Source organism: Amycolatopsis jejuensis, assembly GCF_000717335.1.
In the GTDB taxonomy this organism is placed as follows: domain Bacteria; phylum Actinomycetota; class Actinomycetes; order Mycobacteriales; family Pseudonocardiaceae; genus Amycolatopsis; species Amycolatopsis jejuensis.
Genome location: NZ_JNYZ01000051.1, coordinates 1 through 48,696, shown reverse-complemented (window position 1 = coordinate 48,696; position 48,696 = coordinate 1). Strand labels below are relative to the sequence as shown.

The 48,696-nt window shown below is 70.4% G+C and carries 48 protein-coding genes and 1 pseudogene; 30 read left to right on the top strand and 19 right to left on the bottom strand.

From position 1 onward, the window contains the following. The first annotated feature begins 450 nt into the window (after positions 1–450). Both OO71_RS53045 and OO71_RS48085 read left to right on the top strand, forming a co-directional pair. Positions 451–582 carry a hypothetical protein gene (locus OO71_RS53045; RefSeq protein WP_281178539.1) on the top strand — a complete coding sequence of 44 codons (132 nt, stop codon included), beginning with the start codon at positions 451–453 and terminating at the stop codon, positions 580–582. Between the two features lie 385 nt (positions 583–967). Further along, positions 968–1,564, top strand: a complete 597-nt coding sequence (locus OO71_RS48085) for an Rv1733c family protein (RefSeq protein ID WP_051793129.1) — start codon at positions 968–970, stop codon at positions 1,562–1,564. Here the strand turns inward: OO71_RS48085 and OO71_RS48080 are convergent. After that, the gene (locus OO71_RS48080) at positions 1,561–2,736 is read right to left on the bottom strand and encodes a PucR family transcriptional regulator (RefSeq protein ID WP_051793127.1); all 1,176 of its coding nucleotides are present in this window, start codon (positions 2,734–2,736) and stop codon (positions 1,561–1,563) included. The genes OO71_RS48085 and OO71_RS48080 overlap by 4 nt on opposite strands. Before the next feature lie 83 nt (positions 2,737–2,819). Next, the gene (locus tag OO71_RS43335) at positions 2,820–3,665 is read right to left on the bottom strand and encodes a M55 family metallopeptidase (protein WP_033295909.1); all 846 of its coding nucleotides are present in this window, start codon (positions 3,663–3,665) and stop codon (positions 2,820–2,822) included. 210 nt (positions 3,666–3,875) lie between these two features. Between OO71_RS43335 and OO71_RS48075 the strand changes: the two genes are divergently transcribed. The 9 genes from OO71_RS48075 (at position 3,876) to OO71_RS43290 (ending at position 15,639) form a co-directional block, all read left to right on the top strand. Further along, a complete protein-coding gene (locus OO71_RS48075; protein ID WP_051793125.1) occupies positions 3,876–4,511 on the top strand; it encodes a TetR/AcrR family transcriptional regulator in 636 nt (211 codons plus the stop codon). Further along, positions 4,504–5,649 carry a dipeptidase gene (locus OO71_RS48070; RefSeq protein ID WP_162186184.1) on the top strand — a complete coding sequence of 382 codons (1,146 nt, stop codon included), beginning with the start codon at positions 4,504–4,506 and terminating at the stop codon, positions 5,647–5,649. The genes OO71_RS48075 and OO71_RS48070 overlap by 8 nt, the downstream gene beginning before the upstream one ends. 22 nt (positions 5,650–5,671) lie before the next feature. Next, the gene (locus OO71_RS43320) at positions 5,672–7,033 is read left to right on the top strand and encodes a serine hydrolase (protein ID WP_051793120.1); all 1,362 of its coding nucleotides are present in this window, start codon (positions 5,672–5,674) and stop codon (positions 7,031–7,033) included. After that, positions 7,033–8,553: a CocE/NonD family hydrolase gene (locus OO71_RS43315; RefSeq protein ID WP_033295908.1), complete on the top strand. Its 1,521-nt coding sequence runs from the start codon at positions 7,033–7,035 to the stop codon at positions 8,551–8,553. Before OO71_RS43320 ends, OO71_RS43315 begins: the two co-directional genes overlap by 1 nt. Beyond that, the gene (locus tag OO71_RS43310; RefSeq protein WP_033295907.1) at positions 8,550–10,160 is read left to right on the top strand and encodes a CocE/NonD family hydrolase; all 1,611 of its coding nucleotides are present in this window, start codon (positions 8,550–8,552) and stop codon (positions 10,158–10,160) included. The genes OO71_RS43315 and OO71_RS43310 overlap by 4 nt, the downstream gene beginning before the upstream one ends. A 23-nt stretch (positions 10,161–10,183) precedes the next feature. Next, positions 10,184–11,629, top strand: coding sequence for an MFS transporter (locus OO71_RS43305; RefSeq protein WP_084145718.1), 1,446 nt, complete (start codon positions 10,184–10,186; stop codon positions 11,627–11,629). After that, on the top strand, positions 11,626–12,849 hold the full coding sequence (locus OO71_RS43300; RefSeq protein ID WP_033295906.1) for an NAD(P)/FAD-dependent oxidoreductase: 1,224 nt from the start codon (positions 11,626–11,628) through the stop codon (positions 12,847–12,849). The genes OO71_RS43305 and OO71_RS43300 overlap by 4 nt, the downstream gene beginning before the upstream one ends. After that, complete coding sequence (locus OO71_RS43295; protein ID WP_033295905.1) at positions 12,846–13,823, top strand: alanine racemase; 978 nt, start codon at positions 12,846–12,848, stop codon at positions 13,821–13,823. Before OO71_RS43300 ends, OO71_RS43295 begins: the two co-directional genes overlap by 4 nt. Before the next feature lie 97 nt (positions 13,824–13,920). After that, entirely contained in the window at positions 13,921–15,639 is a 1,719-nt protein-coding gene (locus tag OO71_RS43290; protein ID WP_033295904.1) for an AMP-dependent synthetase/ligase, read from the top strand. Position 15,640: 1 nt separating this feature from the next. On the opposite strand, the gene OO71_RS43285 is transcribed toward OO71_RS43290, so the two are convergent. After that, complete coding sequence (locus tag OO71_RS43285) at positions 15,641–16,639, bottom strand: AraC family transcriptional regulator (RefSeq protein ID WP_051793116.1); 999 nt, start codon at positions 16,637–16,639, stop codon at positions 15,641–15,643. Positions 16,640–16,909: 270 nt separating this feature from the next. Here OO71_RS43285 and OO71_RS43280 point away from each other — a divergent pair, with 270 nt between their 5' ends. After that, the gene (locus tag OO71_RS43280) at positions 16,910–18,415 is read left to right on the top strand and encodes a carbon-nitrogen hydrolase family protein (protein ID WP_051793112.1); all 1,506 of its coding nucleotides are present in this window, start codon (positions 16,910–16,912) and stop codon (positions 18,413–18,415) included. Here OO71_RS43280 and OO71_RS43275 read toward each other — a convergent pair. The 6 genes from OO71_RS43275 to OO71_RS43250 are packed head-to-tail and all read right to left on the bottom strand — an operon-like array spanning position 18,396 to position 21,230. Then, the gene (locus tag OO71_RS43275) at positions 18,396–18,656 is read right to left on the bottom strand and encodes an Ada metal-binding domain-containing protein (protein ID WP_033295903.1); all 261 of its coding nucleotides are present in this window, start codon (positions 18,654–18,656) and stop codon (positions 18,396–18,398) included. The two genes, OO71_RS43280 and OO71_RS43275, sit on opposite strands and share 20 nt — an antisense overlap. Position 18,657: 1 nt before the next feature. Further along, on the bottom strand, positions 18,658–19,368 hold the full coding sequence (locus tag OO71_RS43270; RefSeq protein ID WP_033295902.1) for a 2OG-Fe(II) oxygenase: 711 nt from the start codon (positions 19,366–19,368) through the stop codon (positions 18,658–18,660). Then, on the bottom strand, positions 19,365–19,637 hold the full coding sequence (locus OO71_RS48065) for an MGMT family protein (protein ID WP_051793110.1): 273 nt from the start codon (positions 19,635–19,637) through the stop codon (positions 19,365–19,367). The genes OO71_RS43270 and OO71_RS48065 overlap by 4 nt, the downstream gene beginning before the upstream one ends. After that, positions 19,634–20,230, bottom strand: coding sequence for a methylated-DNA--[protein]-cysteine S-methyltransferase (locus tag OO71_RS43260; protein WP_051793109.1), 597 nt, complete (start codon positions 20,228–20,230; stop codon positions 19,634–19,636). Before OO71_RS43260 ends, OO71_RS48065 begins: the two co-directional genes overlap by 4 nt. Continuing rightward, positions 20,227–20,712, bottom strand: a complete 486-nt coding sequence (locus OO71_RS43255; RefSeq protein WP_033295901.1) for an RNA polymerase sigma factor — start codon at positions 20,710–20,712, stop codon at positions 20,227–20,229. The genes OO71_RS43260 and OO71_RS43255 overlap by 4 nt, the downstream gene beginning before the upstream one ends. Further along, on the bottom strand, positions 20,709–21,230 hold the full coding sequence (locus OO71_RS43250; RefSeq protein ID WP_033295900.1) for a methylated-DNA--[protein]-cysteine S-methyltransferase: 522 nt from the start codon (positions 21,228–21,230) through the stop codon (positions 20,709–20,711). Before OO71_RS43250 ends, OO71_RS43255 begins: the two co-directional genes overlap by 4 nt. A gap of 109 nt (positions 21,231–21,339) precedes the next feature. Between OO71_RS43250 and OO71_RS43245 the strand changes: the two genes are divergently transcribed. After that, entirely contained in the window at positions 21,340–22,344 is a 1,005-nt protein-coding gene (locus tag OO71_RS43245) for an NAD(P)-dependent oxidoreductase (RefSeq protein ID WP_051793108.1), read from the top strand. On the opposite strand, the gene OO71_RS43240 is transcribed toward OO71_RS43245, so the two are convergent. After that, entirely contained in the window at positions 22,288–23,115 is an 828-nt protein-coding gene (locus OO71_RS43240; RefSeq protein ID WP_033295899.1) for an IclR family transcriptional regulator, read from the bottom strand. The genes OO71_RS43245 and OO71_RS43240 overlap by 57 nt on opposite strands. 169 nt (positions 23,116–23,284) lie before the next feature. Here OO71_RS43240 and OO71_RS46835 point away from each other — a divergent pair. Continuing rightward, positions 23,285–24,307, top strand: a pseudogene (locus tag OO71_RS46835) (NAD(P)-dependent alcohol dehydrogenase). A gap of 18 nt (positions 24,308–24,325) precedes the next feature. Continuing rightward, entirely contained in the window at positions 24,326–24,853 is a 528-nt protein-coding gene (locus OO71_RS43230) for a YbhB/YbcL family Raf kinase inhibitor-like protein (protein WP_033295898.1), read from the top strand. Between the two features lie 39 nt (positions 24,854–24,892). On the opposite strand, the gene OO71_RS43225 is transcribed toward OO71_RS43230, so the two are convergent. The 8 genes from OO71_RS43225 to OO71_RS43190 form a co-directional block, all read right to left on the bottom strand. Then, positions 24,893–25,618, bottom strand: a complete 726-nt coding sequence (locus tag OO71_RS43225) for a FadR/GntR family transcriptional regulator (protein ID WP_051793107.1) — start codon at positions 25,616–25,618, stop codon at positions 24,893–24,895. A gap of 149 nt (positions 25,619–25,767) precedes the next feature. Then, a complete protein-coding gene (locus OO71_RS43220; RefSeq protein ID WP_051793105.1) occupies positions 25,768–27,498 on the bottom strand; it encodes an FAD-dependent oxidoreductase in 1,731 nt (576 codons plus the stop codon). Continuing rightward, a complete protein-coding gene (locus OO71_RS43215) occupies positions 27,495–27,812 on the bottom strand; it encodes a Dabb family protein (RefSeq protein WP_033295897.1) in 318 nt (105 codons plus the stop codon). Before OO71_RS43215 ends, OO71_RS43220 begins: the two co-directional genes overlap by 4 nt. Next, on the bottom strand, positions 27,809–28,180 hold the full coding sequence (locus tag OO71_RS43210; RefSeq protein WP_051793104.1) for a putative quinol monooxygenase: 372 nt from the start codon (positions 28,178–28,180) through the stop codon (positions 27,809–27,811). Before OO71_RS43210 ends, OO71_RS43215 begins: the two co-directional genes overlap by 4 nt. Then, positions 28,177–29,229 carry an ABC transporter permease gene (locus tag OO71_RS43205; protein ID WP_211260834.1) on the bottom strand — a complete coding sequence of 351 codons (1,053 nt, stop codon included), beginning with the start codon at positions 29,227–29,229 and terminating at the stop codon, positions 28,177–28,179. Before OO71_RS43205 ends, OO71_RS43210 begins: the two co-directional genes overlap by 4 nt. Positions 29,230–29,242: 13 nt before the next feature. Beyond that, positions 29,243–30,736: a sugar ABC transporter ATP-binding protein gene (locus OO71_RS43200; protein ID WP_033295915.1), complete on the bottom strand. Its 1,494-nt coding sequence runs from the start codon at positions 30,734–30,736 to the stop codon at positions 29,243–29,245. Beyond that, on the bottom strand, positions 30,733–31,860 hold the full coding sequence (locus OO71_RS43195) for a sugar ABC transporter substrate-binding protein (RefSeq protein WP_033295896.1): 1,128 nt from the start codon (positions 31,858–31,860) through the stop codon (positions 30,733–30,735). The genes OO71_RS43200 and OO71_RS43195 overlap by 4 nt, the downstream gene beginning before the upstream one ends. A gap of 59 nt (positions 31,861–31,919) precedes the next feature. Further along, the gene (locus OO71_RS43190; protein ID WP_033295895.1) at positions 31,920–32,762 is read right to left on the bottom strand and encodes a mycofactocin-coupled SDR family oxidoreductase; all 843 of its coding nucleotides are present in this window, start codon (positions 32,760–32,762) and stop codon (positions 31,920–31,922) included. 256 nt (positions 32,763–33,018) lie between these two features. Here OO71_RS43190 and OO71_RS43185 point away from each other — a divergent pair, with 256 nt between their 5' ends. The 14 genes from OO71_RS43185 to OO71_RS43120 all read left to right on the top strand — a co-directional run bounded on the left by OO71_RS43185 (position 33,019) and on the right by OO71_RS43120 (position 46,009). After that, complete coding sequence (locus OO71_RS43185; protein WP_033295894.1) at positions 33,019–33,972, top strand: SDR family NAD(P)-dependent oxidoreductase; 954 nt, start codon at positions 33,019–33,021, stop codon at positions 33,970–33,972. Next, positions 33,972–34,448: a hypothetical protein gene (locus OO71_RS43180; RefSeq protein WP_051793101.1), complete on the top strand. Its 477-nt coding sequence runs from the start codon at positions 33,972–33,974 to the stop codon at positions 34,446–34,448. The genes OO71_RS43185 and OO71_RS43180 overlap by 1 nt, the downstream gene beginning before the upstream one ends. After that, entirely contained in the window at positions 34,445–35,215 is a 771-nt protein-coding gene (locus tag OO71_RS43175) for a 2-keto-4-pentenoate hydratase (RefSeq protein WP_033295893.1), read from the top strand. The genes OO71_RS43180 and OO71_RS43175 overlap by 4 nt, the downstream gene beginning before the upstream one ends. Then, entirely contained in the window at positions 35,212–36,093 is an 882-nt protein-coding gene (locus OO71_RS43170) for an acetaldehyde dehydrogenase (acetylating) (protein WP_033295892.1), read from the top strand. The genes OO71_RS43175 and OO71_RS43170 overlap by 4 nt, the downstream gene beginning before the upstream one ends. Further along, on the top strand, positions 36,090–37,109 hold the full coding sequence (gene dmpG / locus OO71_RS43165) for a 4-hydroxy-2-oxovalerate aldolase (protein WP_033295891.1): 1,020 nt from the start codon (positions 36,090–36,092) through the stop codon (positions 37,107–37,109). The genes OO71_RS43170 and dmpG overlap by 4 nt, the downstream gene beginning before the upstream one ends. Further along, on the top strand, positions 37,106–37,999 hold the full coding sequence (locus tag OO71_RS43160) for an LLM class flavin-dependent oxidoreductase (protein WP_033295890.1): 894 nt from the start codon (positions 37,106–37,108) through the stop codon (positions 37,997–37,999). Before dmpG ends, OO71_RS43160 begins: the two co-directional genes overlap by 4 nt. Continuing rightward, positions 37,996–38,469, top strand: a complete 474-nt coding sequence (locus OO71_RS43155; RefSeq protein ID WP_051793099.1) for a VOC family protein — start codon at positions 37,996–37,998, stop codon at positions 38,467–38,469. The genes OO71_RS43160 and OO71_RS43155 overlap by 4 nt, the downstream gene beginning before the upstream one ends. Further along, positions 38,466–39,245, top strand: coding sequence for a hypothetical protein (locus OO71_RS43150; RefSeq protein WP_033295889.1), 780 nt, complete (start codon positions 38,466–38,468; stop codon positions 39,243–39,245). Before OO71_RS43155 ends, OO71_RS43150 begins: the two co-directional genes overlap by 4 nt. Before the next feature lie 28 nt (positions 39,246–39,273). After that, positions 39,274–40,158: a DODA-type extradiol aromatic ring-opening family dioxygenase gene (locus OO71_RS43145; protein WP_033295888.1), complete on the top strand. Its 885-nt coding sequence runs from the start codon at positions 39,274–39,276 to the stop codon at positions 40,156–40,158. Positions 40,159–40,259: 101 nt separating this feature from the next. Further along, positions 40,260–41,123, top strand: a complete 864-nt coding sequence (locus tag OO71_RS43140) for an alpha/beta fold hydrolase (protein ID WP_051793097.1) — start codon at positions 40,260–40,262, stop codon at positions 41,121–41,123. Beyond that, a complete protein-coding gene (locus OO71_RS43135) occupies positions 41,120–42,640 on the top strand; it encodes a gamma-glutamyltransferase family protein (protein WP_033295887.1) in 1,521 nt (506 codons plus the stop codon). The genes OO71_RS43140 and OO71_RS43135 overlap by 4 nt, the downstream gene beginning before the upstream one ends. Before the next feature lie 15 nt (positions 42,641–42,655). Next, positions 42,656–43,741, top strand: coding sequence for an NAD(P)H-dependent amine dehydrogenase family protein (locus tag OO71_RS43130; RefSeq protein WP_162186183.1), 1,086 nt, complete (start codon positions 42,656–42,658; stop codon positions 43,739–43,741). Positions 43,742–43,772: 31 nt separating this feature from the next. Then, the gene (locus tag OO71_RS43125) at positions 43,773–45,443 is read left to right on the top strand and encodes a GMC family oxidoreductase (protein ID WP_033295885.1); all 1,671 of its coding nucleotides are present in this window, start codon (positions 43,773–43,775) and stop codon (positions 45,441–45,443) included. A gap of 104 nt (positions 45,444–45,547) precedes the next feature. After that, positions 45,548–46,009, top strand: a complete 462-nt coding sequence (locus tag OO71_RS43120) for a hypothetical protein (RefSeq protein WP_033295884.1) — start codon at positions 45,548–45,550, stop codon at positions 46,007–46,009. Here the strand turns inward: OO71_RS43120 and OO71_RS43115 are convergent. Further along, positions 45,990–46,937, bottom strand: coding sequence for an MFS transporter (locus OO71_RS43115; RefSeq protein WP_245633968.1), 948 nt, complete (start codon positions 46,935–46,937; stop codon positions 45,990–45,992). The genes OO71_RS43120 and OO71_RS43115 overlap by 20 nt on opposite strands. Between OO71_RS43115 and OO71_RS43110 the strand changes: the two genes are divergently transcribed. Next, positions 46,852–47,946, top strand: a complete 1,095-nt coding sequence (locus tag OO71_RS43110; protein ID WP_245633967.1) for an ROK family protein — start codon at positions 46,852–46,854, stop codon at positions 47,944–47,946. The two genes, OO71_RS43115 and OO71_RS43110, sit on opposite strands and share 86 nt — an antisense overlap. Positions 47,947–48,696: the final 750 nt, after the last annotated feature.

Sequence of the window (48,696 nt, the reverse complement as noted above, 5' to 3'; positions counted from 1 at the left end):
GGGGGGGGGGGGCGGGTTGCCGGTGGTGGGGATGGTCGGGGGGTGTGGTTTCCGGACGGGGATGCCTGAAGCGGCGTCGTTGGCGGGCGGGGATTCGCGGGGGTTGCGCGGTTGCGGGGCGGGGATCGCGGGGTTGTCCGGTTGTCAGGTGGGAATCCGCGGGGTTGCCCGGTTGCCGGGTGGGATTCGCGGGGGTTGCGCCGTTGCCGGACGGGGTCGCTGGGGTTGCGCGGTTGCGGGACCGAGATCAGCGGGGTTGTCGGGTTGCCGGACGGAGATCGCGGAGGTCGCGGGGTTGGCTGGGCGGGGATTGCGCGGTTGCGGGGCGGGTATCGCGGGGGTTGCGTGGTTGGCGGGCGGGGTCAGCGAGGGTTGCGCGGTTGTCGGATGGGACATCCGCGGGGTTGCCTGTTTGCCGGGTGGGGATTCGCGGCGTTGTGCGGTTGCCGGATGGGATCGCTGGGGTTGCGCGGTTTCGGAGCGGGCGGCGCGTGGATCGGCTGGCTGCGGGGCGAGGGCCTGCGTGCCGAGGCGGCCGGGGAAGGTGGAGTCCGGCTCGTGGCCAGGCGGCGGCCGGGCTGATCACGGACGTGCCGGGAACGCGGCGGGGTTGGCTCCGTCGCCGGGCCGTCCGGTTCGGGCTGGCCGGGGTCGGCGTGCAGGGGGCTCGGGTCAGGTGCCGGGGTCGGGGTGGTGCCGCAGGGGCGGCACGGCGGGGTGGTTCGGGAAGGTGCGGATGAACGCCCGGGGACCGGATCCGCCGCGTGGGGAGGGCCGGATGTGACCAAGGTCTGTCCGATTCCGGCGGGGGCCGATCATCCCATGAGCGTATGATCGGGCCCGCGACCATCTGTGGGGGATCCGGTCCGTCGCCGGTGACGGGGCTACCGCTGTGACAGCAGTCAGTGACACACGGTGACCGCGCCGATGCACCGGATCGGGGTCCGGCCGAAAGGAGCTGCGCCTGATGACCGTTTCGGCCTCGCCGCGTCGGGCGGCCGGGCGGATGCGCTTGACCTGGGCGTTTCGCCGCAATCCGCTGGCCCGCCGGACCGATCGCCTGCACGGGATCGCCGGTCTCGTCTGCGTGCTGCTGGTGGTGCTCGCGGTGCCTGCGGCGGTGCTCGTCGCCTTCCGGATGCCCGGTTCTTCCGCTCCGGCCACGCCGCCGGACGTCGTCAAGACGACCGCGGTCGTCACCGGTTCGGCCCAATCCGTGCCGGTCATGATGACTCCGGGGATGGCCATGCCGGTCACCACCGTCCTCGTCGAGGCTCGCTGGACCGCGGCCGACGGCACCCGGCATTCGGGTCCGATCCAGGTCCCGGCGGGTACGAATGCCGGGGCGGCGCAGTCGATTTCGATCACCGGCACCGGGGAGTACCTGTCCGAGGTACCGGGGCAGGCCCGCGCGGCCGCGCTGCCGGTTGCGGCGTTCGTCGGGATGCTGGGATCCGTCATGCTGGTCTGCGGCCTGGCGTACCTGGGGATCGTCGCACTGCTCGAACGTCGGCGAGCGGCGGCGTGGGACCGCGCCTGGACAGCGTTGAACCGGCGCACCTAGGCAAGCCGCTGCAGGCGGGCGGACTTGATGCCCACGTGCAGTGCCAGGCGTTGTTCCCCGTCGGCGAGGTCGATGCCGGTGATCTGCTCGATCCGGCGCAGCCGGGGGTAGATGCTGGCCCGGTGCACGGAAAGGGCGTCGGCGACGGCGCGGACGTCGCCTGCGCGGTCGAGGAACAGTTCGGCCGTCGCGAAGAGCCCGGCTTCCCGCAGCCGGTGCGCCATCGTGTCGAGCGGGCTGGGGAGCCGGTCGGACGGGAGATCGGCGAGCAGGCCGTACACGCCGAGCTTGCCGAACTCCGCCACCGGCCGGAAAGACGGGACCGCGTGGGCGACCTGCGCCGCCTGCAGTGCACCCCGATACGACCGGAGCATGTCGGCGAGAGCGGGGGCGGCCGGTCCGACGCCGACGACGCTGTCTTCCTTCCCGAGCAGCCGGGTTGCCGTGCGGTGCACCGAAAACGGGAGCTCCGGGCAGTGCCGCAGGGCCGTTTCGGTGGTGACGAGCACGCCGTGGCCGGGGCGCACCATCCGGAGGCATTCGCGGGCGGGCAACGAGTGTGCAGCCCGGTCCAGGGTGACCGACAGCGCCAGCCGTTCGTCCTCGTCGAGGTCTGCGCTGCCGGTGCGGACGACCAGGCAGACGGCGGACCCGCGCGCGGCGAACAGGCCACTCTCGGTCAAGGAGGCGGCAGCTGACTGGCGGGTTGCGGGCTCGTCGGACACCAGGTCGCGGATCAGTTCGCCGGTGCGCGTGCTCTCCAGTTCGGCGGAAATCCGTTCGCGGAACAGGATTTCCCCGGCCTGCCCGGCAAACGACGCGGCGACGGCCAGTTCGGCGTCCTCGATGGCCGGGCCGTGCTCGATGAGCCACAAGCATCCGAAGTGCATTCCCTGACAGCGCACCGGAATCGCGATCCGCGGCCGCGCGTGCAGGGCGGCGTTGGCCGGTAGCCGGACGGGATCGGTGGCCTTCGACAGGTGGTACCCGCGCAGCCAGGCGACGCCGTCCGGCGGGACGCCGCGGGTGAGGACCACGGCTTTGCGCAGGTCGTCGACGTCGGTGGGATGTGCGCTGTAGGCCAGCAGCCGGAACGCGACGTCGTCCACGGCGACCGGCCGCCGCAGCCGCTGGGCGAGTGCGTCGACGAGGTGCTGCAGTTCGTTGGTCATGGTCACCGCGCACTGGTGGAGGCGCCTCCGGCGAGGCCCCGGACCTAATAGACTACACCGTAGCGTATTGGCGGCCAAGAGGGTCAGCGGCGGAGGGCGACGGCCGCGGATTGCTGTGCGGCCAGTGCCGCGAGGTAGTACCACGCCATGATTGCGCGGAGCAGTTCGTCGACATTCGGGGCGCGGTACCGGAGGGTGTGCGCGTCGAGGCGGTCGGTGCCGGGCGCCGTTGCGGCGAAGTCGGCGCCGAGGGCGGACGCGAAGCCGACCTCGAGGTCCAGCGTCTCGGGGACCGGCCGGGCGGAAAGGCGAGATGCTTCGGCGGTCGCCGCACCCGTTGCGGCCTCGATTGCGGCACAAGCGGCCGCGGGGTGCAGGGAGTCCGTCGCCGACCAGCCGAGCGCCTGCTTGGTCTCGACGGTCCGGACTCCGGGGAACGCTTCGCGGGCGACCGCGCAGATCCGGTCGTCGCCGGTGAGCGCGCCGATCGGGACTCCGCGATCGGCCGCGTACAGCGCGTTGACCTCGGCCTCGGAAACCGGTTCGCCGTTGACCCGGACCTGGGTGAAGTTGGCCGAGAACGTATGCGACAGCACGCCGGGGGCGCCGGCCGCGGCGTGGTAGCCGACGAAGATCGCGACGGCGGCGTCCCGGCTGAGCCCTTGCGCCATGCAGGCCGGACGGGGTCCGCCGGTGACGATTCGCGCGCGCGGGTCGAGCTGGTCGGCCAGGAGGTTGTCCATGGTGCCGTGGCTGTCGCTGACTACGACCTCGGTTGCGCCGCCCGCGAAGGCACCGCGGATGGCCGCGTTCGCCTCGGCGGTCATCAACGACTGCGCCCGCGGATACCCGGAGCCGCCGCGCAGGATCTGGTCGAGCGTCGCGATTCCGGCGACCCCTTCGAGGTCGACCGAGAGATAAACGAGCACGGTGCCTTCCTTTCCGGGCAAGCGTTTCTGCCGACGTTAACGGCGCACGGATGCCTCCGCGGTCGACCGCAGTCGTGTTGCGGACGCCGGACACGTGACAGCTGTCGGCAGCGCGACGGGCCGGGGATGGCCGATGCTTTCTCCGGCACGGCGAAAATAGACTACGCTGTAGCGTATTCAGCCGTGCTTCCGGAGTCATGAGGAGTCATCGTGAGCCCAGCTCAGCCCGCGAACCCACGCCGCCGGGGACCGGCGCGCAGTTTCACCCGCGACCAGGTGGTCGGCGCGGCACTGGACGAGCTGCGGGACAGCGGCATCGACGCGGTGTCGTTCCGCAGCGTCTCGCGCCGGCTGGGCGTGAACCCGATGGCGCTCTACACGTATGTCGCCGACAAGGACGAGTTGCTCGCGGCGATGTTCGACCAGGTCTTCCGCGCGATCGGCGACACCCTCGCCGACGGAGCGCCGCGGCAGGTGCTCACCACGTACTTCACCGGTGCGTACCGGCTGATGGTCGAGTACGCGGACCTGTTCCGGCTCGTCCGGCCGACCGCGGCCGGGATGGACCGCGACCTCGCCGAGCGCGTCTACCGCATGCTCGCGGACCTCGGGGTGGCGCCGGAGCGGATCGCGGACGTCCACCTCGCTTTGCTCGAACTGACCATCGGCAGCGCCATCGCCGCGTCCGCGCGCCGGCCGGTGCTGGGGCTGCCGTCCGACGATCCGGAGCGCCCGCTGTTGTCCGCGGTGGTGCGCCGGGTCGGGGAACTGGATGTGGAAGAGCACTTCGGGCGCACCTTCGGACTGCTCCTGGATGCACTGGTGAATGGAGGCCGCGATGGCTGATTACGGCAGTTTCCTGTTTGGACTCCTCCAAGAGGACGAACAACGGGCGGCGCGGCTGCATCGCGAGTCCATCGTGATCGATATGACGTACCAGGGTCCGTGTTCCCCGGACGTGTGGACCGAGCAGCTGCGCGCCGAGCTCCCGGAATCGGCGGACTACGGCACCGCCGCGACCTTCCTGCTGGAGAAGGCAATGCGCGGCGAGTTCGAGGAGTACCACGAACTTTTCGACGCTTCCGGCGCGACGACCGGGCTCACCGGGTGCGTGCTCGAGACCGCGCAGGGTGTCCTCGATGCCGGGGTGGAAACGGCGAGGATGATCGCCGCGTTCGAGTGGCTGCGACCGGCCCGGCGCGCGGCGGACATCCGTGCGGCGCATGCCGCCGGGGAGCACGCGCTGGTCGGCATGTGTCAGCTGAACCTGTTGCGCCCCAGTGACATCGATCTTCTCGACGCGGCTGCCGCACTGGGGGTGGCGCACACGGTCGATTGTGCATACAACACTGCGACCGTCATCGGTGCCGGGTGTACCGAGAAGAACGATCCCGGCTTGAGTGCGTTTGGACAGTCCTTTGTGGACCGGTGTAACAAGCTCGGGGTCATTGTGGACACCGCACATTCCGGTCCGCGGACCACAATGGACGCTTGTGCCCGGTCGGCGTTGCCGGTGGTTGCCACGCACACCTCGGCCGCGGCGCTGTACGAATGTGATCGGGCGAAGAGTGACGAGGAATTGCAGGCCATTGCGGCCACCGGGGGCGTAATCGGGGTGGTCGCAGTTCCGTTTTTCCTGACCGACGTCGCGGCCGGGCCGAAACCGACGATCGAGCTCACCCTCGACCACATCGACTACCTCGTCCGGCTGGTCGGGGCCGAGCACGTCGGCCTCGGCACGGACTGGCCGCTCGCGCTTCCGGCCGACGTCCTGGAGCGGACGTTCCTGCCGATGGCGTTGTCCACCATGGGTTTCCGGCCGGAGCACCAGCTCGACGTCGCGGCAACGCTCGACGGGTTCCGCGACTACCGCGATCTCGTGAACATCACCCGCGGGCTCGTCGCCCGCGGCTACGCCGACCGGCAGATCGAACAGATCCTCGGCGGCAATTTCCTGCGCGTTTTCGAAGAGGTTGTCGGCTGAGCGACACAAAGGAGTGCCCGCAATGATCACTGCACAAGAACTGCAGGACCGGCTCGACCGGCTTGCGAAAGAGCACCACGTCACCGGCGCGGCGGCGGCCGTCGCGGTGGGCGAAGACGTCGTGACCGTCCACACGGGATGCGCCAACACCGCCACCGCGATGCCGGTGCGGTACGACACCTTGTTCGCCGCCGGGTCCGTCACCAAGGTCTTCACCGCTTCGCTCGTGATGACGCTGGTGGACGACGGGCTGGTCGAACTCGACGCTCCCGTGCAGCGGTACCTGCCCGAGTTCCGGCTGGCGGACGAGGCGGCCTCGGCCCGGATCACGGTGCGGATGCTGCTCAACCACACCGCGGGCATCCCCGGGCACTGCATGTTCAACCTGCCGCGGAGCCCGGAAGTCGTGGCACAGCATCTGGACCTGCTGCGCGACCATCCGTTCACGTCCCCGCCCGGCAAGTTCTGGTCGTACTCGAACGGCGGGATGGTGGTGGCGGGCCGCCTTGCCGAGGTCACCACCGGCCGGACGTGGGACGACGCGCTCGCCGAGCGGATCCTGCGCCCGCTCGGCGCACGCGGTACCACTTTCCCGGAAGAGATGATCCTCGGCTCGACGGCGGTGGGACACCTGGTCAGCGCGTCGGGGGAGGTCACGCGCGTTCCGCGGCTGCTGGTCGACTCCGGCAATGGCCCGGCGGGCGCGACGCTGTTCTGCGACATCGACGCCATGATCGCGTTCGGGCAAATGCACCTGCGGGACGGCCGGGCCGCCGACGGTACCCCGGTGCTCAGCCCGGAGTCGGCCGCGTTGATGCAGACGCCGTCCCTCGATCCGCACTGGGGGCTGCCCTTCGACAACTGGGGTCTGGGCTGGTACCTCCGCGGCACCGGCGCCGCGCGCACACTGGGTCACACGGGCGGAAACACCGGTGCGCACTCGATTCTGACGATCGCCCCGGAACACGGCTGCGCGGTTGCGGTGTTGACCAACAGCAGCAGCGGCGCGGTGCTCAACTCCCTGTTGACCGAGGAGCTTTTCCAAGACCTGTACGGCATTTCGGCTGCTCCGGTGATGGAAACGCCGGGCGACCCGGTGCCGGTGGACCTCGATCGCTACGCCGGAACATACGAGGCGGAAGGCGGCACGGTCACCGTCACAGTGCGCGGCGACCGGCTGGAAGTGGCGCAGCACATGGAAGACAGCCTCGCCGAACACCTCAACCTCATCATGCCCGGCGTGGTCCCGATGCCGCCGATGACGGTGACGCCGTGCGCGTCCGAAGGCCGGTTCCTCAGCGACGCCGGGGCGCCGGTCAGCTTCGTCGAGGATGCTTCCTACGTCTACGTCGGCCGGATCTTCCGGCGCGTGCCCGCGGCGTGATGCGCACCCTCGACGAGTACGACGTCGACGTCCGGTTCGACGAAGGCGTCACCGCCGCCGACGGGACCCGGTTGTCGGTGAACCTGTTCCGGCCCAACGGGAATCCGTCGACGGCCACCGTGATCATCTGGACCCCGCTTGGCAACGGCCGTTCGACCACCCTCGGCCCGAGTCCGGTTCCGTCGCTGGGGTCGCCGCGGCACTGCCGTCGACTTGCTGCGGCAGCTGATGCAACCGTGGTGTCGGTGGATCTTCGCGGCCGCGGCGATTCCGACGGAGACTTCGTGCCGTTCGTCCACGAGCAGGCCGATGCGGATGCCGTCGTGACCGCGCTCGCCGGGCATCCGTGGTGCACCGGGCCGATCGTGGTGATGGGACAGGGTTACGGGGCTGCTTGCGCGGTTGCCGCCGCCTGGAACGCGACCGGGTTGGTGTCGGCGGCGTTCCTGATCAGCCCGCCCGGCAGGCCTGGTGACGTGTTCCCGGGCCGCGACGGCGTCCGGCGAGCGGACCTGCTGGTCTGGCGGCACCTCATGGCCGGGCGGCATCCGCTGCCGACCCGCTTCACCGACTGGCGCGACCTGCTGACCCGGCCGTGGAAAGAGCAGGAATCCTTGCTCGGCCACGAAAACCTCGGGTGGACGGACTTCTCCGCCACCGGCCTGCCCGAGGTCACGGAGCTGCCGGTCCCCGCGACCATCCTGACCGGCTGGTGGGACCCGGCGTGCCGCCCGTCGTGGGAACTGGCGCGTCGCAGCCGTGCGGTCGAGCTGATCGTCGGCCCGTGGACGGCGTACGCGGCCCGGCATCCGGCGCAGCACGTCGGCGGGGTGGATTGGGGGCCGCGCAGTGTGGTCGACCCGCTCGAACTGCAGGTCGACCTGATCCGGCGCGCTCCCGGACAGAGCCGGATCTTCCTCACCGGGGACAACGCATGGCATCCCCATCCATCCGAAACAGCGACCTGGTCCCTCCATCCGTCGGCAGCGAGGGATGCGCGGACCACCGCGGGCGACGGACACCTCGCCGACACCCCGGGCACCGGCACAGCTGAGTTCACCAGCGACCTCACCGACCCGGTACCAGCGCAGCCCGGCATCGGCCCGGAGGCGCAGCTCGACCTCGCGTTTCTCGACGGCAGGCACGACGTGCTCGGCTACACCTCCGAGCCCGTCGCCGAGCCACGCCTGGTGATCGGCGAGCTGACCCTGGAACTGGACGCGGACAGCGATTCCCCCGCCGAAGCGCTGTGGGTGGCGTCGGTCGAGGACGTCTTTCCCGGTGGCGCGACGAGTCTGCACCTAGCGCTCGGCGTCGCCGCGATCCGGCCGGGCGCACGGAAAGCCGTGCTCCGGCTCGGTCCGATCGGGCACCGCTTCCGGCCCGGCCACCGGGTCCGGCTGCGGCTCGCCGGGACGGCCGCGCCGCTGTTCCGCCCGGTCGACCAAGCGCCCGCGCGGGAGCAGCGCCGCGTGCACCACGCGGGTACCGTGCTGCGGCTTCCGGAGGTCAGGCGATGAGCCGCCGGATCCTGTGGGCGAAGCGCATCCCCACCGGCGACGGCGACCTGGTCGCCGACGTCGTCTTCCCGCCCGGCCACGACGAAACGACCGGACCGCTGCCGACACTGGTCGCGCGGACCCCGTACGGACGTCAGAGTTTCCTCCACGACGTCTGGCTGCGGCTGGTCGATCGCGGGTATGTGCTGGTCACCTGCGATCTGCGCGGCCGCGGCGATTCCGACGGCCGGTTCACGCCCTGGCAGCGGGACACCGGCGACGGCGTCACGGTGATCGAATGGGCCGCCGCGCAACCGTGGTCGGACGGCCAGGTCGGCACGATCGGCGGCAGCTACGACGGGTTGACCCAGTGGTGGGCCGCGGCGGGCCGCCCGGAACCGTTGCGGTGCATGGTGCCGATGGCCGTCGGCGTCCGGGCGCGGCCGGGAGGACGGCCGTTCATGGACACCGGAATCCCTTGGCAGTACTGGATGTGGTGGTTTGCCTACACTGCCGGGCGCACGCTCCAGGACGTCACCGCTCCGGCGTGGGGACGGCACTGGGCGCACCGTCCGCTGCGCAGTTTCCACGAAGCCACCGGCTTTCCGAGCTCGGCTTGGCCGGACTACGTCGAGGGCCGCATCGACTGCCTCGGCTCGGGCTGGGCACTCAGCGACGAGGAACTCGCCGCCGTCGACGTGCCCGTGCTCGTCACCCTCGGCTGGTGGGACGACCTGACCACGCTGGAGACCTGGCAGGTCCTGCAGGCCGGACCGCACGCGGCGGACAAGCATCTGCTCGTCGGGGCGTGGGACCATGTCGGCAACATCGTGCCCCGGATGCGGCTCGGCGGCGAGGACGTGTCCGCCGGGACGCTCGACCCGCTCGGGGTCGCCGGGGATTTCCTCGACCGGCATCTCAAAGGCGGCACGGCCGAGCTGCCCCGCGCCCGGGTGTGGCACAGCGGGACGAACCACTGGGAAGACCTGGCCGGATACCCCGTCGCCAGCGGAGAGGCGGTGCTGCACCTCGGCGACACCGGCGTCCTGCGCGAGGAGGAGCCGGTGGACGGTTTCGACGAGTGGTGGCACAACGCGGCCGACCCGGTGGCGACGCTGACCCCGCTCGACAACTTCGCCTGGAGCGACCCGCCGCACGACCAGCGGTACCTCGAAGCCCGGCCGGATGTCTGCACGTACACCTCGGCGCCGCTGGCCGAGCCGCTGACGGTGAGTGGCCGGGTGCGGTTCGACCTGTCCGTGTCCGCCGATGCCGCCGACGCCGACGTCTTCGCCTGGGTCACCGACGTCCATCCCGACGGCCGTTCGATGCTCCCCGCCGGGTTCGAGATCGAGGGGCGGCGGCTGAGTGTCCGAAATGGACCGGACCCGGAGCCGCTCAGCGACGGGGAAATCGTGCGTGTCGGCGTCGACGCGCAATGGCTGCACCACACTTTCGCTGCCGGGCACCGCATTCGCATTCTCGTCAGTTCGGCGTTCTCGCCGACTTGCGCGCCGGTGACCGGTTCCGAAAAGCATTGGGCCGACGAGGAATACGGCCGCCCGTTCGCCATCCGGGTCCACTATGGACCCACGAACCCCAGCACCGTGCGCCTTCCGCGCCGGTGACCCCATTCATCCGGAGGTAGTCGATGTCGACGCCAGTGGATTCCGAACGAACTCGAACACCACGCATTGCCTCGATTGTGCTGCTGTGCGTTGTTGCGCTCACCTATTCGACGCTCGAAGGCATGGTCGCGCCGGCCTTGCCGATCCTGCAGCAGGCCGTCGGAGCGTCCCCGGCCGCTATTGCCTGGGTCTTCACCGGGCTACTGCTGTCCGGCACCGTTGCGGCGCCGCTGATCGGCCGCCTCGCCGACGTGTACGGGCCGAAACGGGTGCTGCTCGCAGTGCTCGGTCTGGTCGCGCTCGGGACCCTGCTCGCCGGGCTGGCGAATTCGATGGTGGTCCTTGCGCTCGGCCAAGCACTGCAGGGGTTCGGGCTGGGTTTCGTACCACTGTCGATTGCGATTCTGAGCGGATTGCGGCGAGGTTCGTCCGGCAAGGGCGACGTCGGGCTGATCATCGGGATGTCCGGGTTCGGCACCGTCGCCGGTGGCCTGCTCGCCGGGCCGTTGCTGACCGTGCTCCCGTACCGGTTCATCTACTGGATCCCGCTCGGCGTCCTGGTGCTCACCGCGGTGCTGGTGACCGTGGTGCTGCCCGCCACGGCCGCCAGCGCCGAACGACGGATCGACTGGGCGGGTGCGGTGCTGCTGTCCGGGGGACTGGTCGCCCTGCTGCTCGGGATCACGTTCGTGCCCACCGCGGGCTGGACCTCCGGCGCGGTCCTCGGCCTCCTCGCGGGCGCGGTGGTGCTGCTGACAGGCTTCTTCGCGGTCGAGCGGCGGACCGCGCAACCGCTGGTCGACCTGCGGGCCGGGGGCCGTTCGATGGTCGTCACGTACATCATCGGGTTCGCGACCGGCTGGGCGGCTTCGGCGACGTTCGTGCTGCTGCCGTTGATCGTGGCGGCTCCGGCTGCCTCCGGGTACGGCCTCGGCGCCGGCCCGCTCACTACCGGGACCTTGCTGACCGTCTTCGGGTTGCTCGGTGCGGCTTCGGCTCCGCTTGCGGCACCGCTGGAGCGGCTCCTCGGCGCACGGCTGCTGCTGGTGCTGTCGTGCCTCCCGCTGGTCGCGGCTCCACTCGTCCTGCTGTTCGGGCCACCCGGGTTCGGCAGGCTCGTGGTCGCCGCCGGGATGATCGGCTTCGGGTCCGGGCTGGGGTTCTCGCAGGCGATGAACGTGGTCGTGAGTGCAGTGCCGGTGGACCGTCTGGGCAGTGCGAGCAGCACGGTGTACGTCGTGCGCGGAGTCGGTAGCACGCTGGGTGCACAGGTGACCGGCAGCCTGCTCACGCTCACGATCCTGCCTGCACTCGGGGTTTCGGCGTGGAGCGGCTTCGTCGTCGCGCTGATCATCGCGGCCGTGGTCGCGATCGTGGCGACGCTCAGCGCCGGGAGCCTGCCGCGTGGTACGACCGAACCGGCGAGCACTGCCGGCCCGGTACAACAGTTCTTCGAGGAGCGGACATGAGGAAACCCCAGCGGGTCGTGATCGTCGGGGCCGGAGCGGTGGGCCTGTCCTGCGCTTGGTTCCTGCAGGAACACGGCGCGGACGTCGTCGTGCTCGACCGCTCCGGGGTCGGCGCGGGTGCGTCGTGGGGCAACGCCGGGTACGTCAGCCCGGCGATGGCGGCGCCGCTGCCGGAACCGGCCCTGTTGCGTGAGGGAATCCGCAGCCTGCTCACCCCGGGTTCGCCGGTCAGCGTGAGCGGACGGGTGTCCGCGTCGATGCTCGCTTTCCTGGCCGGGTTCACCCGCAACTCGACCGCGGCGCGGTGGCGGCGGGGGATGGCCGCGCTGGGACCGCTGGGCCGGGACAGCATTCCGGCGTTCGACGAGCTGGTCAGCGGCGGGGTCGCGGCCGAAGTGCGGGAAGGCACGTACCGCGTCGGGTTCGCGGCGGGCCACCATCCGGCCGGTCTCGAACACGAACTGGAGACCGCGCGCGAGGCAGGGCAGACCGTGCCGTTCCGGAGCACCTCGGGGCACGAGCCGCCGTTTTCGAGCCGGATCACGCAGATCGTGCACCTCGACGGCCAGCGGTTCGTCGCTCCGGGGCAGTTCGTGGACGCGCTCGCCGACTCGGTGACCAAACGGGGCGGCGAGATCGTCGAAGGTGCTCAGGTGCGTTCGATCGGGTTCGGTCAAGGGGGCTTGCAGGTCACCGGGACTCCGTATCGCGGCGACGCGGTGGTGCTCGCCACCGGCGCGTGGCTGCCGGAGCTGGCCCGGCCGCTCGGCGTGCGCACGCCGGTGCAGGCCGGGCGTGGTTACTCGTGCAGTGTGTCGTGGGACCGCCCCATCACGACGCCGATCTATCTCCCCGGGGTCCGCGTCGCCATTACCCCGTACGGAAATCGCGTGCGGGTCGCGGGCACGATGGAGATCGCGCACCGGGACGCGCCGTTCGACCGCGCCCGGCTCGACGCGGTTCTCCGGTCGGCCCGCCCGCTGGTCGAGGGTGCCGACTGGGACGACGTGCAGGAGCCGTGGGTGGGCGCCCGGCCGCTGACCCCGGACGGCCTGCCGCTGATCGGACCGGCGAAGATGGAGGGGGTCCACATCGCCGGTGGCCACGGGATGTGGGGCCTCACGCTCGGGCCGATCACCGGCAAACTCCTGGCGCAGCAGATCATGAGCGGCATTGCCGTCCCCGAGCTGGCGCCGTTCGACCCCCTGCGGTCGCGGTGAGGACTCCGGCATTACTCGTCGACGAGGCTGCCCTGCGGCACAACCTCGACACCATGTCGGCCGCCTTGCCGGGCGCTGCGCTGCGTCCGCATGTGAAGGCACACAAGTGCACGGCGATCGCGAAACGGCAGTACGCGAACGGGCACCGGTCGTTCACGTGCGCGACGCTGCGCGAGGTCGAGGTGATGGCCGACCACGGCCTCGGCGAGGATTTGCTGCTGGCCAACGAGGTACTCGACGCGCGGCGGCTCGACCGGCTCGTCGAGGCCGGTGCGCGGATCACGCTCGCTGTCGATTCGCCGGAAACGGTCGACGCCGCCGCGGCGAGCGCGGTACGGGAAGTCCTGATCGACGTACGGGTCGGGCTTGCGCGGTGCGGGGTCAAGCCTGATGCGGCAGGCAGTCTGGCGGACTTGGCCCGGTCACGCGGCTTGGCGGTACGCGGGGTGATGGGGTACGAGGGACAGCTGATGCTCGTCGCCGATCGGGACGAACGCCGGCGCGCTGTCGAGTCGGCAATGACCGGTCTGCTGGCGGCTGCGGCGGATGTCGGCGGCGAGCTGATCAGCGGCGGGGGAACGGGGACGTACGCGGACAACGTGTGGGTCACCGAGGTGCAGGCGGGCTCGTACGTGCTGATGGACACCGCGTACGCCGCACTGGGATTTCCGTTCCGGCAGGCGCTTTTCGTGCTGGGTACGGTGATTTCGGTTTCCCGGAAGTGGGCGGTGGCGGATGTGGGCCTGAAGGCGCTGGGGATGGACCACGGCCTCCCGGCGATCGACGGCGCGGAGGTGCTGTTCTGCAGTGACGAGCACGTCACGTTCACCCCGGCGGACGGGGCCGCGGTGGGGGACCGGGTGCTGGTGCAGCCTGCCCACGTGGACCCGACGGTGGCCCTGCATGAGCGGATGTACGTCGTCGACGGGGATGAGATACGGGAAACGTGGCCGGTGGACATGCGCGGCTGGTGATGCTCGCCGGGGTACCGCAACCGGTTCGGCGCGGTCCTGTCCCCGGGCAGGTGGTCTCTCCGACGATGGCGGACATCCCTGCCAGCGAGGAGGCCCGATGCCCGCCGGAGACCCGTTGCCCGCGGCGAAGACCGTCGCCGAGCTCTTCCAGCTGACCGCGCGAGCACACCGGGACCGGGTGGCGGTGCGCAGTTCCGACGGTCGCGTGGAGTTCACCTGGGGGCAGTACGCCGAGCGGGTCGAGCGGATTGCCACCGGGCTGGCCGCGCTGGGGGTGCGCCGCGGCGACACCGTGGCGCTGATGCTCACCAACCGGCCGGAGTTCCATCTCGTGGACACGGCGGTGCTGCATCTGGGTGCGACGCCGTTCTCGGTGTACGCCACGAGCCCGCCCTCGCAGATCGCCTTCCTGTTCGCCAACGCCGGGAACCGCTTGGTGGTGACGGAAAAGCAGTGGGTGGACACAGTCCGGGCGGCGGGCGCCACCCAGGTCGTGTGCGCCGGCCGTCCGGTCGAGGGCACCGTGTCGCTGGCCGATGTGGAGGCGATGCGGCCGGAGAGGTTCGACTTCGCGGCGACCTGGCGATCCGTGCAGCCCGGCGACCTGCTCACGATCATCTACACCTCCGGGACCACCGGGCAGCCGAAGGGCGTCGAACTGGAGCACCGGGCCATGCTCGCGTCCCTGCGCGGCGGACTGGACCTGGATTTCGTGGCGGCCGGTGCCCGGGGCGGGCGGCTGGTGTCGTACCTCCCCGATGCGCACGTGGCGAACCGCTACTTCAGTCATTACCTGGCCATGGCCGGGGGAGCGTCGATCACCACGGTCGCCGATCCGAAGACGATCGCCGCGGTGCTCCCGGCTGTGCGGCCGACGGTTTTCCTCGGGGTACCGGCGTTCTGGCAGAAAATGCAGAAGGCGATCAGTGCGACGGGCGGGGTTCGTGGCCGCGTTGTGCGGTGGGCGCTCGCTCAACGGCAGGCCGGGCTTCGCCACGCGGTCGCCGACCGGCTGGTGTTGCGCACGCTGCGGGCCCGGCTCGGCTTGGCCGACGCGACCGCAGTGATCACCGGTGCCGCGCCGATCGCTCCCGGCGTCGTCCGGTTCTTCCTGGCCCTGGGCATCCGGCTGTGCGAGGGATGGGCGATGTCCGAATCGGCGGCGGGCGGCACGATCGGGCGGCCGGGGTCGGTCCGCCCGGGCACGGTCGGGACACCGATGCGCACGATCGAGGTGAAAGCGGCCGGCGACGGTGAACTCCTGCTGCGCGGCCCGACTCTGATGCGGGGCTACCGCGGCGACCCCGTCCGTACGGCCGAGGCGTTCGACGCGGAGGGCTGGCTGCGCACCGGTGACGTCGGGGTGATCGGCGCGGACGGGTACGTCACGATCGTCGACCGCAAGAAAGACCTGATCATCAACGCGTCCGGGAAGAACATGGCCCCGGCCGGGATCGAGCACGCGGTGCTGGCGTCCTGCCCGCTCGTCGCCTCCGCGGCGGCCATCGGCGACGGACGGCCGTACGTCGTCATGCTGCTGACGCTCGACCCGGATGCGGCCCGGGATTTCGCGGTGGCCCAAGGAATTTCGCCGGATCTTGCCGCGCTGGCCGCGGATCCGATCGTGCAGGAGGAAGTCGGACGCGGGATCACCCGGGCGAATGGGCTGCTGTCGCGGGTGGAACAGGTCAAGTACTTCCGGGTCCTGCCGGATTCCTGGGTGCCGGGAAGCGAGGAGCTGACGCCGACGGGCAAACTCCGCCGCCGGGCCATCGCGGCGAAGTACGCGGACGAGATCGAGGCGCTGTACCGGTGAGCTACGGCAGCCGGTAAGCGCCCGGCGGCCGGCCGGTCCAGCGGCGGAATGCCCGGCGAAACGCGCTGGCCTCGGAGAAACCCAGCCGTCGCGCGAGATCCTCAACGGATTCCGTACCCCGGTTCAGGCTGGCAATGGCGGCGTCGCGCAGCAGGTCCTCCTTGATCTGGCCGATCGAGGTGTGTTCCGCGCGCAGCAATCGCCGCAGGTGCTGGGTGCTCACGCCGAGCCGGGCGGCGATGTCGTCGGGGGTGGGCCAAGGGCCGTGCAGGCCGTGCTCGAGGATCTTGCGTACCTGGTCTGCCTGCGACGACCCGTAGTCGCGGGTGGCGAGGAGCACGTGCGGCTGGTCGCGCAGGAAATCGGCCAGCTCGGTCTCATCGCGCACCAGGGGAGCGGCCAGCAGTGTGCTGTCGAAGGCGAGGACGAGACTGCCGGCGCCGAAGTGCGGGTGCCGGCCGAACACGAGCTCGTACTGGGTGGCGTAGTCCGGCGACGGCCACGGCACGCGCAGGTCCCGCAGTGCAACACGCCGGCCGAGCAGCCAGCTGACCAGCCGGTGCAGCAGCGTGGCGAGGTACTCGGCAGCCATGTGGTCCGGGTCGTCCAGCCCGCTGACGTCGAGCTCCACCTCCGCCAGCGGCTCCCGCACGGTGACCTGCAGGTTCGGCATGCCGGGGAGCACCGCCGCGGCGTCGGTGAGCCGTTGCAGCGCGGTCCGCAGGTCGGGCACGTGGATCACCGAGCGCAGCACGAGCTGGAACATGCCGAGCGGAGCGGGCGGGCCGAGGCCGAACAGTTCGTCGCCGGTGAGGATCCACAGTTCCTGGGTCAGCTCGGAAACCTGCCGATGCGTGACGTGCCCGGCGCGCGGAAGCCCGGCCGGGTCAGCGGGAATCCCGGTGCGGCGCAGCAGCGAGGCGACGTCGAGACCGCGCCGCTCGCCGATCCGCACCAGCCGTCTCGCCATGCTGGCCACCGCCGCGGCGTCGTCGTCCACGACCCGATGCTAACCGGTGCGCGGGGCGGTGTTGTGGTTTGCGGTGGGGTGCCGGCTGGCGACTGCTGCGGTGTTGTTGTTCGCGGGGTCGCTGCCGCGTCGTCGTCGACGATGTGATGCTGGCTGGCCGTTGGCGCGGCGTTGTGGTTCGTGATGCGTTGCCGGCCGGTGCGCGCTGCGGTCACGGGATGTGCGAGCTCCGGTGCTCGGCAAGCACGGCGCCGCACCGTAATTTCGGAGAACGGTCCGACGTCCGGAAGGAATGCCCGCATGACCACCACCAGTACCAGGCCGGTGCGCCTGCCCGCTCCGGCGGCGCAGCGCCGGTACGGCTGGCTCGCCCTCGGAGCGGCGCTGCAGCTGCTCGCCGTGGGCGGACGCTGGGACATCGCCCTTGCCGCGTGGGTCTTCCCGATCTTCCTGCTGCGCTTCGTCCGGGTCAGCCGTCCGGCCTGGGGCCTGCTGCTCGTAGTGCCGGTGTTCGCTGCGGGCGGATTGTTCTGGGCGTGGCAGCTCGCGGTGCCGTTCACGGTCCTGACCGTCGCCGGGGTGATCAGCCTTGCGGTGGTCGTGATCCTGGCGTATGCGGCGGACCGCTTTGCGCCGCCGAAACTGCGGTTGCTCACCTACCCGGCCACGCTGACCGCGTCGGCGTTCCTGCTCGGCTCCTTCAGCCCGTTCGGCACCGCTTACGGCTTGCAGGCGGTGACCCAGCACGACAACCTGGCGCTGCTGCAGGCGACGTCCGTGGCCGGGCCGTACGTGATCACGTTCCTGATCGGTCTCGTGGCCACCGCGGCCAATCACCTGTGGGAGCACGGGATTTCGTGGTCCGGCGCGAAGCCCGCGCTCGTCACAGCCGCCGTGCTGGCCGCGGTGCTCGGGCTCGGACAGGCGTGGCTGGCCTGGGCTCCAGCAGCGACTTCGCCGACCGTCCGCATCGGCGCCGTCAACCCGTCCAATGCGTCGCTGGCGCGAGCACAACAGTTGTTGGGCACAGCGCCGACCGACCTGGCGGGTATGTCCCACCGCGATCCGTCCACCGTGCGCGCGGCGGCAGACGTGATCAACCGCCAGCTTTTCGCCGACACCCGGCAGGCTGCGCAGGCGGGCGCGAAGATCGTCGTCTGGTCGGAAAACGCGGCCCGCTTCCGCGCGGTGGACGAACCGGCATTCCTGGCCGAGGCCGGCGCGCTCGCCCGGGAAACCGGGATCTACCTGGAGGTCGCCGCGAACGTCTACCTGCCCGACGCCCCGTACGGCCGCGACCAGACCGTGCTGCTCGGCCCCGACGGCGCCGTGCGGTGGACCTACCAGAAGCACCATCCGATCCCGGGCCTGGAAAACTACGCACCCGGCAGCGGCCCGGTTCCGGTGATCGACACGCCGTACGGCCGCCTGTCGAGCGTGATCTGCTACGACGCCGACTTCCTCGAAACCGCCCGCGTGGCCACCGACATCATGCTGGTCCCCGGCGGCGACTGGCCCGAGATGGGCCGCATCCACACCCAGATGGCGAGCCTGCGGGCGATCGAGAACGGCTACGCCCTCGTGCGCGCCGACCTGAACGGCTCGTCCCAGGCATTCGACCGGCAGGGTCACGTGCTGTCCCAGCAGGACACGACTCCTGGCGACAATGCGCCGTGGCTCGCGGACGTGCCGACTCAGGATGGTGCGAGGACGCTTTATGGGCTGGTGGGGAACTGGTTCGCGTGGGTGTGCACTGCGGGTGCCCTGGTCGCGGTCGGGTTGGCTGTCAGGGCGCGGCGTCCCTGAACCCCTTCCACACCCGGTATTTCTCCGGACAGCAGACCGCGCACGGCCGGTACCCCGCCGCGATGGCTGTTGCCTCGTCGGCGAAGAACACGCGGTGCCGGACGTACCCGCCGCGGGCGATGGCGTCTCGTGCGCTTGGGCAGTCCAAGCGGCCGTAGATGTGGCTGCGCCGGTGGCCGCCCCAGGTGCCGGGGGTTGCGGATTCGTAGGGGTGGCCGTCGGTGCCCAGCAGGGTGAACATGTCAGGCGGCGTCGTGGAAGACCAGGGCGAGGGTGTGCCGTTCGCCGCTGCGGAGGGCGGACACGCCGTGCCGGACCGGGGCCGCGGACCAGCCTCGTGCGGACTGGACCGGCCGGTCTCGCGTGGTGAACACGTACCCGTGCCCGTGCGGGAGAAGCGTTGCCGTACCACGGGATTGGGCCCGCGGGCGTTGTTCGACGAGCAGGAACTCGCCCCCGGTGTGGTCGACGCCCGGTTCGTTCAGGTTGATCACCACCTGCAGCGGGAACACCAGGTCGCCGTAGAGGTCGCGGTGCAGGGCGTTCCAGTCGTTTTCCTGGTAGCGCAACAGGATCGACGTGGACTTGGTCTGCCCCGCGCGGTGACACTGCTCGAGCCATGCGTCGAGGCTGTCCGGCCACGGCGCGGCGCGGCCGAGCCGGGACCACCAGTCGCGGGCGATCGGCAGGAGCCGCGGGTACAGCGCCTGCTTGAGCTGCTCGATCGGCTCCGGGTACGGCGCGGCGAAGTAGCGGTACTCGCCGGACCCGAAGCGGTGCCGGTTCATGTCGACGGTGCTGCGGAACAGCTCGTCACGCGGGTACAACTCCCGGATGGCAACGGTTTCCTCCGCGGTGAGCAGCTGCGGAAGCAGAGCGCCACCGTACTGGTCGAGCTCCGCGGCGACGGTTGTCCAGTCGGTGTTGTCGACGCGGTGTTGCCACGGGGTCATGCCGCCTCCAGCTGCAGGAGGGTGGTTTTGGCTTGGCAGGGCACGACGACGGGCTGCGGGTTGGTTGCGGGTGCGGTGCCCACGGCCCGGTCAGCTGTGCGGTTGCCGACGAGTTCGGAAACTTGGCTGTAGTTGCGGGTTGCGCCGTATTCGTTTTCCGGGAGGTGGCGTTGGACGAGCCGGCGGAAGCTGTGGGACAGCGACTGGTCGAGCTCTGCGGCGACGGTTGTCCAGTCGGTGTTGTCGACGCGGTGCCGCCACGCGGTCATGCCGACTCCAGCTGCAGGAGGGTGGTTTTGGCTTCGGGGCCGCCGATGTAGCCGCCGAGGCTGCCGTCGGCGCGGAGTACCCGGTGGCACGGCACGACGACGGGCAGGGGGTTGGTCGCGCAGGCCGTGCCGACGGCGCGGACTGCTTTCGGGTTGCCGACCAGTTCGGCTACCTGGCCGTAGCTGCGGGTGCCGCCGTATTCGATTTCCGGGAGGCGGCGCTGGACGAGCTGGCGGAAGCCGTGGGACAGCGACAGATCGAGGTCGACGTCGAACGTCCGGCGTTGTCCGGTGAAGTACTCGTCCAGTTCGCGGACCACGATGTCCAGCCGCGCCGGGGCGCGCAGGACGCGTGGGCTCAGCTTGCGGGCGAGGGTGTCGAGGACCTGGTCGTGGCCCTCGCTCGCGTACGCCACGCGGACCAGGCCGGCCGGAGTCGCCGCGAGGAGCAGTTCCCCCACGGGCGTGTCGACGGTGGTGTAGGCGACGTCGAGGAGTTCCTCGGCCATGGCGCGCGCGATCAGCCGGTGGTGGAGGTCGCACAGGACTACGGCATCGGCGGACGTCGACAGCAGGTCGGTGAGGTCGTTCATCGCAGGGCCCCTTCCGTGCCGGGGTACGTTTTCCGGAGGTTCTTGATGCCGTCGGCGGCGGCGCGGCGGACGGCCTCGGTGGTGCTGCCGAGGATTTCGGCGATCTCGGCATACGGCAGATACGCGACGTAGTGGTACGCGACCGCTTGCCGTTGCTTGTCCGACAGGGCCCGGACGGCGGCCCACAGCTCGGTGCGGTCGGCGCCGGGCAGGCCGAGCCCGGTGGGGGAGTCGGGCAGGTCGCCGACCGGCAGCGGACGCCGTTTGGCCGCGCGCAGGACGTCGAGCGCCTTGCGGTGCGCGATGGTGACCAGCCAGGCTTCGACGTTGGCGTCGGCCGGGAGATCGGGGTACGCGCGCAGGGCGGCGATGAAGGCCTCCGACCACGCGTCCTCGGCGTCGTGCGGCCCGAGGAGCACGCGGCACACCCGCAGCACGGCCGGTCCGTGCTGCTCGACGACCTTCTCGAACGGCTGCTTCACCTGCTCCCGCCCGTCCCCGTTTCCAACGACCCCACTGTCCCCATAGTCTCCAGCGCCAGCAGAGCCCGCTTGCGTTTGAGGCCACCGGCGTACCCGGTCAACGCCCCGTCGGCGCCGACCACCCGGTGGCACGGCACGAAAATACACAGCGGATTCGCGCCGACAGCCTGCCCGGCCTCCCAGGCCAGCGATCGTCCGCCGAGCTGTTCCGCGATGGCGCCGTACGTGGTGGTGGCACCCCGCGGAATGGCCGCGACGATCGCCCACACCGCCCGCTCGAACCCGGTACCCTCCGCGGCAAGCGGCAGGTCGAACGCCTCCCGCCGCCCGGCGAGGTACTCGGTCAGCTGCTCACCCGCCTCGGCCAGCAGCCGGTCGTCGGCAACCCCGAGCCCGAACGTCTCCGGCGCCGGCCGCCGCACGTGGTGGCGGAAGTACAGCCCGGTGATGGCCTCCCCGGTCGCCACCAGCGTGACCGGGCCGAGCAAGGTGTCGACGACCGTGTGTCGGGTCTCCATCGCACTCTCCGTTCTCCTCACCGGGTAGACGCCCGCCGCGCGGCAAACGTGAGGTCCGATGTGGTTGGCTCGGGCAGTCCAGTCGGCGCCGACTCCTCCGGAGGACCTGATGAAGCCGCGTTTCGTCCTCGCGCTTCCGTTGTTCGACGAGGCCGTGCACGCGGATCTGCGGCAGCGCGCGCACGTCGTCGTGTGCCCGGACCACGACGAAGCCACCGTTGCAGCTGCGCTCGCCGGCGCCGACGTGCTGATCGCCCGCGGACCGGCGAAGTTCGGCGCCGCGCTGTTCGACCGTGCGGACCGGCTGTCGGTGGTCGCGACCGTCGGGTCCGGCTCCGACTCGATCGACGTCGGGGCCGCGACCAGAGCCGGGATCGTCGTCACCAACGGGGCGGGCGTCGCGCCGGTCCCGGTCGCCGAGTACGTGCTCGGTGCGCTCGTGCTCGGGCAGCGCCGGTTGCTGGAGGAAAGCGACCGGCTGTTCCGCGGCGGCTACGCCCGCTGGGACGCCCGCTACGACGGCATGACCGGGCGGACAGCGTCCCGGACCCGGCTCGGGCTGGCCGGCCTCGGCCAGGTGGGGACCGAGGTCGCCCGCCGGGCGGTGCTGGGACTCGGCATGGAGACGAGGTACTTCGACCCGCGGGCCACGCCACCCGCCGAACTCGGACTGACGCCCGCCGCGTCACTGGACGAGCTCTTCGCGTGGGCCGACACGGTGAGCCTCCACGTGCCGCTCACCCCGTCGACCCGGCACCTCGTCGGTGCCGCCCAGCTCGCTCTGCTCGGCCCCGATGGCGTCCTGATCAACACCTCCCGCGGGCCGGTGCTCGACCAGCCCGCGCTGCTGGCGGCACTGCGCGCGGGCACGATCCGCAGCGCGATCATCGACGTCATCGACCCCGAGCCGCCGGACGCGGACACCCTCGCCGTCCTCGCGGGCACGCCCGGGCTGTTCGTCACCCCGCACATCGCGGGCGTCACCAGGGAAGCACTGCACGACCTCTCGCGGTCGGCGGTCGAACGGGCCTTCGCGACGCTTGCCGGCGAGCGGCCGTCAAGCCTGGTCAACCCCGAGGTGTGGGACGTCCGGCGGCGATTCCCGGCCGGCTGACCCGGCGCGCAGGAGCGCGGTGCACTGCCGGGTCGCCTGCCGGATGGCGTTCTCCAGCAGGGGATGCTTGCGATGGAACTGCGCGAGCCCGGTCGACACGGCGACAGTCGCGCGCAACCGGCCGTCCGCGCCGGTGACCGCGCCGGCCATGCAGGCGGTGCCAGTGGCGACCTCCTCGATCTCGACGGCGAGCCCGGTCGCCCGGATCAGCTCGAGCTGCGGCAGGAGGTCGCCGACCGTTCCGATCGTGTGCTCGGTGTACCGGGTGAGCCCGTTGGTTTCGCAGTAACCGAGCACGTCGCCGGCGGGCAGGGTCGCGAGCATCATCTTGCCGAACGCCGTGGCGTGCGCGGCACCGGCCGTCCCGACCTCCAGCATCGGGATCGCGGGCGCACCGGCGGATTCGGCGACATAGGCGACAACGGGTTCCAGCCCGCGGTAGAGCGAGTAATAGGCGGCGGTGCCGGTGGCCGCGTGCACCTGGTCGACGATGTTCGCGATCCGCGGCCCGACGCTCAGCCGCTCGCGCAGCAATTGGTACAGCGGCGGGATCTTGTACCCGAGCCCGAAGCCGTGCAGGTCGCCGAGATGGACCAGGTAGCCCTCCGCGACGAGCGTGTTGAGCAGCCGGTAGGTGCTCGACAGGTTGTAGCCGAGCCGCCGGGCGACCGCTTTGGCCTGGATGCCGTCGTTCGCCGCGGCCACGACCTCCAGCACTCGCAACGCGCGCTGCACGGAACTCACCCCACTGCCGTTGCCGTCACGGGACACCGGACCACCTTCCGATCGAGGAGACCGGAACCGAGCCTGCGCCCCGGAAAGCGCGCCCGCAACGGCCGCGATTCCGCCTGGGCATAAAACGGGCACGGCAGGCTTGCCGGGTGCGGCGGCCACCCCGCAAGGTGGACTCTCCAAGCACGGCAAGGGAAAGGCAGCAGCCATGAAGGCAGTCCGGGTGCACCGGTACGGGGAGCCACCCCGGCTCGACGACGTCGCCGAGCCCACCGTCGGCTCGCCGCAGGACGTGGTCGTCCGCGTCGGCGCGGCCGGCTTGTGCCGCACCGATCTGCACGTGCTCGAAGGCCAGTGGAAGGAGATCCAGCACCCCCCGCTGCCGTACACGCTCGGCCACGAAACGCGGGCTGGATCGCGGACATCGGCAGCGCGGTCACCGGGCTTGCCCCGGGCGACCCGGTGATCCTGCACCCGCTGGTCACCTGCGGGCTGTGCGCGGCGTGCCGGTCCGGCGAGGATTCGCATTGCGCCGACGCGGCTTTCCCCGGCCTGAACACCGACGGCGGCATGGCCGGTTACCTGCGCACCAATGCGCGTGCCGTGGTGAAGCTCGAACCGCACTTGCAGCCCGCGGATGTCGCCGCGCTCGCCGACGCCGGGCTGACCGCGTACCACGCGGTGCGCAAAGCGGTGCCGCTGCTGCCACCGGGCACCCGCCGTGGTGATCGGCGCCGGAGGTCTCGGCCACATCGGCGTCCAGGTGCTGGCCGCGCTCACCGCCGCGACGATCACCGTGGCCGACCGGTCCGCCGAGGCCCTCGATCTGGGCCGCACCCTCGGCGCGCACCACCTGGTCGACGCCACTGAGGATCCGGTGGACCGGCTGCGGGACATCACCGGCGGCGGCGCGCACGTGGTGTTCGACTACGTCGGTGAGCACGGCACGCCCGGCCAGGGAATTGCCGCGCTGCGCAACCGCGGCAGTTACTTCGCCATCGGGTACGGCGGGCGCGTCGACGTGCCCGCGATCGAGCTGATTTCCCGCGAGATCAATGTGGTCGGCAATCTGGTGGGCAGCCACCAGGACCTCACCGAGCTGATGACCCTGACCGCGCAAGGGAAAGTCACCCTGCACACCACTGCGTACCCGCTCGACGCCTTCGCCGACGCGATTCACGATCTCGAATCCGGCAAGCTCGTCGGCCGCGGAATCCTCATCCCCAGCTGATCCCTCCAGGAGAATCCCATGAGCCGCAACCCTTACCGTGACCTTCCGCCCGTTCCGTCCTTCGCCCTGCGCAGTGCCGACGTCGCCGACGGCCGGACTTTGCCCACCGCGCAACGCAGCGGCATCTTCGGCGCCGGCGGGGAAGACGTTTCCCCGCAGCTGTCGTGGTCCGGTTTCCCCGCCGGGACACAGAGTTTCGCGGTGACCGTGTACGACCCGGATGCCCCCACGGCGAGCGGATTCTGGCACTGGGCCGTCGCAGACGTTCCCGTCGGCGTCACCGAACTGCCGTCCGGGGCGGGCGACGAAACCGGCGGCAAGCTCCCGCAGGGCGCGGTGCAGCTCGCCAATGACGCCGGATTGCGCCGCTACCTCGGCGCCGCCCCGCCCGCCGGGCACGGCGTGCATCACTACCACGTGGTTGTGCATGCCGTCGACGTCCCCTCGTTGCAGCTGCCGGACGGCGCGACCCCGGCATTCCTGGGGTTCACGCTCTTCAGTCACACGCTGGCGCGGGCGGTGCTGGTGCCGGTGTACGAGGCTTGACGGGGGTGCCGCCCGGTCGTACACGACCCGGCGGCACCGCTACTCGGTGTAGCGGTTGCGCAGGTCCTCGCAACCGCGCAAATGCTCGGCGGACAGGCGCCGTGCGGCGTCGCCGTCGCCGTCGATCACCGCTTGCAGGATGGCCTCGTGCTCGGCGATCAGCTGCGCGATCACCGGCTGCGGATGGGTGAGCGCCTGCAGGTGCGACAGCAACGTCCGGGACACCGTGTCACGCACCGCGAGCATCATGATGGTGAGCGCCTGGTTGCCCGACGCCCGGACGATCTCCAGGTGGAAGCGGACGTCCGCGATCTCGAACGCTTCGAGGTCGGTGCCTGCCGCGCGCATGAACGCGATCTGGTCCCGCGCGGCCGTGAGGTCGGGCCGGGGGGTGCGGATCGCGGCATGCTCCGCACCGCTGCCCTCGAGCGCGATGCGGAGGCCGATGAGATCGTCGAGCGGCACGCGGCCGAGCCGCAGCAGGTGCACCAGCGTGTCACGCAGCGGATCGGTGGTGAGCGCATCGGGCGCGACGACCCGCAACGGCGACGTGGGGCCCGCCGCGACCGCCAGCCCCTTGGTCTGCAGTGCGCGCAGTGCCTCGCGGACCGTGGTGCGCCCGACGCCGAAGCGCTCGGACAGCTCGCGCTCGGGCGGCAGGGCGCTGCCCGGCGGCAGCTCCCCGCTGAGGATCGCCTCCCGGAGCGCGTCGGCGACCTGCTCGTAGACCGGGCGGCGCTCGAGGGACTGCGGGGCGGAATCCATGCCGCCGATCGTACACCGGACGCCTGTCTTGTCGGACCACGCGGGACCAACCTTCTTCGTGCTGTCGCCTGTCTGTCCAGTTTCCGGGATGGATCTGCGTATCACCATCGGGACGAGACCTCACTTGTCAGACCAGCAGTCCGCAGCTCTCAGGCACTCGCTACCGGGGAAGCGGTCGCGGCGTGCTTCCCGGCGCGCCAGGCGTAGGTGATGATCGGCCCGAGCGTGCCCCCGCCGCCCCAGTAAGCCTTGCCCGAAGGAGACGCGGCGCAGTTGCCCACTGCATAAAGGCCGGGAATGGGGTTTCCGCCGACCGTCAGGACCCGGCTGTGCGCGTCGACGCGGGGCCCGCCTTTGGTGTCGAGCATTCCGGCGGCGAGAATCACCGAGTAGTACGGACCATCGGCAGCGAGCGGGGCCATGGTCGGATTCCCGGTGACTGCCGGTTCCACCCACCCCGCCTTGCCGGGGCCGAAGGAAGCCGCTTGGTTGGTCGCACCACTGCCGAGCTGCGCGTCGGTCCCCAGCGTGATCGCATTGGCCACCAGCCGGTACAGATAACGCTCGACTTCGGTTTCCCCGCGCCGGAAATCGTCGTCACGGCCTTGCCGCGCGAAACCGTTGAACCGCTCGACCGTGGCCGCCAGCTGCCCGGTGAAACCGGCGTCGAGCCGCAGTCCGCCGGTGGCGGTGGCCAGCCTGGCGAGCCGTTCGTCGATCCGCCCGGCCAGCTGCTCCAGGGTGTCGCCCCGGATGACGTGACTGTCGTCGTCGCCGATCGCGGGCAAGGCGCCGCCGTCGAACGGGGTGCCGCGGAATCCGTCGTAATTGGCCTGGTCGAAGATCGCGAACATCAGCATGTTCGGGTATTCGCAGCGGGCGCCGTCGAATTCCAGCATCGGCCCGGTCGCCTCGTTGTACACGGTCTTTTCGTTCATCGTCCGGCGGCCGTAGCGGTTGACGCAGAGCACGCTGTCGCCGACGACGCTGAACGTCCCGGTCAGCGCCGGATCCCCGGCCACCGCCCGTTCGAGCTGGATCGGCGTGTTCCACGATTCGGCCATATTGCGCAGGTCGGCGCCGAGGGACTGCGCGATCGCCACGAAGTCACCCTCGTTGGTGGCCGCCGCGCAGCCGCCGAACACCGGACCGCGGAGGTACGAACGCCGCAGGTCCGCGTTGTGCGTGAAGCCGCCGGACCCGAAGATCACCGCACGCGCCGCGTGGACGGCCCGGCGTCCGCGCGGGGTTTCGGCGAGGACGCCGACGACCCGCTCGCCGTCGGCGACCACGCTCACCACCCGGTGTTCGAGCTCGATCCGGCCACCGCGCTGCTCCAGCGCCCCGGTCAGCTGGCGGATCAGTTCCGGGCCGTCGCCGGGGTCGCCGCCCGGGGTGCACGGCGCCAGCGTGCGGCCGTGCACGACGTCGTCGACCGCCGAGTAGAAATTCGGGATGTCCGGCAGCGGGACGGTGGCGAGGGCCCCCTTCTCCGCGAGATCGGCGAACGCTGCGGCGCCTTCGCCGAGAAACAGGCAGATCCCGTCGTATTCCCATTCCGGCAGACCCAGAAACGGAGAGTGCGGCGAATACGACTGCGGCCGGGAAGTCCGCGCCAGATAGTGCAACGCGCTTTCCCTGGTGTCGGCGAGCCCGAGCGGATGCGTCCGGTGGTCGTCCGGGACCCAGGCGTTGCCACCGGATTTCCGCGTGGTTCCGCCGGTTTCGGCCGCCTTCTCGAGCGCGATCACGCGGGCGCCGCCGTCGGCCGCCATCACCCCGGCGACCAGCGCCGCCGCTCCGGAGCCGACCACGACGACGTCCGCGCTCTCGTCCCAGTCCCCGATCTCGTGCACCGCTACCACCGGGCGCGCGGTCACAGGTCGATCCAGAAGCCCTTGATGTCCGAACCGATCCGGAGGATCAGCGCGACGAGGTCCTGGTGGATCGGATGCGGCGGGTAGGCCCGTACCGAGTCGAAGGTGTCGAACGTCAGCGTCATCGCGTAGTCGAAGGAGTCCTCGGGCCCTTCCCAGTCGACCTGCCTGGTGCGCGGCCCGTCCTGAATGGACAGTACGCCGGGGATGTCCCGCTGCCGCGCGATGGCGGCGGAGAGTTCGCGGACCTCCTGTTCGTTGCCGGGGTTGTTCAGCGACCAGCAGACGTACAGGCGGTGCCGGGCCTCGGTGCTCATCGGGTGTTTTCCTTTCTCTGCAACGACAGGAACAGGGGGTAAAAGCGGACCGGTGCGTCGGCGAACACGGCCTTCAACCGGTCGCTGGGAGTGCCGAAGAGCTCGGCGGTCACGGTTCCGGTGGCCAGCATTGCTTGCAGTACTTCGCCGACGTTCTCGTTGTGCTCCAGCAACGCATCGGAATCGCGGAAATGCTCGATGAACACGCACTCGGATTCGTCGTCGCTGAGGTAGATCTCGTACTGCAGTGTCCCGGTGTCCTTCACGCGCATAATGTCGATGCATTCCTTTGCCAGGCGCCGGAAATCCTCGAGCCTGCCCTCGTGGAACCTGAGCCGGGCGATGCCCCTGAGCTCGTTCGCGGTCATTCGGAGTCCTTTCTGCCGGGTCGTCCGCGTGGCCTGCCGCGCCGGACCGCCAGTGCCACCGCGACGAGGAGGGTCAGCCCGTTGAACAGATCGCTGACCCAGAACTGCGCGCCGACCAGCAGCAGGCCCTTCACCCCGGTACCGAGCACGAAGACCGCCACCAGGGTGCCGAGCACATTCGCCCGGCCGGGGTGGATCTGCGTCGCCCCGAGGAACACGGCGGCGAAAGCGGGGAGCAGGAACGGCGGGCCTGCGGTGAGGGAGGCCGAGCCGATGATCGCCGCGAAGATGATCCCGGCCAGCGCGGCAATGGTGCCGGACAGCATCAGGGACGAGATCACCAGGCGGTCGGTTTTCACCCCGCTGAGGCGGGCGGCCAGCGGATTCCCGCCGGTGGCGTACAGTTTGCGGCCCAGCGGGCGGAATTCGGTGACGAACCCGATGAGCAGGGCGACGGCGGCAAGGTACACCACCGGAAGCGGAATGCCCAGCAGCTTTCCCTGCCCCAGCTGGATGAAATGCTCGGAAATGCCGGTGGTGATCTGCTGGTTGCCGGACACCCAGTAGACGAGCGCGCCGAGTACCGCCGACATCGCCAGCGTGCCGATGAAGGAATCGACCCGCAAGCCGACGATCACCGCCCCGTTCACGGCGCCGACGAGCGTGCCCATCAGCAGGGTCAGTACCACGGCCAGCGCCCAGTCGACGCCGCTCGCCTGCAGTTTGCAGACCACGACGACGCTCAGCCCGAGCATGCTGCCGACCGAAAGATCGAAAACGCCGGCCGCGTACGGGGCGATGAGCCCGAGCCCGACCATCGCCGTGATGGCCTGCTGCAACGCGATTCCGTTCAGCGTCTGGACGCTCAGGAACGTGTCCGGGATCCACAGGCCGAACACCAGGACGATGAGGGCCAGTACGTAAAGCCCGCTGAACCGGTCCATCCCGAAGGCGATCCGGCGCCGGGTTTCCGGCGGGTTCGCCTCCGGGGCCGGGGGCGGCGGATCGGCCACTGCCTGCGCTGCGGCCGCCGAGGGCAGTTCGTTCACGGTATTCGCTCCCTCACAGGACCAGGTCGCCGAGCACGTCGGCGCTTGTTTCGGATCGGCTCAGCTCGCGGACGACGGCGCCCTTGCGCAGCACCAGGGTCCGGTCGCACAGCCGGGCGAGTTCGTCGTGGTCGGACGAGCACAGCAGGACGGCGGTGCCGTTCGCGGCCACCTCGTCCATCGCGCGGTGGATTTCCGCCTTGGCCGCCACGTCCACCCCGCGGGTCGGATCGTCCAGCACGAGGACCCGGGGCCGGGCCCGGAGGGCTTTGGCGAGGACGGCCTTCTGCTGGTTCCCGCCGGAGAGCTGCATGATGTTCACCGCGGACGACGGGGGCCGGATGTCGAAGGTGCGCATCCATTCCTGTGCCCCGAGCTGCTCCGCCCGCCGCCGGAGGACGCCGGTCCGGACGTAGGGCCGCAGGTCCGAGATCGTGATGTTCTCGCCCACCGAGAAGGTCGGGAAGAGCCCGTATTTCGCCCGGTCGCCGGACACGAACCACAGGCCGAGCCGGTGGGCGCGGGCCGGGGTGATCCGGCCGGGTGAGGCCGCTGCCACGCGGACCGTGCCCGCCCGGCGGCGCTGCAGGCCGAGCAGGATCGGTGGCAGTTCCTCCGGTCCCGAGCCGAACAGCCCGGCGACGCCGAGGATTTCCCCCGGCCAGAGGTCGAGGTCGACGCCGTCGAGAACCCGGCCGGTCAGCCCCCGCACGGAAAGCAGCGGCTCCCCGTCCCGGCGGGCCACGGCCGGGACCTCCGTGGCGGCGAGCCGGCGGCCGGTCATCAGCTCGACCAGCCGGTCGCGGTCGAGACCGGCCTTGCCGAAGGTGCCGATGCGCCGTCCGTCCCGCAGCACCGTGACGCGGTCGGCGATCCCGAGCACCTCGTCGAGGTGGTGCGAGACCATGATGACGCCGACGCCGCCTGCCCGGATCCGTTCGACGACGTCGTACAGCCGCCGCGCGTCCGGGCCGCCGAGCGACGCGGTCGGCTCGTCGAGGACGAGGAAACGCACGTCGCCGTGGGTCACGTCGATCGCGCGGGCGATGGCGATCATGGTGCGTTCGGCCAGCGACAGGGTGTCGACCGGGACCCGGACGTCGATGTCTGCGCCGAGCCGGGCCAGCAGCTTCGCGACCTTGCGGCGTTCGGCCCGCCAGCGGATGCGCCCGCCCGCGACCTCGAAACCGCGGGCGAGGCCGAAGTTGTCGACCGCGTCCATGGTCCCGATCAAGCCGAGCTCCTGATGGACGAACCGGACCCCGCCTGCTTCGGCGTCCGGCGAACTCCCCAGCGGGAACGGGGTTTCACCGAGGAACGCGCGGGCGCCGGGATCGGGCTGGTGGAACCCGGCGAGGATCTTGATCAGCGTCGATTTCCCCGACCCGTTCGCACCGATCAGGGCGTGTACCTCGCCCGGCCGGACCTCGAAGTCGACCTCGCGAAGCGCGTGTTCCCCGCCGAAGGTCTTCGACAGGTGCTCGACGACCAGAGCCTGCCCGCTCATCGGACGTGCCACAGTTTCTTGAAGTAGTCCGGGTAGTCCGCGACCTCCGGCAACGCCGCCGGCTGCGGGGCATTCGCCTTCGTGAGGATCCGGAACGGGGCGGCCGACGTCGTGTCCACCTCGGTGGGTTCCCCGGCGAAATGCCGGGCGAGCGCGTCGATCGATTTCCAGCCCATGCCGAAGAGCGGGTAGCCGACCCACATGTCCTCGGCGCCGGTGCGGAGATTGCCGATGTTCTGCAGGTCCGGTGCCTCGCCGGCAATCTTGACCTCGGAGCTCCCGGCAGCGCGCAAGGCGGCGGAGACGCCGGTGCTGATGGCCCCGAAACCCATTACCGCGTAGGTGATCCCCGGATCGGCCTGCACCGCGCTCACGACCTGCGCGGGGAGTTTCGTGCCGATGTCGGTGATCTGCACCGGAACCGCCTTGAACGGGCAGCCGGGGCACCGCCGGTGAAATTCCTCGGCAAAGGACTTTTCGAAGATTTCCAGCACCGAGAAGGAAGGAATGGAGAACATGACCACGTTCGCCTTCGCGCCCTTCTGCGCGACGATGTAGTTCGCGATGATCCGGGCGGCCAGTGCGGTCTGGTTTCCGTCGGTCACGTTCGCGATCAGCGGCGGGGCGACCGGATCCGCGGTCGCCGAGGTGACCACGGGGATCTGCTTGGCCGCGAATTGCCGTGCCGTCGCCGCGAAATCCTTGAGGTCCTGTCCCGCGGTCACCACGCCGTCCGGGTTCGCCGCGAGGGCTTGCGCGTACGCGTCCTGCAGGCCGGTAGGGGTGCCCGGGTCGAACACGAACGGGATCGTGGTCCAGCCGAGTGCGGCGGCCGCCGCCTGTTCCCCTTGGAGGTTGCTGCGCGAATTCGGCGTGTTGTTGTGGATCAGCGCAATTCTCTTGCCGCGCGGCGGCGCCGCCTTCATCGGCGGGAGGCCGAAGGTGGTCTGGGGAGCTTCCCATTTCGCGATGAAGGCTTTGGCTCCGGCGACATCTGCTTGTTCCCCGCCGGAGGTACTGCTGGCACCGCTCGGGCTGCAGGCGGCGAGAATCCCGGCGGACAGCAGGGCGACCGCAGCCACGCTGCTGCGACGCCCCCGGCTGGTCGATCGGCGATCGGTCATCGTAGTTCCGTTCCCTTGGCGTTTTCGACGAAAGGCGCCCCCCCAGGACGATCTGCTGGTCAGCTGTGCTTGATGACCTGGCCCGCGTCGACGCGGACCTCGCTGCCGGTCACCCACCGCGATTCCGCACTGGCCAGCCACAGCACGGCATTCGAGACGTCGCGCGGTTCGACCCACGGGACCGGGAGCGTGTGCATCGACTGGAAGCGCGGGGCCACTGCCTCGCGGGTCCGCGCGGCTTCCGGCAGGTCCGCGGCGACCACGTCGTAGGTCGCCCGGTTCTGGATCATGCCGGTGTCCACTGTGGTCGGATGGACGACGTTGACGCGGATGTTGTCCGGCCCCAGTTCGAGCGCGGCCGTGCGCATCAGGCCGACGACGCCGTGTTTCGCGGCCACGTAATGGCCGACGTTCTCCATCGCGCGCTGGCCACCGGTGGAGCCGGTCAGGATGATCGAACCGCCTCCCCGCGCCCGCAGATGGGGAATCGACACCTTGATCGTGTGCCATACCCCCTTGAGGTTGACGTCGTGCATGTCGTCCCAGGCGGCGTCGTCCAGGTCTGCCAGGCGGCCGGTGCCGAAAACACCGGCGTTGGCGCAGACGATGTCGAGCCCGCCGAGCCGGGCCACTCCGTCGTCGAGCGCCGCCTGCAATGCCCCGGCATCCCGCACATCCGCTTTACTGGCAACGATTTTCCGCCCGAGTGCCTCGACTTCCTCGACGGTCTGCGCGAGGTCACCGGCGGTCCCGAGGTCGTACGGGACGCTGGCGATGGGACCGGCGAGGTCCACGGCGATGATGTCGGCGCCCTCCTCGGCGAGCCGGACCGCATGACTCCGGCCCTGCCCGCGGGCGGCGCCGGTGACAAAGCAGATCTTTCCTTCGACGCGATTCGCCACAGGTGATCCTTTCTCGCGGGGTGGTCCGGAAAGGTGCCGGCAGATGCGGCGGACGAGGGGCGAGCGTAGCTTCCGGCCTGTTGGTCTGACAAGAGTCAGCGAAAAAATACCCAGTGAGCTGCAGTGGAATACTCTGACTGGACTGATGAGTGATCAGATAGAGCTACCTCTTGTCAGACCAGCAGTCCAAGGTGTTGAATGTCGTTCACCGGTCCGGATCATCCGGCCGGGATCCGCACTTTCCGGGAGGCAACCCTTGGCGCAGCTCGATTTCGCCGGGCAGGTCGCGATCGTCACCGGCGGCGGCCGGAACCTCGGCCGCGGCTACAGCCTCGAACTCGCCCGGCGGGGCGCGGCGGTCGTCGTAGACGACATCGACGGCGAGGCAGCCGCGTCCGTGGCCGGGGAGATCGAGCGGGCAGGCGGCAAGGCGGTCGCGTCGGCGGAGTCGGTCGCGACCGCCGAAGGGGGCGCGGCAATCGTCGCGAAGGCGGTCGAGGAGTTCGGGACCGTCGACATTCTCGTCAACAACGCGGGCAATCTCCGGGCCGGGGAGTTCGCCGGCCTGACGCTCGACGACTTCGAGGCGGTGCTGGCAGTGCACCTCGGCGGGGCGTTCTGCGTGACTCAGCCGGCCTGGGCGGTCATGCGGGAACGGGGCCGGGGCCGGATCGTGATGTCGGGTTCGGCCGCGGGGGTGTATCCCGAAGGGGGCTACAGCGACTACGCCACGGCGAAGGCCGGGATCGTCGGGCTCACCCGTGCGCTCGCCGCCGAGGGCCGGGCGCACGGCATCCACGTCAACGCGATCCTGCCGCAAGCGGGGGGTTCCTCGATGACGGCGGACGCAGCCCCGATCCACAGCCTGGAGGACGCGAGATTCCGCGGTCCCGATGCAGCTCTCGCGCCGTACAAGTCGGTGGAGGCCGTGAGCCCGCTCGTGATGTACCTGTGCTCCCCGGAGTGCAGTCACACGGGCCTGATCCTGTCCGCGGGCGCGGGGTGGTTCGGCCGCGTCTTCCTGGGGCTGACGTACGGCTGGACGGCACCCGAGCCGGGGGTGCCGCCGACCGCGGAGGAGGTTGCCCGGCACTTCGACCGGATCGTCGATCCCGCGGAGTACCTGGTGCCCGGCGGTGCGTCCGACGAGCTGCAGCACATCGCGGCCCGGCTGGGGCTCGCCACCACGGAGGAAAGGAGGGCAGGCTGATGAAGGCAGTGCGGTTACCCGGCGAGGAGGCCCTGCTGTCGCGCATCGAGGGGCCCGTCGTCGAGCTGGCCGCCTTCGGGCAGCCGCGGCTCGATCCGAAGCTGGCAGTGGTGCTCGCCGCCGACGTCCCGCCGGATGCGCCGCCGGGTCTGGTCGCCCGCGCGGTCGGCGGTGTGTTCCTGGCCCTCGACCTCGCCGACGCAGGTGAGGGCAGCTTCCTGCTCGGTGAGCAGCTGCTTCCGCCGGAGTCGGCCGGGGAGCTGCGGATGCATGTCGGCGGTCGGCTGGTGGCCACGAAATCCATTGCGGCACTGGGTGATCCGGTGTCGCTGATCGGCTCCCGGAAGGGAAGCCTGCACGCCGGCGACACGGTCCTGCTGGGCTCCGGGCCGGGGGTCCCCGCGGCGCCGGGCACCCTGCTGATCGAAGGCCCGCTCGGCGCGGTGTTGTCCGCGGACCTGCGAGGTGCCGCGTGAACGCGTTGGCACAGCGCCTCGAACAGGCTTGGACGAACCGCGCACCGGTCGCGCCACTGTCCGAATCGGACGGACTGACCCGGGAAAACGCCTATGAGGTCCAGTATGCCTGGAACGCGGCGCGGGTGGCCGCCGGGGAACTCGTGCTCGGCCGCAAGATCGGCTTGACCAGTGCGGCGATCCGGGCGCAGGCGGGCGTCGACGAGCCCGACTACGGATCGCTGTGGGGCTCCCGCCAGTACGTCGCGTCCGGTGGCCGGGCGGAAGCTCCGGCGGCGACGTTCGTGGCGCCGCGCGTCGAGGGCGAGCTGGCGTTCCTGCTCGGCGCCGACCTCGGCGAGGGAGCCACGGCCCAGCAGGTGCTGGCCGCGACCGAGGCGATCGCGGTGTCCGTCGAGATCATCGACTCGCGCATCGCCGATTGGCGGCTGACCATCGCCGACACGATCGCCGACAACGCGTCCTACGGCGGGTTCGTGCTCGGTCCGTGGTCGCGGACGCTGCGGCACGCGGATCTCGGGACGCTCGGCATGGTCCTGTACCGCAACGGCCAGGTCGCGGCCACCGGCGCGGGCGTCGAGTCGTTCGGGCATCCGGCCCGCGCGGTGGCCTGGCTGGCGCGCAAGCTGGCGAGCTTCGGCGAGTACCTCCCGGCGGGCTCGATCGTGCTCTCCGGCGCGCTCGGCCGCGCCCCCGACGTCACCCGCGGCGACGAAATCACGCTTCGCATCACGGACAATCCGCCACTCACCCTGAGGTTCACATGACTCGCAAGATCACCGCGGCCGTCGTCGGCTCCGGCAACATCGGGACCGACCTGGTGTACAAGCTCCGCCGCTCGGCCCTGGTCGAGCCGCGCTACCTGGTCGGGATCGACCCGGAGAGCGAAGGACTGGCCCGCGCCAGGAAAATGGGGCTGGAGACCTCCGCCGGCGGCGTCGATTGGCTGCTGTCGCAACGGGAACTGCCCGATCTCGTCTTCGAGGCGACGTCGGCGAAGGTGCACGCCGCGGCGGCGCCCCGCTACGCGGCGGCCGGAATCACCGCGATCGACCTGACACCTGCCTCGATCGGGCCGTACGTCGTCCCGCCGGTCAACCTGGCGGAGCACATCGACGCGCCCAACCTGAACATGGTGTCCTGCGCCGGACAGGCGACCATCCCGATCATGCACGCGATCAACCGCGTCGCCGATGTCTCGTACGGCGAGATCGTCGCGGCGATCGCCAGCGCGAGCGCCGGGCCCGGAACGCGGCAGAACCTGTCGGAATTCTCCGAGAAAACCGCCCGGGCGCTGGAAAACCCCGGCGGCGCCGGCCGCGGGAAGGCGCTCTCGGTGATCAATCCCGCCGAGCCACCGATGCTGATGCGCGACACGGTGTACGCCGTGGTCGAGCACGTCGATCCGGGCCGGATCGAGGCCAGCGTGCGGGAGATGATCGGCCGGGTCCAGGAGTACGTACCCGGTTACCGGCTGCGGTTGTTCGACGTCGAGGGCAGCCAGGTCACGGTGATGCTCGAGGTCGAGGGCGCCGGTGACTTCCTGCCGGTCTACGCCGGGAACCTGGACATCATCACCGCCGCGGCCGCCCGGGTGGGCGATGCGGTGGCCGGCCGCCGGGCCGGGGCCGAGGTGATGGCATGACGCGCCTGCACGTCGTCGACACGACCCTGCGGGACGGGGCCAACTCCTTCTCGCACCGGTTCACCACCGCGCAGGTCGCGGACATCGCCGCGGGTCTCGACCGCGCCGGGGCCGAGATGATCGAGGTGACGCACGGGGACGGGCTCGGCGGCTCGTCGATCCAGCTCGGCCGGGCGGCGCACTCCGATCCCGAGTACATCACCGCGGCCGCCGAGGCCGTCGAAAACGCCCGGATCGCGGTGCTGTACGTCCCCGGGATCGCGACGTTGAACGACCTTCGCGTCGCACAGGAGTGCGGTGCGCAGGCCGTCCGGATCGCGGTGCACTGCACCGAGGCCGACTGCGCCGAGCAGCCGGTGCGGTGGGCTCGCGAGCACGGTCTCGAGGTGCTCTGCTTCCTGATGATGAGCCACCTGCTGGAGCCGGACGCGCTGGCCGAACAGGCCGCGTTGCTGGACGGCTACGGCGCGCACGTCGTGTACACGGTGGACTCCGCCGGGGCGCTGACGCCGTCGGGGGCGGCGGCGCGCGTCCGGGCAATGCGGGCCCGGGTGTCGTGCGCGGTGGGATTCCACGCCCACAACAACCTCGGCTGCGCGGTCGGCAACACGCTGGCGGCGGTCGAGGCGGGCGCGACCTACGTCGACGGTTCGCTGCGCGGCCTGGGTGCCAGCGCCGGCAACGCGGCCACCGAGGTGCTCGTCGCCGCGCTGGAGCGGGAGGGCCACGAAACCGGCATCGACCTGTTCGGGCTGGTCGACGTCGCGGAGGACATCGTCGCGCCGATCATGCCCCGCCCGCAGGTCATCGACGCCACCGCGCTGACCATCGGCTACGCGGGCGTGTACGGCACGTTCTTCCTGTTCGCCAAGCGCGCGGCGGAGAAGTACGGCGTCGGCAGCCGCGAGATTCTGCTCGAACTCGGTCGGCGCGGCGTGATCGGCGGCCAGGAGGACATGATCATCGACGTCGCCGCCGAACTGGCGGCCACCACCGGAGCAGGGGAGCGGGGATGACGGAGTTCAGGTTCGGTTTCAGTGGCAACGCGTTCGACGTCGAGCAGCTGGTCGACGACGCCGTCCGGGCCGAGCGGGCCGGGTTCGACGTCTTCCAGATCATCGATTTCGCCGGTGCGCTTTCGCCGGTGGTCGCGCTGGCCGCGGTCGCGCGGGCGACCACCACCATCCGGCTGAGCCCGTTCGTGCTGAACACCGCGTTGTGGAATCCGGCGACGATCTGCCGGGACCTCGCGACGCTGGACCGGATCAGCAACGGGCGCCTCGAAATCGCGCTGGGTTCGGGGATTGCGGTCCCGGACACCCGCCGGTTGATGCCGCAGACGCGGGACGAACGCTTCGAGCGGCTGCGCGACACGGCCGCGGCCATCAAGGCGGCCGTGACCGAACCGGGGATCTCGCCGGGCTTCGTCAAGCCGCCGCGGCTGGCGATCGCCGGGACGGTGGACCGGGTGCTGAAACTGGCCGCCGAGGAGGCCGACACGTTCCTGATCGCGTCGGTGCCGCCGGTGCCGAAGGTCGACGGGCTGGAGAGTTACGCCGTCATCCCGGACCGCGCGGCCACCGCGGCGTATCTGGACCGGCTGCGGGACTACGCCGGGGCGCGGGCGGATGCGCTGGAAATCGGCACGAGCGCTCCGGTGACCCTGACCGGCGACACCGAGGCCGCGCTGGCCGAGCTGGCCGGGACCCACTCGTACCTGACTCCGGAGCAGATCTTCGAGTCACCCAAGATGCTGGTGGGCAGCCTGGACGAGGTCGCGGGGCAGATCGTCCGGCGCGGCACCGAGCTCGGCATCACCTACCACTCGCTGCGGGCCCCGACGCCGGAGGAACTCGCCCCGGTGATCGACGCGGTGAAGTCCCGGACCGCCGGGAGGCAGGCATGATCCGCGGTATCCACCACCTCGGCATCCACACCCCGGACCTGGACCGGCTGCGGGCGTTCTACGAGGAGGCGTTCGGCTTCGAGGCGGTCGGCGAGGAAATGAACCTCAGCGACTTTCCCGAGGCCGCGCTGGTCGTCGGCGTGCCCGGCGCCGCCGCGCGCGTGCTGATGATGAAGACGCAGAACTGTTTCATCGAGCTTTTCCAGTGGACCTCGCCGCCGGGCGGCACCTTGGCCCCGCTCGGGCCGAACAGCTTCGGGTACACGCATTTCATGATCGACGTGTCGGACATCGACGCGGAGTACGAACGGCTGTCCGCACTCGGGATGACTTTCGTGCATCCGTCCGCGGTGCGTTTCGGCAACAATGCGTCGGTGTACGGGAAAGACCCGGACGGCAACATCATCGAACTCGGCCAGATCCCCGCCGGGGAGAGCCTGCACCTCGAAATCGGAGGAGACCAGCCGTGAGTGCCCGGACGATCTACCTGGTTTTCGGTTCGCCTGCCACGCCCGCGAAAGCGGACGAGGTGCGGCGCTGGTACGAACCGCATCTGATCGAGATGTGCACGCTGCCCGGGCTCATTTCGGCGCAGCTGTTCCAGCCCAGCAAGGTACAGCTGCCGCGCCTGACGACGACGTTGCCGCAGACGATGGCGTTGTACGAGTTCGACACCGACGACCTCGCCGGTGCCTTCAAGACGTTGTGGGCCAGCAGCCGCACCCGCCGGATCGCCCCGCCCGCGGACGGTGTTTTCGAGCTCGATCCCGCCTACCAGTCGGCGGTGTACGACCTGGACTCCGAGTATCCGGCCGGCCACGGGAACACGTCGCCCGGGGACGGCTTGCCCCCGCTGCCGCCCGCCCGCAAGCAGATCATGCTGGTGTTCGGCTCGCCGACCTCCCCGGACCGCGCCGGCGAGGTGAACCGCTGGTGGGAGCCGCATCTGCACCAGATGACGTATTCCCCGGGGCTCATCGCGTGCAGCCTGTACCGGCCGAGCAGCGTGCAGCTGCCCCGGCTCACCACCACGCTGCCGGAGACCATGGCGGTGTGCGAATTCGATTCCGCCGATTTCGCCGCGGACATCGAAACCCTCTACTCCAGCCACCTCGTGGGCTACGAATCGGGGGAGTTCGTGCCGGGCAAGGCCATTCCGCCGCCGCCGGAAGGGTCGTTCCTGCTCGATCCGGTCTACCAGACGGGAATTTACGAACTCGTCTCGCAGTGGCCGAAAGCCGTCTGACCATTTCCGCAGCGAAGGAGCATCGCCGATGAGTACCGCACCGCAGATCGCCGTGGTGGCCCTGTCCCACAGCCCGCTCATGGTCAACGACACCGGGCACGTCGAAGGACGTGTCTTCCGGGAAGGAGTGGCCAGGGTCAAGGCGGCGGTGGAGGCGTTCAGCCCCACGCTCGTCGTTTTCTTCGGCCCTGACCACGAACGCGCCCTCACCGGGATCGCGCCCTGTTTCACCGTGGTGGAATCCGCCGGCGGGTACGCCGAATGGGGTCTGCTCGAAGAGGACTACGACGTGCCGCGTGACCACGCCGTCGCGCTCGGCGAGCACCTCGTGGCCGCCGGGGTGGACATCGCCGTGGCCGCGAACCTGCGTCTCGACCACGGTTTCGGACTGTCCATGAAGGACCTGTTCGGTTCGCCGGCGGCCGTTCCGGTGGTGCCGGTCCTGATCAACTGCATCGGGCGGCCGCTCGCCACCGCGGCCCGCACCGCCGCGCTCGGTACCGCGGTCGGCGAGTTCCTCCGCACGAAGATCGGCGACGGCGAGCGGGTGCTCGTGGTGGGTTCGGGCGGCATCTCGCACACGCCGCCGTCGCAGCCGGAGGGCGCCGACGAGATGAGCGAGACCGAGCGGCAGCGGTTGCTCTTCGAGCAGCTCGCCGGTGCCGCGAAGGCGATCGACCCGGAGTGGGACCGCGATTTCCTCGCCCGGCTCGGCAGCGCGGACTGGGCGAAGCTGTCCGAGCTGACTGCCGCGGACCTCGCCGCCGCAGGCACCGGCGGGGCCGAGGTGCGGACCTGGATCGCCGCCGCTTTCACCGGCGGCACGCCGCTCACGACCGTGGCGTACGAGCCGGTCACCGAATGGATCACCGGAATGGGCATTGCGGCCAGCGACACGTTGGTGAAGAGCTGATCGCCGGACTTGGGGAAGAGGGTTTCGATGTCCGACTTCGGAAAAACCGGGCCTGGCCGGGCGTTCCGGCCGGCGGTCCGCCACGACACGGTGCGCTGCTGATGGCGGGCACCCACCGCCGGGCGGCGACCGGCTTCGATCCGGCCGATCCGGCGGCCGGGCTGTCCGTGGTCGCCGCGGGCCTGCGGACGCATTACCTGGAAGCCGGCAGCGGCGCGCCACTCGTGCTGCTGCACGGGTCCGGTCCCGGCGTGTCGGCCTGGGAGAACTGGGCGGGCGTGATCCCCGCGCTGGCGCGCCGGCGGCGGGTACTCGCGCCGGACATCCCGGGTTTCGGCGCCACGGAAGCCAAGCCGGACGGCGAATACGACACGGGATTCTGGGTCGACCACCTGTTCGCGTTCATGGATGCCGTCGGCGCCACCGGGGCGCCGGTGGTCGGCAATTCGTTCGGCGGGATGCTCGCGATGGCCGCGGCGCTCCGGGATTCGCGGCGCATCGAGCGGCTCGTGCTGATGGGTTCGGCCGCGGGTGACGTGCCGATGAGCGAGGCGCACCGGCTCGCCGCCCGTTACGACGGCAGCCGCGGGGAACTGGAGCGGATCCTGCGGCTCTTCCCGTTCGACCCGGCGTCGCTCACGCCGGAGATGGTCGACCGGCGGCACGAGGCGAGCGTCCGGCCCGGCGCGCAGCAGGCGACACACAAGATCGCACCGGCCCCGGGCAGCGGCGAGGCGGTGATCAAGGCGACGCCGGAGGCGCGGCTGGCGGGGATCGAGACGCCGACGCTGATCCTGCACGGCCGCGACGACAAGGTCCTGCCGGTGGAGCTGGCGATCCGGGTGCACCGGGCGATCAAGCCGTCGGAGCTGCACACGTTCGGCAACTGCGGGCACTGGGTGCAGATCGAGCGCAGGGACGAGTTCGTCGAGCAGGTCCTCGGATTCGTCGGCGGGGCGCGATGACCGCGGTCGTCTCCCCGCACCGGCGGGCCACCGAAGCCGGGCAGGACGTGCTGGCCGCGGGCGGCAACGCCCTCGACGCGGCGCTCGCGACCAACGCCATGCTCTGGGCTTGCTACCCGCACATGTGCGGCCTCGGCGGGGACCTCTGGATCCTGTACTTCGATGCCGCCACTTCGCAGGTCCACTGCTTGAACGGCTCGGGCGGCGCTCCGCGGGCGGCCACGCCGGAGGCGTACGCCCAGCGCGGGCATTCGGTGATACCCGCGAAAGGGCCGCTCTCGCTGGCGGTACCCGGGGTGGCCGCGGGATGGGATGACGCGTCGCGGAGGTTCGGGAGCATTCCGGTCGCTGATTTGCTGCGCCCGGCGGCAAAAGCGGCGCGCGACGGGGTGGCGGTCACCGCCAAGCTCGCCGGGTGGATGGACGGCGATCTCCTGAGCGCCGATCCCGCCTTGGCGGCGGCGTTCACCGCTGCCGGGCAGCCGCTGCGGGCCGGGGCCACGATCCGGCAGCCGGACCTGGCGGACGCGATCGATCGCCTTGCCGACGCCGGATTCCCGGACCTCTACCGCGGTGACCTGGGTTCGGCCATCGCCCGGGGAATCGCGGATGCCGGCGGCCTGCTCACCGCAGCCGATCTCGAGGCACACGCGTCGCTCTGGGTCCGGCCGGTCGCCACGCGGTTCGACGGCGTCCAGGTGGTCACGACCCCGCCGAACAGCCAGGGCATTGCCGCGCTGGAGATGCTGAACCTGTTGTCCCTGCTGGAAGGCGGCCGGGCGGCGCCGGGTTCGGCGAGGCAGCTCGGCGCTTTCCTGGAGGCGAAACGGCTGGCGTACCTCGACCGCAACCGGTACCTGGGCGACCCCGCGTACGTTCCGGTACCGGTGGACCTGCTGACGAGCCTTGACCACGCACGCCGGCTGGCGGACGAAGCGCCGGACGGAACGCCGTCCTCGCTGGAGGGTGACACGGTGTACCTCGCCGCGGTCGATGGGCACGGCAACGCATGCTCGGTCATCCAGAGCATCTACCACCCCTTCGGGTCCGGTTTCGTCCCGCGCGGCACCGGGGTGCTGATGGCCAACCGCGGCGCGTACTTCTCGCTGGACCGGCGGCATCCGAACGTGATCGCGCCCGGGAAACGGCCGGTGCACACCCTCATGGCCTCGATCGCGCTGAAAGACGGGCGGCCGTGGCTCGTGTTCGGGACGATGGGCGGTGAGGGGCAGCCGCAGACGAACGTCCAGGTGCTCCTGCGGGTGCTGGCGGGCGCGGGCCCGGCCGAGGCGGTCGCCGCGCCGCGGGTGCTGAGCGGGCAGATCCTGCCCGGCGATGCGGATGACCAGGTGCACGTCGAGGAAGATCTGGGCGAGGACGTGATCGCCGGGCTCCGGCGGCTGGGGCATCCGGTGAAAGTGGTGCGGAAACACGACGAACTCATGGGGCACGCGCACGCGATTCTGGTCGACCGGGACCGGGTGAGCGCCGGTGCCGATCCGCGCAGTGACGGTTGACGCAAGGAGACGATGGTGGCGATCCGAGTAATCCAATGGGCGACCGGCGCGGTCGGGGGAACGACGCTGAAGGCGATCATCGAGCATCCGGACCTCGAACTGGCCGGCGTCTGGGTCCACACGCCGGAAAAGGTGGGCAAGGACGCCGGGGAACTGGTCGGCCTGCCGCCGACCGGGATTCTGGCGACGAACGACCACGAGGCGCTGATCGCGCTCGACGCGGACGTCGTCGTGCACTGCCCGGCGGGACAGGGGCCGATCGGGGAGCGGGACCGGATCGTGCTCGATCTGCTGCGGTCGGGGAAGAACGTAGTGTCGTCCACCGGGCCGTATTTCGTGCCCGAGCTGCGGAGCCCGGAGTACGCGCAGCAGATCGAGGACGCCTGCCGCGAAGGCGGGACCACGCTGATGTCCGCCGGGGCCAACCCCGACGTGGTGGTGCCGTGGCTGGGTGCCGCGCTCACCCGGATGTCGCTCGACGTCGACCACATCTACCTGGCCGAGATCGACGATTTTTCGCCCAACCCCAACCTGAACATGATGGTCGAGCTGCTGGGACTCGGCAAACCCGCGGACGAGTTCGAGCCGTGGATGGAGGAGGGCGGGTACTTCCAGCAGAGCGTGCTGGAATGGCTGCACCTGCTGGCCGGGAACATCGGGGTGCGGCTCGGCAAGGTGGAGGGCAGCTACCGGCTGTACCTCGCGACCCGGGACTTCACCATTCCGGCCGGGGAGATCAGGAAAGGGACGGTGTGCGGCGCGGCCTTCACGTGGTCCGCGGCGCGGCTCGGGGAAACCGAGCCGTTCGTCGATTTCGAATTCATCTACACCGTGCAGCGGGATCACCCCGATTTCCCCGGGCTCCCGCTCGAAGTCCGGATGGTCGTCGAAATCGAAGGATCGCCGTCGTCGCGGACCACCGTCGACCTGGCCCCGTCGCTCGACCCGGATGCGCCGGAACGCGATGCGTCCTTGCCCCAGGGCGTGTTCCACGCCGCCGCGGCCAGCGTGTTCAACTGCATTCCCGTGGTGCTCAAGGCGCCGATCGGCCTGTTCACCATGCCGGTGCCCGGGGCTTGGCAGGCACGTTCCCCGCAGTGAACGGGGCTGCCCCGGAGAGGAGGGCCCGTCCGTGCCCGCGAATCGCCATTACGACGTCGTCGTGATCGGCTCCGGTGCCTCGGGCAGCGCGCTGGCCGCGCGGCTGTCCGAGGACCCGGACCGGTCCGTGCTGGTGCTCGAAGCCGGGCGCCACTACGGCGGGATCGACCGGTACCCGCCCGCGCTCAAGTACTGCCATTCGGGCGCCTTCGCCATGCCGGGGAGCGCCGACAGCTGGCCGTTCACGGCGCAGCTGACCGGCGACCGCACGATTTCGGTCGCGCGGGGCAAGGCGGTCGGCGGCTCCAGCGCGGTCAACGGCGCCTTCTACGGACGGGGAGTCCCGGCCGACTACGACGGATGGGCGGCGGCCGGGAACCCCGGCTGGTCCCATGCCGAGGTCCTGCCGTTCTTCGTGAAAGCCGAGACCGACCTGGATTTCGGGGATGCGCCCGGACACGGCTCGGCGGGTCCGATGGTCGTGCGGCGGCACCCCGAATCGGCGGCGGTGCCGATGCTCGACGCGTTCCGGCAAGCGTGTTTCGCCGCCGGTTTCCCGGAGGACCCGGACGTCAACAGCGCGACGTCGTACGGGGTCGCGTTCACCCCGACCAACGCCTGCGACGGCCGCCGGATGAACGCCGCCGTGCGGTACCTGATCCCGGTGGAGAGCCGGCCGAACCTGACGATCCAGGACCGCACGTTCGTCCGCGCGATCACGTTCACCGGCAACCGGGCCGACGGCGTCGCCTACCTGCGCGACGGCGTCGGCGATCGCGTTTCCGCCGGCGAGGTCGTGCTGTGCGCTGGCGGGATCAACACCCCGCACCTGCTCCTGCTGTCCGGCATCGGGCCGGCCGGGCAGCTGCGGCAGCACGGGATCGACGTCGTGCACGATGCGCCGTACGTCGGCCGGAACCTGATGGACCACCCGTTCGTCGGCGTCCCGTACCGCACCGCCACGGACGGCCCGGTGCCCGGCGGTGAGCTCCCGGTAGGCCCGGTGATCCTCAACTACACGGCCACGGATTCGCCGATCACCGACGACATGTGCCTCCTCCCGGCGATCTACGGGAAGCCGACCATGCTGTTCGGTGCCCGCAGCCAGCCGCTGGCCGACCGCGCGAGGGGAGCACTGTTCCTCCGCAACCCGTGGACGACCTGGCAGGGCCTGTGGGGCGGCTCCGCCAGGGCGGCCCTCGAGGATTTCCGGCAGCGCAAGACGTTGCTCATGTTCGTCGAGCTGAGCGCGGAACTGAGCCGCGGCGAGCTCACGCTGGCTTCCGGCGACCCCACCGTGCTCCCGCGGCTGAGCTTCCGGTACCTGACGGAACCGGAAGACCTCCGCCGACTGCGCGACGGAGTCCGCCTGGTCGCACGGCTGCTGGAACATCCCTCGTACCGGCGGCTCGGGGCGGAGCTGACGTCGCTGACCGGGTCCGACCTGCGCAGCGACGCAGCGCTGGACCGCTGGATCCGCGCCAACCTGGCGTCCGCCGCTCACACGGCAGGCACGTGCCGGATGGGCCCGTCCGCCGACGCGACTGCCGTGGTGGACCCGCGCGGCCGGGTGCACGGGGTGAGTGGCCTGCGGGTCGCCGATCTGTCGATCATGCCCACCTTGACCCGCCGCGGCCCGCATGCGAGCGCCATCATGATCGGCGAACGAATGGCGGCTTTCCTGGCGGAAGAAACGAAATAGGGTGCTGCGCAGGTTGGTTCCCCCCGGGCCTTTCGCGCGCCACCAGGACCGCTGAGCGGCAGTGGGATATCCTCCGATCCGAAGCCGGACCTCAGGAGCGCACCGTGTCGTATGTGGTCGATTTCAAGACCGTTTCCACCACCGGGCTGGAATCGTCGCCGGTGGTGGCGGCGCTCGCCGGGCTGCGGGCGAACGAGGCGCGGTACTTCAAGAACAAGTACGACCACGACTTCACCGTCGAACCGGCGGCCGAAGCGGCCCCGGCGATCGACTGGGTGCATCGCATTCTCCGGGAAGAGCGCGACATCGTGATCGAGTCGCCGCCGCTGGAAGCGACCGAGTTCCAGGTCGAGAACATCCGGATGGCTTACGTCTTCTACGAAAGCGGTCTGTCGATCAACGTGATGTACACGCTGGACGGCCCGGCGAAACGAGCGGTCGGGTTCAAGCTGTCCGACGGCATGGACGTCCCCGGTGAGCTGGCGGCGTTCAAGTTCGCCCGCCAGAAGTCGAAGCTCGCCGGAACCATCCGCGGTTCCTATTTCGTCATCCGCAACGAGTACTGACCTGGAAACTACGCGCGCCCCACCGGGGTGCGGCGGGACGCGCGTAGCAGGTGAGCGCGATGTGGAACACGCCGAGGTCGCGGCCGGTGTCGCCGGCGGCGGGCAGGACCAGGGTGGCCAGCGCGAGGTCGACGCCGAGGTACAGGCCCATGGCGAAGCCGCCCAGCGCGCCGCCGATCAGGTTGGCCGTCCACACCGGCCACACCCAGGTGATCAGCGTCGACACCGCGGCCAGCAGCCCGGCCACGAGAACGAACATCCGGTGGTGCTGGAACTTGTCCACCAGCGGCCCGGCGATGATGGTGCTGACCACGGTGAGCGGCAGCAGCAACGAGGCACCGATCGCGACGCCTTCCGCGGCGGTCATGCCGGGTGGCAGCTCGATGTAGCTCTGCAGGGCGTAGAGGTTGAGGCTGCCGACCATGGCGAAACCGAGGTACAGCACCGCGCGGGAGATGAACACCCAGCGGTAGTCGCGGAATTTGAGGCTGCGGAACGTCTGGCGGAGCTCGACGAGCACCCGCCGCCGTTCGCGGACCTCCGTCGCCGTGGCGCGCGACTCGCGGGTGAGCCACGCGCTCACCAGTGAGGCGATCGGCAGCAGAATCGCCAGCACGACGTACCCGGTGAGAATGGAATCGGCGAAGAACGCGCCGACCTGCACGCCGATGATGGCGCCGACGGGCAGCCCGAGTCCTTGGACGGTGCTCGCGAGGCCGTGCCGGTGCGCGGGAATGCGGTCCGGGATCGTCGCGAGGATGACGTTGATCCCGACGTTCACCAGCGCCTGCATCAGGAACCAGCCGACGACGAGCCCGGCCACCGAGGAGGACGTGCCGAGCATGATGAGTGATCCGGCCGTGCCGAGGCCGCCGAAGAAGATCCACGGCGCCCGCCTTCCCCACCTGCTGCGGGTGCGGTCGGACAGGATCCCGATGAACGGTGGTACGGCGAAGGCGGCGATGACCTTCCGCGCGGGGGCGCCGGTGGTCGTTTCGGAGCCGGGTCTGCTGATCGGGGCCGATGTCGGGGGGACTGGGATCAAGGCTGTCCTGGCGGATCCTGACGGGACGGTGCATGCGCGGATTGCGCGTCCGACGGCGGCGGAGGGCAGCCCGTACGCGACGCTCGTGCATGTTCTCGACACCTTGGCTGGTGAAGCGCTCGACGCGGGGCAGCCGTTGAGCGGTATCGGTGCGGCGGTTCCAGGGATTGTCGATCGGCATACCGGAACTGTTGTCCGGGCTACGAATTTGGACTGGCATGAGCTGGAGCTCACGCACCGGCTGCGGCATCGCTATGCGGTACCGGTGACCGTTGATCATGACGCTCGGGCTGCCGCGGACGCCGAGTGGGCGGCCCGCGCGGCGGTGGGGGAGCAGGTCGAGGATGCGGCTTTCGTGCCGATCGGGACCGGGATCGCCGCTGCTTTGCGGATCGGCGGCCGGACGGTGACCGGGGCTAGGTGTGCGGCGGGGGAGTTCGGGCATGTCGTCGTGGTGGCGGGCGGGGAACCGTGCACGTGCGGCGGTCATGGGTGTCTGGAGGCGTACGCGTCGGCGTCGGCCATCGGCCGCCGGTACGAGCGCGCGGGCGGGCGGCGGTTGCCGGACGCAGCCGTTGTCGCGCAATCGATTTCGAGCGATCCGGTTGCTGCGCGGGTGTGGGTGGAAGCCGTCGATGCGCTCGCGCGAGGGTTGGTGGGGTTGATCGCGTTGAGCGATCCGGAACTGGTGGTGATCGGCGGCGGATTGTCGTCGGCCGGTGCGGTTTTGCTGAATCCGCTGCGGTCGAGGGTGGCTGCGCAGCTGCCGTGGCGACGGCCGCCGCGTATTGAGCAGTCTCTGACGGGGCCGGAGGCGGGTCAGTTGGGTGCACTGCTGCTGGCGGGTGCGCGACGGACTCCGGAGCCGGTGGTCCGGTCCTTGCGGGTGTGACGGGGTTGCCGGGTTTGCCGGGGGAGGTGGGGCTGGTTCGGGTGGGGGTGGTGCATTGGTGGGTTTGAGTGTCACGACGGTCTGAGGTGCTTGTCAAGGCGGGAAAGATGCCTTGACAAGCACCTCAGACCGTGTGCGGGCTTCGGATCGGGGTGCAGGGCGGGGGCTGGGTGCCGGGTCCGGGTTGGTGCGTCGGCTGCGGTTGGGAGGGTGGGTTTGAGGCTGTGAAGGGAACCTTGAAGGAATGTGGTGGGCTGTGAAGGGAACTTTCACGGAATGTGGTGGGCTGTGAAGGGAACTTTCACGGAATGTGGTGGGCTGTGAAGGGAACCTTGACGGAATGCGGAGGGCTGTGAAGGGAACCATGGGGGAATCTGATTCCCTGATGGTTCCCTTCACGGACTTGGCCGGGGGTTGGTCGGGCCGGTCGGCAGGTGGTGCGTGGGAAGCCGGTTGGCACAGTCTTGCCGAGAATTCCGTCGCCAGCACGCCAAACGTCGTCGAGCGGGGCGCATCTTCCATTGGCTGGTCGTTTCCGGCCGATTTTCAGCTGAAGTCGGGTTGCCGGATTAGGGTGGGGGTATGGCTGAGGGTGAACGTTCGCCGCGGGTGGAGGCGCCTGCGTCGGTGGGGTCGGTGTTCGAGTTGATTCGTCGTGGGGTGGCGCGGACGCGGCGGGAGATTTCGCGGTATACGGTGCTGGCGCCGTCGACGGTGTCGTTGCGGGTGGATGCGTTGATTGCGGCGGGG

What these genes read in the sequence shown, in the direction of transcription:
- OO71_RS53045 (WP_281178539.1), top strand. Translation starts at nt 451, where the DNA reads ATGGGATCGCTGGGGTTGCGCGGTTTCGGAGCGGGCGGCGCGTGGATC.
- OO71_RS48085 (WP_051793129.1), top strand. Translation starts at nt 968, where the DNA reads ATGACCGTTTCGGCCTCGCCGCGTCGGGCGGCCGGGCGGATGCGCTTG.
- OO71_RS48080 (WP_051793127.1), bottom strand. Translation starts at nt 2,736, where the DNA reads ATGACCAACGAACTGCAGCACCTCGTCGACGCACTCGCCCAGCGGCTG.
- OO71_RS48070 (WP_162186184.1), top strand. Translation starts at nt 4,504, where the DNA reads ATGGCTGATTACGGCAGTTTCCTGTTTGGACTCCTCCAAGAGGACGAA.
- OO71_RS43320 (WP_051793120.1), top strand. Translation starts at nt 5,672, where the DNA reads ATGATCACTGCACAAGAACTGCAGGACCGGCTCGACCGGCTTGCGAAA.
- OO71_RS43315 (WP_033295908.1), top strand. Translation starts at nt 7,033, where the DNA reads ATGCGCACCCTCGACGAGTACGACGTCGACGTCCGGTTCGACGAAGGC.
- OO71_RS43310 (WP_033295907.1), top strand. Translation starts at nt 8,550, where the DNA reads ATGAGCCGCCGGATCCTGTGGGCGAAGCGCATCCCCACCGGCGACGGC.
- OO71_RS43305 (WP_084145718.1), top strand. Translation starts at nt 10,184, where the DNA reads ATGTCGACGCCAGTGGATTCCGAACGAACTCGAACACCACGCATTGCC.
- OO71_RS43300 (WP_033295906.1), top strand. Translation starts at nt 11,626, where the DNA reads ATGAGGAAACCCCAGCGGGTCGTGATCGTCGGGGCCGGAGCGGTGGGC.
- OO71_RS43290 (WP_033295904.1), top strand. Translation starts at nt 13,921, where the DNA reads ATGCCCGCCGGAGACCCGTTGCCCGCGGCGAAGACCGTCGCCGAGCTC.
- OO71_RS43280 (WP_051793112.1), top strand. Translation starts at nt 16,910, where the DNA reads ATGACCACCACCAGTACCAGGCCGGTGCGCCTGCCCGCTCCGGCGGCG.
- OO71_RS43275 (WP_033295903.1), bottom strand. Translation starts at nt 18,656, where the DNA reads ATGTTCACCCTGCTGGGCACCGACGGCCACCCCTACGAATCCGCAACC.
- OO71_RS43270 (WP_033295902.1), bottom strand. Translation starts at nt 19,368, where the DNA reads ATGACCCCGTGGCAACACCGCGTCGACAACACCGACTGGACAACCGTC.
- OO71_RS48065 (WP_051793110.1), bottom strand. Translation starts at nt 19,637, where the DNA reads ATGACCGCGTGGCGGCACCGCGTCGACAACACCGACTGGACAACCGTC.
- OO71_RS43260 (WP_051793109.1), bottom strand. Translation starts at nt 20,230, where the DNA reads ATGAACGACCTCACCGACCTGCTGTCGACGTCCGCCGATGCCGTAGTC.
- OO71_RS43250 (WP_033295900.1), bottom strand. Translation starts at nt 21,230, where the DNA reads ATGGAGACCCGACACACGGTCGTCGACACCTTGCTCGGCCCGGTCACG.
- OO71_RS43245 (WP_051793108.1), top strand. Translation starts at nt 21,340, where the DNA reads ATGAAGCCGCGTTTCGTCCTCGCGCTTCCGTTGTTCGACGAGGCCGTG.
- OO71_RS43230 (WP_033295898.1), top strand. Translation starts at nt 24,326, where the DNA reads ATGAGCCGCAACCCTTACCGTGACCTTCCGCCCGTTCCGTCCTTCGCC.
- OO71_RS43225 (WP_051793107.1), bottom strand. Translation starts at nt 25,618, where the DNA reads ATGGATTCCGCCCCGCAGTCCCTCGAGCGCCGCCCGGTCTACGAGCAG.
- OO71_RS43215 (WP_033295897.1), bottom strand. Translation starts at nt 27,812, where the DNA reads ATGAGCACCGAGGCCCGGCACCGCCTGTACGTCTGCTGGTCGCTGAAC.
- OO71_RS43210 (WP_051793104.1), bottom strand. Translation starts at nt 28,180, where the DNA reads ATGACCGCGAACGAGCTCAGGGGCATCGCCCGGCTCAGGTTCCACGAG.
- OO71_RS43200 (WP_033295915.1), bottom strand. Translation starts at nt 30,736, where the DNA reads ATGAGCGGGCAGGCTCTGGTCGTCGAGCACCTGTCGAAGACCTTCGGC.
- OO71_RS43195 (WP_033295896.1), bottom strand. Translation starts at nt 31,860, where the DNA reads ATGACCGATCGCCGATCGACCAGCCGGGGGCGTCGCAGCAGCGTGGCT.
- OO71_RS43180 (WP_051793101.1), top strand. Translation starts at nt 33,972, where the DNA reads ATGAAGGCAGTGCGGTTACCCGGCGAGGAGGCCCTGCTGTCGCGCATC.
- OO71_RS43170 (WP_033295892.1), top strand. Translation starts at nt 35,212, where the DNA reads ATGACTCGCAAGATCACCGCGGCCGTCGTCGGCTCCGGCAACATCGGG.
- dmpG (WP_033295891.1), top strand. Translation starts at nt 36,090, where the DNA reads ATGACGCGCCTGCACGTCGTCGACACGACCCTGCGGGACGGGGCCAAC.
- OO71_RS43160 (WP_033295890.1), top strand. Translation starts at nt 37,106, where the DNA reads ATGACGGAGTTCAGGTTCGGTTTCAGTGGCAACGCGTTCGACGTCGAG.
- OO71_RS43155 (WP_051793099.1), top strand. Translation starts at nt 37,996, where the DNA reads ATGATCCGCGGTATCCACCACCTCGGCATCCACACCCCGGACCTGGAC.
- OO71_RS43145 (WP_033295888.1), top strand. Translation starts at nt 39,274, where the DNA reads ATGAGTACCGCACCGCAGATCGCCGTGGTGGCCCTGTCCCACAGCCCG.
- OO71_RS43140 (WP_051793097.1), top strand. Translation starts at nt 40,260, where the DNA reads ATGGCGGGCACCCACCGCCGGGCGGCGACCGGCTTCGATCCGGCCGAT.
- OO71_RS43135 (WP_033295887.1), top strand. Translation starts at nt 41,120, where the DNA reads ATGACCGCGGTCGTCTCCCCGCACCGGCGGGCCACCGAAGCCGGGCAG.
- OO71_RS43110 (WP_245633967.1), top strand. Translation starts at nt 46,852, where the DNA reads ATGATGAGTGATCCGGCCGTGCCGAGGCCGCCGAAGAAGATCCACGGC.